Consider the following 54,019-nt stretch of genomic DNA (forward strand, 5'->3'; position numbering starts at 1 on the left):
TATGAAGGCGGCAATTTCCCGGCTGACTATAAGGGCGACGCCTTCGTCACTCTGCACGGCTCCTGGAACCGCAATGTCCGCACCGGCTACAAGGTGGTGCGGCTGAGGTTCAAGGACGGCAAGCCGACCGGCGAATATGACGACTTCGCCACCGGCTTCGTCGTTGCCGACGACGCGCTCTGGGGCCGGCCGGTCGGTATCGCCGTGGCCAAGGACGGCGCGCTGATCCTCACCGAGGACGGCAACGGCACCATCTGGCGCATTACTTACGGCGGGTAGCTTACCGGCAGAGGGGTCTTTTAGAAGGCTGCCGTTTGCCAGATTTCACCGTTCATTTCCGCCGTTTCAGACCGCTGATTGTCGAAGTCGGCGCTGCCCCTCATCGCCCTGCCGGGCACTTCTCCCCGTATAGGGACGGGGAGAAGGGGCTGGCCGCAACGGCGGCGCCTTACCTGCAACGCTGGTGATTGGCGAAACCGGTGATGAGAGTGCCCCTCTCCCCGTCACTATACGGGGAGAGGATGCCGGCAGGCAGGTGAGGGGCAGCGCCAGCGCTTGGAAAGGGGACCGTCGAGTCGAGCTGGCGCAACAAATCCCGCCGGCAGGGAATTACCGTCGGCCGGACATCGTGATAGAAGCCCGCCTCTAGATCGGTCCCTACGCCAGGCCAGAACCATGACACTCACCGGCTTCCTCGCTTACAGCGCCGCCCTCGGCGTTGCCGCCGCCATTCCGGGCCCCGGCGTCACGGCGCTGGTCGCCCGCGCGCTCGGCTCCGGGTTCCGTTCCTCGCTCGCCATGTCGTTCGGCCTGATGCTCGGCGACCTCACCTATCTCACCGCCGTCGTGCTCGGCCTCGCCTTCGTCGCCCAGACCTTCGGTATGGTCTTCCTCGCCATCAAATGGGCCGGCGTCGCCTATCTCGCCTTCCTCGCCTGGCGCTTCTGGACCAGCGGTATCACGCCCGAAACCGTCGAGGCGCGGAAGGCCAAGGGTGGGCTGGTGTCGAGCTTCATCGCCGGGCTGACGGTGACGCTGGGCAATCCCAAGACGATGATCTTCTATCTCGCCATCGCGCCGACCATCGTCGACCTCAAGACGATCACCTTCACCGACTACGCCATCCTTGCGCTGCTCACCGTGGCGGTGCTGTTCGTGGTGCTGGTGCCTTATCTGGCTTTGGCCGCGAAGGCGCGCTGGTTCCTGAAATCGCCGCGCGCGCTGAAGGTGCTGAACCGCACAGCCGCCGGCTTCATGATGGGCGCGGCGGCCGCGATCGCGGCCCGCCAGTAGGCTCCGATGTCAGCCGCTCCCGGATTTCAGCCAAACCATTCCTGAAACCGCTGACAGCGGAAAATGCATTTCCGCTGCGCTGCGCTTTTGAGCAACCGCCCCACTCGGATATTTTCAAACCTCGGCCTATCTTGCGCGGCTGAAAGCCCTATTCTGTCTTGCCTATGCCATTGCCCTGGGAGCGAACCAAATGAACAAGCCCGTCACCTCCGCGCGCGTGCCCGGCCGCGGCCGCGTCTTCAATTCGATCACGGAGACGATTGGCGACACGCCGCTGGTCAGGCTGGACAAGTTCGCCAAGGAGAAGGGCATCGTCGCCAACCTCATGGCCAAGCTCGAATTCTTCAACCCGATCGCCTCCGTCAAGGACCGCATCGGCGTCGCCATGATCGAGGCGCTCGAGGAGGCCGGCAAGATCGCGCCCGGCAAGACCACGCTGATCGAGCCGACCTCCGGCAACACCGGCATCGCGCTCGCCTTCGCCGCCGCCGCCAAGGGCTACAAGCTGATCCTCACCATGCCGGAGACCATGTCGGTCGAGCGCCGCAAGATGCTGGCGCTGCTCGGCGCCGAGCTGGTGCTGACCGAGGGGCCGAAAGGCATGAAGGGCGCCATCGCCAAGGCCGATGAGCTTGCCGCCACGCTGCCCAACGCCATCATCCCGCAGCAATTCGAGAATCCGGCCAATCCCGAGATCCACCGCCGCACCACGGCCGAGGAGATCTGGAACGACACCAATGGCGAGGTCGATATCTTCGTCGCCGGCATCGGCACCGGCGGCACCATCACCGGCGTCGGCCAGGTGCTGAAGAAGCGCAAGCCCTCGCTCCAGGTCGTGGCGGTCGAGCCGGAGGCCTCCCCGGTCCTGTCCGGCGGCCAGCCCGGCCCGCACAAGATCCAGGGCATCGGCGCCGGCTTCGCGCCGAAAATCCTCGACACGTCCGTCTATGACGAGATCGTCAGGGTGTCGAACGAGGATTCGGTCGCCAATGCCCGTCTCGTCGCGCGCCTCGAAGGCGTGCCGGTCGGCATCTCGTCGGGCGCGGCGTTGCAGGCGGCCATCGTCGTCGGCTCGCGGCCGGAGAACAAGGGCAAGAACCTCGTCGTCGTCATCCCCTCCTTCGCCGAGCGCTATCTGTCGACCATCCTGTTCGACGGCCTGGGGGCTTAGCCAGCACATACCTCGGAGAGTGGCTTCAGCGGCCCCTCGCGGTCGTCATTCCAGGACGGAGCAGGGAGCGGAGCGACGCGCGCAGACCCTGGAATGACGAGGTTGGGAGGCTGCAGCCAATCTCCCTGCATTGACCTACTTCCCGACCAGCTTCGCCTTCTCGCCCTGCAGGAAGCGGCGCAGCGCCGGGTCGCGCTCGAGGCCGATCGCCCGGTCGTAGGACTGGGCCGCCTGCTTCGTGTTGCCGAGCCTTGCCAACAGCCCGGCGCGGGCGGCCCAATAGGGCTGGTAGTCCTGCAGCCGCTTATCATCGCCCAGCACATAGAGCGCCGCCAGCCCGGCTGTTGCACCCTCGGTTTCGGCGATCGCCACCGCGCGGTTGATCGCCACCACCGGTGAGCCGGCCACGGCCAGAAGCGCGTCGTAAAGCTGGCGGATGGCCGCCCAGTCGGTGCCGCTGCCGCGCCGGCGCGCGGTGTGGGCGGACTGCACGGCGGCTTCCAGCTGGTAGCGGCCGATGATGCCCCTTTGCGCAGCGGCGGCCAGCAGGGCTTCCGCCTCGTCGATCAGGCTGTCGTCCCAGAGCGTGATATCCTGCTCGGCCAAAGGCACGAAATCCCCATCCGGGCCGCGCCTTGCCGAGCGGCGCGCCTCGGCGAACAGCATCAGAGCCAGCAGTCCCAGCGCCTCCGGCTCGTCCGGCATCAGCGAGGCGACCAGCCGTCCAAGCCAGATGCCTTCGCCGGCGAGGTTGCGCCGCCTGGTATCGGTGCCGGTCGGGTCAGACCAGCCTTCGGCGAAGGTGGCGTAGATCGCCTCCAGCACGGCGCCCAGCCGCTCGCCCAGTTCCGCCTGCTCCGGCACGCGAAACGGTATCCCGGTCTCGCGGATGCGCGCCTTGGCCCGCACCAGCCGCTGGCCCATCGTCGCCGGCGAAACCAGGAAGGCGGACGCGATCGTCGCGGCGTCGAAACCGAGGATCGTCTGCAGGATCAGCGGCGCGCGCACGCTGGCCTCGATCGCCGGATGGGCGCAGGCGAACATCAGCCGCAACCGGTCGTCGGGCAGGTCCTCGCCGCTCATGCGCGCCTCCATTTCCTCGGCAATCAGCTGCAGATGATCGCGGGCCGCCTCGCCGGTCAGCCGTCGCCGCACGGCGTCGACATCGCGCCGGCGCGCGACCGCGAGCAGCCAGGCTTCCGGCTGCGCCGGCACGCCGGTTCGCGGCCAGCGCTCCAGCGCGGCGGCGAAGGCATCGGCCAGCGCGTCCTCGGCGCCGGCGACGTCGCGCGTGCGCGCCGCCAGCCAGGCGACCAGCTTGCCGTAGCTGCGCCGGGCGGCCGCTTCGGCCGCCGCCCGCGCGATCTCCGAGCGATCATCCATCGCGGGTCACTCCGCGGCGGCGACGTACTCTGCCATTTCCCAGATCGGCCGCACCTCGACCGTGCCGGTGGAGGACGCGGGGCAGCGCGCGCCCCATTCGATGGCCGTGTCGATGTCGGCTGCCTCGATCATGTAGAAACCCGCCAATTGCTCCTTGGTGTCGGCGTAGGGGCCGTCGAGCACATTGGTCTTGCCGCCGGTGAGCCGCACCGATGTGGCCGCCTGGGTCGGGCGCAGCCGCTCGCCGGCGATATACGCGCCGGATTTCTTCAGCGCCTCGGTATAGGCGCCATAGGCGGCGAGCACCTGCTGGGTCTGTTCCTTTGCCGCATTCGCCATCGCTTTCTCGTCATTGTAGATCAAAAGCATGTATCGCATGGTCTTCTCCCGTTTCTTGAAGGCCGCGTCATTGCGTGCCGACCTATGTCGTGCGGCATCGACCGATTTCGACAGGCGCCGGAAAAATCTTTCATCGCCAAAGCAGCCGAGCGCAAGCCGGCGCCACCTCAACCCGCCGTGACCGCCTCGGGTATCTCCGCCGCCGTCGGGGCACGGACCGGTTCCAGCCAGCCGCGATAGCGCACGATCAGCCCGGCGGCCGGGTGCGATATCTCGACATGGAAACGGAAGCGGCCATCCTCGACGGTTTCATAGGCATTCGAGCGCGGGCAAAGCCACATCGGCAAGGGCAGGCCGAGAAAGCTCCAGCGGCGCAGCACGAGCCGGAGCCGGCTGCCGTCGACGACCAGCGCCATGGCGAAGGTGAGCGGCCCGAAGCGCTCGCAAAGCAGCCGCTCCGAGCGGCCGCGTCCGGCGAACTGCCGGCTCGAAAAGCTGTGTGCGGCGAATGTGCGGATCCAGGTCTCGCCTTGCCTGTCGGCAACGAAACGCACCTTCACGGGGACATCGGCTGCGCTGGGCGGAAAGCCGGCCATGCGCGCCGCAAGACGGCTAAGCAGGCCGCTGCCGCGTTCGACGCTGGCGCGGCCATCCGCCATTGCCGTCCTCTGATGCATGGCGCGGATTTCGGCCGGAAGGCTCTTCCAGGCGTCGCCGAGCAGCTCGGGGTAGAGCGCCTTGCCGCTATCGGTGTCGTTCCTGAAGCCGGTGTGGATCGTCTTTCCGGCGAACAGCGCTTCATAGTCACCCAGCTCGACGTCGCGTACCGCCGCCCGCGCGCCCGGCTCGGGCATGCGGCCTGCGAGCGCCTTGCGGATGATCGCCTCGACCGCCATGGACGGGATCAGCGGTCCGTCATCGCCCTCCGCCAGAAGATGCCAGGACTGCTTGACCGGTTTGCCTGTCTTATCAACGCCCTCGACCGCCACGAACATGCCGCCGCGATGTTCGCCCCAGGACAACCGGTTGGTTGCCCAGTGCATCAGCGGCGCGAGCGGTGACAGCGATCGCACCAGGCCGGCGCGAACCAGCCAGGCCAGGCCAATCAGCGCCCGGTGCAGCACCTCCGGCACCGGGCCGGCACCCATCCAGATCGTCCTTGCTTGCGGCCACAGCGCCTGCAGGGCGCGCAAATCCGGCACGTCGACCAGCGAGAACAGCGTGTTCCTCACCGGCACGCGGCCGGGCGGCGCGATCGTGTAGCGCATCTGCTCGGTGAGGGGGTAACCCTCGGCCGGTCCGCCGTCCCGCACCATCCGCACCGGCCGGCCGGCATAGCTCGCAATGGCGCGGATGACGTTCTCGCCGACGCCGGCAAAGGGCGACGGCGCGATGCCGCCGCGAATGCTCTCCACACGCGCCATGCCCGCCGAAAGGCGCCGCACCACCGCCGCGGTCAGCACGGGAAAACTCGAAACGCCGGAGAGCACCATGATGCCGGCTGCCCTGGCGGCCGCATCGAAGGCTGAAACCCCGGCGACGAAGTCAGAGCCGTCGGCCAAATCGAGATAGTGTGCGCGCGCGGCTATGCAGGCTTCGACCAGGCGGTAGCGCCCCTCGCCATAGGCCTGGAACGGACCGCTGGCGTCGACGACGATGTCGGGCCGCAGGATGCTGAGTTGCGCGCCAAGGTCGCCGTCGCGGTCGACCATCGCCGGCACCAGCCTGGCCTTGGTCGTGCCTCGCTCTTTGCAGTAGGCCTCGGCCCTGGCGAGCGACCGGCCGGCGATGATGAGCTCGAGCCGGGGCTCGTTCTCCAGGAGCTGGACGATGCGTCCGCCGAAGGTGCCGTAGCCGCCGACGATGAGAAGCTTCATGCTCTGCCCCCAAGGCAAGTGGCCCTTAGCCGATCAGCCGCTCCCGCAACTCGGCGGATGGAATCCCGCAACTGTCCTTGCGGCCGAACAGCGCGTAGCGATTTTTGGCGACGCGGTCGTAGAGCCAGTCGCGCAGCGGCCGCGGTAGGAGGAGCAGCGCCTTCGCGACGCGCCATGGCCAGCCGAGGGCGGCCATGACCGCGACGAAACTGTCTAGCTTGGTGAAAGGGACCCCGTCGACGATGGCGAGGTTGCTGTCGTAATCGTCGGTCGGCAGGCCATGCCGGCGAAACAGCGCCTCGCCGAGCGGCGATTGCGCCGTGGCGAAGCGGAAGCGCTTTTCCCGGTCGAGCCTGAGGATGAGCTGGACGAAACCCGAGCAGAACACGCAGACGCCGTCGAAGACGATCAGCGGCTGGCGGGCGTCATAGGCCTGGCTTGGAAAGGCGGGACGATTCGGTTCGGGCAGGTCGGTCATGGCGGCCCCGGCTGCTTGTGTCCCCAAAGCAATTCCAGGAAAAGTGTGAGCGGTTTTCCGTCCGGAATTGCGTCAAACTAGGGGAGACACTAAGCCAGCCGGCGGCGGCGTCAAAGTCGCGGCGTTGTCGCACGCCAGTTGGCGGCGAGCACGAGGCGCTCGGCGCGATAGGTGGTGGCGCGCTGGTCGGCGGCCGGCCGGCAGATGCGGCTGTGATGGGCGCGTAAGCGGGTCATCATCAGTTCGCGCTGACGCCCAGTGAGTTGCCGCGGCGCGCGCAGGCCGGACCTGGCCCGCGCATATAGTAGCGTTCCGGCCGATAGGTCGGCGCGACGAATTCGCGAATGGCGGCGGCGTAGCCTGTAATGTGATTCCAGAAGTTCATTTTACCTGTCCCTGTCCCGCTTTCGGATGTCCCTTCCGAATTGTTCGAGAGCATAGCGTCGAGGCGTGAATAGTCGGTGAACGTGATGTTAATTTCTGGTCCGAAAGTCGTTGCATCGTGGCCGGATTGCGGCTGATTCGCGGTGTTTCGGTGCCTTTCGTCGCGTTTCCGCGCCGTGTGACTTTTGCACCACATATGTTTCGTTCCGATGTCGCTTGGCAGCGCTTCTGTTTCGTCTCCAGGTCGCGCCCGGAAATTTCCTTTCGCGGGACAGGCCCGGCAGGAACCTGTCACGGAAGACGACGTTGACCCGCAAGGCCGGGATGAACCCGGCCGTGTTGACGGCTGTCCGCCGCGCAACCTTCCCACAACGCGAAACATGGAAAGGCAACCGCCATGGGCTTCTTTTCGAAAGACATCAAGACGCTGGACGATCTCTTCATCCACACGCTGCGCGACATCTATTATGCCGAGAAGCAGATCGAGAAATCGCTGCCGAAGATGATCGACAAGGCGACCGATCCGCAATTGAAGGCCGGCTTCGAAAAGCACCTCACGCAGACCAGGGGCCACATCGAACGGGTCGAGCAGGTGTTCGAGCTGCATGGGGTCAAGGCCAAGACCGTCAACTGCCCGGCCATTGACGGCATCCTCGAAGAGGCCGACGAGGTCAGCGGCGATGTCGACGACAAGGAAGTCCTAGATGCGGCGCTGATCGCCTCCGCGCAGGCCGTCGAGCACTATGAGATAACGCGCTACGGCACGCTGATCGCCTGGGCGAAGCAGCTCGGCCGCAGCGACTGTGCCAACGTGCTGGCCAAGAACCTCAAGGAAGAAGAGGCGACCGACCGCAAGCTCACCGAGATCGCCGAAAGCAGGGTCAACCTCCAGGCGGCCGAGTAGGGGCGCCCATTCAAGGCCGGGGCTTTTGGCGCCGGCCCTGGCGTCGGGGAACCGAAGCGGCGCTCCCGCCGTTTCGGTTTGTCCCGATGCTGCTCGATGCTGCAAGGAGTTTGTCATGGCGCCGCGACCCGCCTGGAGCGGTTATCTCAAGCTTTCACTGGTCACCTGCGCCATCGAATTGAGCAACGTCGTCACCCACGCCGAAAAGGTGTCCTTCCACATCCTCAACCGCAAGACCGGCAACAGGGTACGGCGTGTCTATGTCGACCAGAAAAGCGGCAAGCCGCTGGAAGAGGATGAGGAGGTCAGGGGCTTCGAGGTCGGCCAGCACGAATTCATCCGCATCGAGGACGAGGATATCGAAGCGGTCCAGATCGAGTCGTCGCACACGCTCGATCTCGATGGTTTTGTCGACAAGGCCTCGATCGACCAAGTCTATCTCGACACGCCCTATTATGTCTCGCCCGCAGACAAGGTCTCGCAGGAGGCCTTCGCCGTCATTCGCGATGCCCTGGCCGAAAAGAAAATGGCCGGCCTCGCCCGCATCGTGCTTTACCAGCGCGAGCGCCCGGCGGTGATCGAGCCGTTCGGCAAGGGCATGCTGCTGACGACGCTGCGCTACGGAGACACGGTGCGCGACGCATCCCAGATCTTCGCCGATATCCAAACTGCGAAGCTGGACGGCGAGATGGTCGGGCTGGCCGAGAATATCATCGACAAGAAGAAGGCGAAGTTCGATCCGGCCAAGTTCAGGGATCGCTATGAGGAATCGTTGCTCGAGCTGGTCCGCGCCAGGAAAGCCGGCAGGAGGGCGCCCAGCGCCAAGGCATCGCCGAAACCGTCCAATGTCGTTAACCTGTTCGACGCGCTGAAGAAGAGCCTCAACGCCGACGACGGCAAAGCCGGCAAATCTTCGTCAAAGACGACGGCGCGGCGGCCGAAGGCCAAAGCGGCGTCGAAGCGCAAATCCGCATAGGGGAGTGGCGGCATGGCCAGCCTGGAGCAGTATCACGCCAAGCGCGATTTCAGGAAAACCGCCGAGCCGGCCGGCAAGGTGAAGCGCGGCAAGCAGGCCGGCGGCATCTTCGTCGTCCAGAAGCATGCCGCCACCCGGCTTCACTACGATTTCCGCCTGGAACATGACGGCGTGCTGTGGAGCTGGGCGGTGACGCGCGGCCCGAGCCTCGACCCGCATGAGAAGCGGTTGGCCGTGCATGTCGAGGATCACCCGATCGACTACGCTTCCTTCGAAGGCACCATTCCGAAAGGCCAGTATGGCGGCGGCGCCGTCATCGTCTGGGACGAAGGCAGATGGGCGCCCGATGGCGATCCAGCCCAGGGCATGAAGAAGGGCCATATCGACTTCGAGCTCGAGGGCCACAAGCTCAACGGCCGCTGGCATCTGGTCCGGCTGAGGCCGCGCCCCGGCGAGAAGCGCGACAATTGGCTGCTGATCAAATCCGACGATGCCGCCGCCCGTCCTGGCGAGGACATCCTCGAAGAAGAACCGAAATCGGTGAAATCGGGCCTGACCATCGAGGAGGTCGGCCAAGGCAAGGCGGCCAAGGGGCAGACACCGAAGGTCTGGCAGTCCAACAGGCCGGCCGCCGGAAAGGCCAAGGCCGGGAAGGTCCGGAAGCTCGAATTCATCGAGCCGCAGCTGGCGACGCTGGAGAAGGAAGCGCCGACCGGCGACGACTGGCTGCATGAAGTGAAATTCGACGGCTACCGCATGCAGGCGCAGATCGAAGGCAGCGAGGTCAGGCTGCTCACCCGCGCCGGTCTCGACTGGACGGGAAAATTCGACGGGCCGGTCACGGCGGCGCTGGCCAAGTTGAAATGTCGCGATGCGATTGTCGATGGCGAGGTCGTGGTGCTCGCCGACAGCGGCGCGTCGTCCTTCCCGCTGCTGCAGGCGGACCTGTCGGCCCGCCGCGCCGATCGCTTCATCTATTATGCGTTCGACCTGATGCGGCTCGACGGCGAGGATTTGCGCCGCGAGCCGCTGGTCGAGCGTAAGCAGGCGCTGGCCGAGCTGCTGGGCCGGCAGCCCGAGGATTCGGCGCTGCGCTTCAGCGATCATTTCCACGAGCCGGGCAAGGTCATGCTGCAGCATGTCTGCCGCATGGGCCTGGAAGGCGTGGTGTCGAAGCGCGCCGATGCGCCTTATCGTAGCGGGCGTGGGCTCACCTGGATCAAGTCGAAATGCACGCTGAGGCAGGAATTCGTCATCGGCGGCTATCTGCCTTCGGACAAGACCGGGCGGGGCGTGCGCTCGCTTCTCGTCGGCTACTACGAGGGTGGCAAGCTCAATTACGCCGGCCGTGTCGGCACCGGCTTCTCCGGCAAGGTGATGGCGGATCTGAAGAAGAAGCTCGATCGCCTCGAGGCGAAGACATCGCCCTTCTCCGCGGCGGTGCCGAAGGGCAAGGGGCTCACCTTCGTCAAGCCCGAGCTTGTCGCAGAGGTGGAGTTCCGCAGCTGGACATCCGACCGTATAATCCGCCACGCCTCGTTCCAGGGGCTTCGCGAGGACAAGCCGGCGGAGGAAGTTGTGCAGGAAAAGCCGAAGAAGGCCGAGAGCGAAGCAAAGACGGGCGCGAAACCCGCCACGGCGCCAGCCGGAGCGGCGAAAACCGCGATAAAACTCTCGCATCCCGACAAGCTGCTGTGGCCCGACGAGAAGGTTTCGAAGCAGGACCTGCTCGATCACTACGCCCTGGTCTGGCCGCGCATGGAGCAATTCGTCGTCAACCGGCCGCTGAGCCTCGTGCGCGCGCCGGACGGCATCCACGGCCAGCGCTTCTTCCAGAAACACGCCTCGCCCGGCATGAGCGACAGGATCGCCAGGATGAAGGATCCGACGGATGGCGAGGAGATCCTCTACATCAAGGATTTCGACGGGCTGGCGGCGCTGGTTCAGTACGGCGTGGTCGAGGTCCATATCTGGGGCTCGACGATCGATGAGCTGGAAAAGCCGGACCAGATCATCTTCGACCTCGATCCGGACGAAGGCGTCGACGTCGGCCGGGTGCGCGAGGCGGCGCTCGACATTCATAAGCAGCTCGACGAGCTGTCGCTGCCCAACCTGGTCAAGACCTCCGGCGGCAAGGGCTATCATGTGCTGGTGCCGCTGAAGCCCTCGGCCGATTGGGATCAGGTCAAGGACTTCGCCCACGACTTTGCCCGCGCGCTGGAGCAGGCGGCGCCCGACCGCTACACGGCGACGCTGTCGAAGAAGGCGCGCACCGGAAGAATCTTCGTCGACTATCTGCGCAACGGCCGCGGCTCGACCACGGTCGCGCCCTATTCCTCGCGCGCCAAGAAGAGCGCGACAATATCGATGCCGGTGACCTGGCCGGAGATCGAGAAGGGCCTTCCGCCGAACGCCTTCCCGCTCGGCGACGAGACGACGCTGGCGCAGCTGAAGAAGGCCGATCCGTGGAAGGAGTTCTTCAAGCTGGGGAAGGTGCTGAAGCGGAGTTAGCTGCTGGACATCTGCCCCTCAAGGGGGAGATTGGCAGCTTTGGCGCGGCTCCTCTTCTGCAACGTTGACGATTTGCGAAAGAGAGCGTGACATCCGATCTCCCCCCCTTGAGGGGGAGATGCCCGGTAGGGCAGAGAGGGGGGCCTCGCGCCGACATTGCACGTTATCGGCACCGGGCTTTTCAGTTATCGGCACCGGGGCTTCAAGACAGAAACACCTTCTCGAACTCCCGCTTTCCTCCGGGCGAAAACACCACGGCGCGGCTGTCCTTCTCGCGCCGCGCCCATTTCTCGGCGATGATCTTGTCGAGGATGGCGGCGCCCAGAGTGCCGGCGAGATGCGAGCGCCGCACGCTCCAGTCGAGGCAGGCGCGGCACACTGGCCGCCGCGCCTTGGCCTGGATACCGATGCCGAGCGCGGAAAAATGCGCGGCGCCGGATGACGAGAGCCTGATCTCATTGTCCTCGCGCAGCAAAAGCTTCCTGTCGAAGAGCCGGTCGAGCATCGCCACGGCTTGTTCGCCGGCGAGGTGGTCGTAGCAGACCCGCGCCACGCGCATGGCCGCATCGCGCGGGCCGGGCCGCACCCGCTTCGGGCCGACCGCCTCGGCGACGCCGATGATCGCCTCGATCATGCCGGCCACCTGCGCGCTGGCGAGCCCATAATAGCGGTGCCGGCCCTGGCTGGCCAAGGTCAGCAAGCCGCCTTCCATCAGCTTCGACAGATGCGAGGAAGCCGTGGGCAGCGACACGCCGGCTTCCAGCGCCAGTTCCGACGCCGTCAGCGCCGTGCCGCCCATAAGGGCATTCAGCATGTTGGCGCGGGCCGGGTCGCCGACCAGGCTGGCGATGCGGGCGATGTCGGGTCCTTCACGCATGGTTCGATCCTCATCGAAGCATTCCCGTCAGGGAAGCACTATTCTGGGACCATCTCAAGCAGCCCGGGCAAACACTCCTGACAGGAGGATGCCTAGCACAGAGGCGCCAGCAATGTTTCGATCACGGTCGAAGCATCGACGTGCGGAAGCCAACCGAGGAGACCGATATGACCATCACCTGCTTCATCCGCTACGAGCTCGACCCGTTCGGCAAGGAAGCCTTCGAGCAATATGCGCGCGCCTGGGGCCAGGCAATTCCGCGCTGCGGCGCCGAGCTGATCGGCTACTACGCGCCGCATGAAGGCTCGGCCACCACGGCCTATGCCGCCTACAACATCGAGAGCCTCGCCGCTTACGAGGCCTATCGCGCCCGGCTTGCCGCAGACCCGGCCGGCAAGGCAAATTACGAATTCGCCAGGCGCGAGAAGTTCATCTTGAAGGAGGATCGCGTCTTCCTGAAGCTGGTGTCGGGGCCGCACGGTCCGCGGCAGGTCTTCAAGACCGACGTAACGGTCAGGGAAGGGATAGAGGCATGATCGCAGTCATCTTCGAGGTCGAGCCCGCGGAGGGAAAGCGCGATGCCTATCTAGGCATCGCGGCCGAGCTCAGGCCGCTGCTCGAGACCATCGACGGCTTCATCTCGGTCGAGCGCTTCCAGAGCCTGACTGATCCGAAGCGCGTGCTGTCGCTGTCCTTCTGGCGCGACGAGGAAGCGGTGAAAGCCTGGCGCAACACCGAGGAGCACCGCCAGGCGCAAAAGGCGGGGCGCGGCGGCATCTTTGCCGGCTACCGTCTGCGCATCGCCCAGGTCGTGCGCGATTACGGGCTGACGGAAAGGGCCGAAGCACCCGAAGATAGCCGCGCGGTGAACGGATGAAGCCTTCTTCCACGACAGGGGAGAAGCGGAGAGGGCCTGCAATCACAAACCGGTGAAGCCTGTAACGAAGCGATCCGCCCCGGCGAAATGGGAGCATGACCCCGCTACGGAGATTGCTTCCCATGACCGGATTGAAGACAGGCCTGCTTGCCGGCGCGATGCTTGCCGCCACGATCGGCGCCGCGGCCGCCCAGCCACTCACCGTGGTCGAGCTGTTCACCAGCCAGGGCTGCTCGTCCTGCCCGCCGGCCAATGCCAACCTGATCAAGGTCAAGGACCAGCCGGGTGTGCTGGCGCTGTCGTTCAACGTCACCTATTGGGACTATCTCGGCTGGAAGGACACTTTTGGCCGCAAGGAATTCACCGATCGCCAGGTTACTTACGAGCCGCCGCTCGGCCATGACGGGCCGTTCACGCCGCAGGTGGTGGTGAATGGCAGCCATGATGCCGTGGGCGCGGCGCCGGGCGAGATCCAGGGTCTCATCGCCAACAGCGGCCACCCGCAAGGTCCGGAGCTTTCGCTCGGCAAGGGCAAGGTCAGCATCGGCGCCGGCAAGGCCCCGGGCGGCGGCGCCGACATCTGGCTGGTGCGTTACAACAGAGGCGTCGTCGAGGTGCCGGTGGCGCGCGGCGAGAACACCGGCCGCACGCTGCCGCATGCCAATGTCGTGCATGCGCTGACAAAGCTCGGCAGCTGGAACGGCGAAGCGACGACGCTGCCGCTGCCGGCGGCCGGCGGCGGCTTGAGCACCGCCGTGCTGGTGCAGGCGCCGCGCGGCGGACCGATCCTGGCCGCCGCCGCCAACTGATCTTTCTTTCCCTTCGCGCGGGGCCGCATGGGCGGCAACGCTTCACCAAGGCCGCATGCGCGTGCCAAAACCCAAGGAGACTATGTCATGACCAAGTTCCTCACGCTGCCGGCCCTGGCCTTCGCGCTTTCCGCCGCGGTCTTCGTAGCCGGCGCCCGCGCCGACGACACGACCAACGCCATGAAGCCCGCCAATGCAATGGCAACCGATGCCATGAAGCCGGCGACCGATGCCATGAAGCCGGCCGACGCCATGAAGCCCGATGCGATGAGCACGCAGGCGATGAAGCCGGCGACGGACGCGATGAAGCCGGCGACAGATGCCATGAAGCCGGCGGACGCGATGAAGCCCGCAACCGACGCCATGAAGCCGGCGGATAGCACCGCGCAGTAAGGTGAGCTTGCGGCGCAGCCGGAGCCAATTGCGAATGTCAGCGCTGGCCCCCGCTCCGTCTCGGCGCTGCGCGCCGATCCACCTCTCCCCCGCCTTGCGGGGGCGAGGAAACGCAAATCGCTCGGGGGCGCGGCCTTCGCAAGCCTTGGTTCCTCGCCCCCGCCAAAGGCGGGGGAGAGGTGGCTCGGCGAAGCCGAGACGGAGAGGGGGAGCGCCGTTGGCGGTTACACACGGCCGCACGGCAAAGTGAGAACCTCCCGACGGCTTCCTTCCTATATACTGAGACAACGACAGGAGATCAGGACATGAACGGCATAAAGACAAAAGCCGCGCGGCCATTCTTCATCCGCGGCACGCTTGCAGCGCTCGGCCTTGCGGTCGTTGCGGCTACCGCCCTGTGGCAGAGCCCGGCGCGTTCGGCCGAGGACGCGGTGGTGATCCCGCCGCCGGCAATGGACGAGAAGGCGGCGAGCGGGACCGAGAAGGCGATCTTCGCCGGCGGCTGTTTCTGGGGCATGCAGGGCGTGTTCCAGCACGTCAAGGGCGTCAGCAAGGCCGTATCCGGCTATACCGGCGGCAGCGCCGAGAACGCCGTTTATGAAGTCGTCGGCACCGGCCGCACCGGCCATGCCGAATCCGTCGAGATCACCTACGATCCGTCGAAGGTCACCTACGGCCAGCTCTTACAGGTCTATTTCTCGGTCGCGCACAACCCGACGCAGCTCAACTACCAGGGGCCGGATTCAGGCACGCAGTACCGCTCGACGATCTTCGCCGAGAATGCCGAGCAGAAGAAGGTCGCCGAGAGCTACATCGCCCAGCTCGACAAGGCCAAGGTGTTCCCGAAGCCGATCGTCACCACGCTGGAGACCGGCAAGACCTTCTACCCGGCCGAGGATTATCATCAGGACTTCCTGACGCTGAACCCGACCTATCCCTATATCGTCTACAACGACCTGCCCAAGATCGAGAATCTGAAGGCGCTGTTCCCACAGCTCTACAGCGAGAAGCCGGTGCTGGTGCTCGCCTCCAGCAAGAGCTGAGAGAGGCCTACTCGTCGTCATCCACGGGCGGAGCAAGGAGCGCAGCGACGCGCGTAGACCCGAGGATCCATTCCGTGACTTTCGAGCGCTGCAGCGGTGCAGAATTCTGCACCGCTGCGCGCTCTAATCAGCATCACGGAATGGATTCCAGGGTCTCCGCGACGTCGCTTCGCGGCTGCTCCGCCCAGGAATGACGAGGTTCGAGCGGCTTTAGCCAAGCCCCAACGTTTGCGTCTGCTGGCAGACGGAACGCAGTGTGAAGCAGTTCATAGAGTTATACTTGACGCTGCAAAACATTGACGTTCGATCTTCTGCTGCCACATAATCATCGCCGTAACCTTTTCGAATGTTCTGTTTCAACTGATCCTGGGCCCTGCTTCCGGCGCGGGGTTTGTTGGTTGCATTGATGGGCCGGACAAGCCGGCGCTGCATCGGGGAGGAACGAACAGGTGACCGTCAGCATAAAGGTTTCCGTCTACACCAATGGCGACGACGCCTTCGTTGCCTGGGCGCCGAGCGACTTCATCGCGGGATGCCGGGGTTTCCTGCTGGAGCGCGGCCGCAAGGTCGGCGCGACCGAGAAGATCGAGCCGGTGGAGAACCGCGTCGGCTTCACCAAGGACAAGCCGAAATCGGCGGATCACAGGCCGTCCGACGTCTGGCCGTTCCAGCGCTTCAACTGGACCGACCATGCGGCCGATGTCGGCAATGTCGTGCGTTACCGGGTCACCGCGATGACGAGCACGGGCCCCGGCAAGCCGCTGGCCAAGGGCGTTTCCAGCGACTGGACGGACTGGAAGACGCTTGCGACCGACGCGGGGGGCGGCTTTTCCTGTTACTTCAACCGGGGGCTGGTGCTGTCGCAGTTCGTCGCCCGCTACATGGCCAAGAACAGGCTTACGCCCGCGGCCTTCAAGAAGAGCCTGCAGACCAACGGCGACGCAAAATTCCGCGCCTTCCTGGAAGGCGATCTCGGCCTGCGCATGGTCGGGTTGACGCAAGGCGTCGGCGACGAACTGCATGCCGCGCTCTACGAGCTTGGCGATGCGACGCTGGAGACGGCGCTGATCGGGCTCGGGCCGCGGCTCCATCTCATCCTCGCCAACGGCTCCGATAAGAGCGGCGACGGCAACAAGGCGGCGCGCAAGAACCTCAACGACCACGGCGTCGCGACCATCGACCGGATGCTGAAATCGAAAGGGCTCGGCCACAACAAGTTCGTCGTGGTGTCCAGGGATGACGTTCCCGAGATGGTATGGACGGGCAGCACCAACTGGAGCACCACCGGCCTGTGCACGCAGGTCAACAACGGGCTGCTGATCGAGGACAGGGATGTCGCGGCGCATTTCCGCCGGCATTGGGACCTGCTCAAGGATGCCTCGCCGCCGAAGACCGACCCGGCGAACTTTACGCCGGCGCTGATGGCCGACAACGACGCGCCGAAAACCTTCACGATTGGGAGCGCCAAGGCGACTGTGTGGTTCACCCGCACCTCGAACGGGGCCGACATGGATGCGCTGCGCGAGGTCATCACCTCGGCCAGGCAGGCGGTGTTGTTCCTGATGTTCACCCCGGGCAAGCAGGGGCTGCATACGCTTGCCGGCCAGCGCGCCGGGGAAAAGGGCATGTATGTGCGCGGCGTGGTCTCCACCCTCAGCGGGGACGAGGGCGGCACCGAGCAGAACTTCCTCGACATCGACCTGGTGAGCAGCGACCGGACGTTCACGCCCGACCGCTACGCGGTGGCGCAGCCGCAAGGCCTGGATGCGCCGCTCGGGCCATGGATCGCCGAGGTCAACCGGCGGGAGTTCCTGTCGCAGATCGGCCACGCCATTGTGCACTCGAAGATTCTGGTCACCGATCCGCATTCGAAGGATTGCGTGGTGGTGACCGGCAGCCACAATTTCTCGGCCCCGGCGAGCAAGCAGAATGACGAGAACCTGGTGATCGTGCGCGGCCACAGGAAGCTTGCAGCCGCCTATGCCACCTACGCGATGTCGGTCTACAGCCACTATCGCTACCGCTCCTACATCCGCGAGATGCGGGCGCAGGGCAAGACGCCGTGGAGCTACCTCGACGACGACGACCAGTGGCTGAAGACCGAGCTCAGGACCAAGGCGCAGGAGATCGCGTTCTGGACGGAGCAGGGGTAGTCCTTCTCCCCGCTTGCGAGGAGAAGGTGTCACGAAGTGACGGATGAGGGACGGCGCCGGTGTTTGCGGTTGGCAACTGCGAGCCGTCATTGGTCGAAGGAATGCGATAGGCTTTGCCTGACAGGTTGCGCTGCCCCTCATTGCCCTACCGGGTATTTCTCCCCGTATAGTGACGGGGAGAAAGACGCCGTCATCGGCCGCTTCGCCAATTGTCGATGCTGTCGCCTGCCAGCCCACTGTCCAGAACTGTCAGGAGCGGCGTCGATTTGCCGTTGCACGCAGCGGCATCCGACCTATATCAGGTCACATTTTCCAGCCGGCCGTATTTCAGCATGTCATCCATCATCTCGATCTCCGGTGTCACGAAAACCTATGCCACCGGCTTCAAGGCGTTGAAGGAGATCAATCTCGACATCGAGCGCGGCGAGATCTTCGCGCTGCTCGGGCCGAACGGCGCCGGCAAGACGACGCTGATCTCGATCGTCTGCGGCATCGTCAACCGCTCGTCGGGCAGCGTCACGGTCGACGGCCACGACATCAGCCGGGACTATCGCGCGGCGCGCAGCCTGATCGGGCTGGTGCCGCAGGAACTCACCATCGACGCTTTCGAGACGGTCTGGGCGACAGTGAACTATAGCCGTGGCCTGTTCGGCAAGCCGCCCAACAAGGACTTCGTCGAGAAGGTGCTGCGCGACCTGTCGCTCTGGGAGAAGAAGGATTCGAAAGCGATCACGCTGTCCGGCGGCATGAAGCGGCGGCTGATGATCGCCAAGGCGCTGTCGCACGAGCCGCGCGTGCTGTTCCTCGACGAGCCGACGGCCGGCGTCGACGTCGAGCTGCGCCAGGACATGTGGGCCATGGTCAGGCGCCTGCGCGAGGACGGCGTCACCATCATCCTCACCACGCACTACATCGAGGAAGCCGAGGCGATGGCCGACCGCGTCGGCGTCATCAACAAGGGCGAGATCATCCTGGTCGAGGGCAAGGCCGAGCTGATGCGCAAGCTTGGCCGCAAGCAGATGCGGCTGGAGCTGCGCGCGCCGCTGGCCGCCCTGCCCGAGAGCCTGTCGCGCTATGCGCTGGAGCTGTCGGGCGACGGCAACCAGCTCACCTACACCTATGACAACCAGAGCGACCGTCCGGGCGTCGCCTCGCTGATCCGCGACCTCGAGGCGGCCGGCGTCCAGTTCCGCGATCTCGACACCAAGAACAGCTCGCTCGAAGAGATCTTCGTCAGTCTCCTGAGGCAAGAGCCATGAACCTGCGTGCGGCCCCCAATCTTCGCGCAGTATGGGCGATCTACCGGGTGGAGATGGCGCGTGCCTTCCGCACGGTGCTGCAGAGCATCATCTCGCCGGTCATCTCGACATCGCTCTATTTCGTCGTCTTCGGCTCGGCCATCGGCTCGCGGATCAACGAGATCGACGGCATCGCCTACGGCGCCTTCATCGTGCCGGGCCTGATGATGCTGTCGCTCTTGACGCAGTCGATCTCGAATGCGTCCTTCGCCATCTATTTCCCGAAATTCGTCGGCTCGATCTATGAGCTCCTGTCTGCGCCGGTGTCCTATCTGGAGATCATCATCGCCTATGTCGGGGGCGCGGCGACCAAGTCGATCATGCTCGGCCTGATCATCCTCGCCACCGCCTCGCTGTTCGTGCCGCTCAGGATCGAGCATCCGTTCTGGATGATCGCCTTCCTGGTGCTGACGGCGGTGACCTTCAGCCTGTTCGGCTTCATCATCGGCATCTGGGCGAAGACCTTCGAGCAGCTGCAGCTGGTGCCGCTGTTGATCGTCACGCCGCTCACCTTCCTCGGCGGCAGCTTCTATTCGATCCACATGCTTCCGGGCATCTGGAAGACGATCACGCTGTTCAACCCGGTCGTCTATCTAATCAGCGGGTTCCGCTGGAGTTTTTACGGCAAGGCCGACGTCTCGGTCGGCGTCAGCCTCGGCATGACGCTGGTGTTCCTGGCCATCTGCGTCGCCATCGTCGCCTGGATCTTCAAGACGGGATACAGGTTGAGGAACTGAAAGAACTCGAGTTCCTCGCCCCACGAAGTGCACGGCAGCTTGGCGCATGCATTTTCCAATGTAGCGCTGGTTCGACCCCACTCCGTCTCGGCTTCGCCGAGCCACCTCTCCCCCGATCGACGGGGCAGAGGAAGGCGCCCTTCCTTTCCCTCTGGAGGGGGAAAGGTGGCGCTGCGAAGCAGCGACGGATTGGGGGAACCACGTGGCAATCAAGCCCCGGCCCGATCAGTCACGCCCGTCACGGAAGATGTGCGCATAGCGTGGACGAAGTGGGCGAGGAAAAGGCCTGCCTCAGATCGCCTTGGTCAGGCGCAGCAGCCCCAGCATCTCCACGAAGGTCCCTTTGCGGAAGGCGATATAGGTCGGCTCCTCGACACCGTGGAAGCGGCGCTTGAAGGCCGCCTGGCCCTGCAGGTTGAAGCGCGAGCGGTTGACCCAGGGCGAGTTGTAGGCGCGCTGGAAGGTGTTGCGCCAGAAATCCGATTCGGCGAAGCCGCTGGGCTCGATGTCGAGCAGCGGCGAGAGACCGAGGGTCACCAGCGAGATGCCTTCCTCGCGAAAGCGGTCGACGGCGAACTTTGTCAGTCCGACTTCGGCATGTGGCGTGGCGTCGATCTGCTTGCGTTTGAAGGCGGTGGTGTAGCCGAAGACCTTGCCGTCGCGAAACAGCGGGTCGAAATCCAGGATGGCGAGAAGCCGGCCTTCGGGACTGTGCAGAAGGAAGCGGCGCATATCGGCGCCCAGCTCGCTGGAAAAGCGACGGTTCAGGAAGCCCATCTCCCAGCGCTTGATGATGCGCTTCTTGCGCCAGTCGACGGAAAGCTGCTTGATCTCCTCGAGCAGCATGTCGCCCGTGTCCTCTGTAAGGACAAACCCCTTCTTCGCCAGCCAGCGCTCGGAATAGCGCACGGTCTCGTTGCGTCTGCCCGAAAAATCATGCTCCGGCAAAAGCAACCTGGTGTCGATGCCGAGCCGGTTGACCTGGTAGCCGAGACCGGCGAGCACCTTGGCCGTGTCGGCGCCGATCTGCACGAACCAGGGGCCGCCGGCCGCCTCGACAAAGCGCTTGATATAGGCCGGGCGGTCGGCCGGGTCGGCCACCGGATCGCCCAGCGCGAAATGGCGGCTCATCTTGGTGCCGAAGGCGATGTAGCCGTCGCCGTCGCTGAAATAGGACAGCTTCTTCTGCACGGCTGTGGAATAGGCGAGCGAGAAATCGCCATGGCGGCGCACCAGCGCCAGGCGCTCCCCATCGCTCAATTCGCGCCGCGGAACCTTGGGCGCCACGGCATCGAGAAGCCTGTCGAAATAGATGCGCAGGGGCGCCATGAGCTCCGCGTGCCAAGAAGTGATGACCTGCCGCCCTCAGGTCGCGAATCGCTGGCGACCGCTGCCGGCCACGTAGCGTCAGCGATATATGATGCAATTGACGGCGAATGAAGGGCAAACGTCCGAAAGCCTCCTGTATCGGCCATCAGCCGCGGGAACGCCCCTGTGTGCATTAGCTTGATTTTTCCATGCAATGTTATATATCAAGTTATCGATATGTGGCGGGCGCGCTATGGAAGACATTCTGCGATCTCTTGGTTTTCTCTGCCTCGGCAGCCGGATGAAACGCATGGGCGAGCAGTTGCAGGCCGACACGCAGCGCGTGCTCGACCGCCTCGACATGCGCATCCAGTCGAGCCAGTACCCGCTGCTCGCCGCGCTCGACAGGCTGGGGCCGTTGCCGGTCGGTGAGCTGGCGCAATCGCTGGGTGTCGCGCAGCCGGGCGTGACGCGCAGCGTCGCGCTGCTTGCCGAACTGGGGCTGGTGGAAGTCAATCCCGCGGATGACGACCAGCGGCGCAGGATCGTTTCGCTGACCGGCAACGGCAGGCGGCTGGTCGACCGGGCGAAACGGGACATCTGGCCGAGCATCGAAAATGCTGTCGCGGATCTGTGCGCCGATCTTTCCGGGCCGCTGCTCGGCCAGCTTTCCGCCATCGAGGATCGGCTGGCCGAGACGCCGCTCCACCGTCGCGCCGAAAGGATCGCCACGCCATGAAGCATATCCTCGACCGCCCCGTCTGGAGCGCGCTTGCAACACGGCAGAGGATTTTCGCCGAGGGTGACGATCTCGCGCGCCGGTACCGGCCATCGATCATCCCGTTCGCTGCCACGGCAACGGACGATCCGGAAAACCTCCACGCGCTCGGAAGGCTCGTTCCCGCTGGTGAGACCGTTATCCTGGCTCAGGCCGACAACATTGTCCTGCCGCCGGCGCTTGTCGCGACGATGACCGCCGATGCCGTGCAGATGATTGCCGGGCAAGCCTTGCAGCCGGTCGCCGACCCCCGGATCGAGCAATTGACGCGGCAGGACGCGGCCGAGATGCTCGCGCTCGCCTCGCTGACGAGGCCTGGCCCGTTCACGCTGGAAGCCTTGAGCCTCGGCGAATTCTGGGGCGTGAAGATCGACGGCAGGCTGGCCGCCATGGCCGGCGAGCGCATGAAGCAGCCCGGCTATTCAGAGCTCAGCGGCGTGTGCTCGCATCCGGATTTCCGCGGCGGCGGCCTCGCCAGGCTGTTGTCGCTGTTCGTTGCCAACCGCATCATGGCCCGCGGCGAGGTGCCATATCTGCACGCCTTTGCCAGCAATGCCGCGGCGATCAGGCTCTACGAGTCCATCGGCTTCCGGCTGCGCAGCGCGATGAACATCGCCATGGTTCAGCGGGCTGGGTGAGTGCTCGGCACTTTCGTCATCCACGGGCGGAGCGGGAGCGAAGTGAACGCGTAGACCCGAGGATTCATGCCGTGACATCGAAGCCCCGCCAGCGGTGCAGAATTCTGCTCCGCTGCACTTGCGGCCAAGGTAACGGCGTGGATTCCAGGGTCTACGCGACGGAGCTTCGCTCCTGCTTCGCCCTGGCCAGCCGCCTTCGGTCCCCCTGTGAGCACGCAACGTCCGTCGCGATCGGCTTGACGGCTTCGCCCGCTTCGGAAACAAGGGCTGCGGCCGGCCGTGGCGACGGCGCTTCAAAAGGGGATGGCAGGTGAGTTTCTGGGGACTGGCGCAGCTCGGTATTTCGACCGTGATGTTCCTGTTGGCGGCGATGGCGGCCAAGCAATGGGGGCTGGCGCCGAGCCTGGCCAAGCTCCTTGTGACGCTGGCGCTCTATACCGCCGGCAACCTGATCATGCTGAGGCTGGTGCGCGAGTTCGGCATGTCGGTGTCGTTCAGCCTGTCGGCGGTGATCCAGCTTGTCGCCGTCAACGTCGTGGCCATCGCCTTTTTCGGTGAACGGCTCAATGCTTTCCAGGCGACTGGCATGGTGCTGGCGATCGCCGCCGTCGCCCTCATCACGCTCGGGCCCTATATGCAGAAGCTCTAACCCTCGAGCCTCTCATGAAACCATCCGTCGGCGCGCTGCTTGCCAAGATCGAATTCCCCCTGCTTCTGGCCGGGCTGGTGATCGCCGGCGGGCTGTGGGGTTTTGAAGAATTGATGGAGGTGGCGCGCGCCACGACGCCGCACGCCTTCGACACCGAGATCCTGCTTGCCTTCCGCCATGCCGGGCAGCCGGACAGCCCGATCGGCCCGCTTTGGCTGCAAGGCGCGGTGCGCGACATCACCGCGCTCGGCAGCACAACTGTGCTGGTATTGATCACGACCGCGGCCATCCTGTACCTGCTGTTGATCCGCAGGCCGGCCACGGCACTGTTCGTCTTCGTCGCCATAGCCGGCGGGCAGGTGCTTTCCAGCCTGCTCAAGCTCGAGGTGGACCGGCCGCGGCCCGACCTCGTCTCGCATCTGGTCACCGAGACATCGCTGTCCTTTCCAAGCGGCCACGCCATGTTGTCGGCGGTGACCTATCTGACGCTCGGCTCGTTGGCCGCGCGCTTCCTTCCGGATCGCCGGACGAAGATCTTCGTGCTTTGCCTTGCCGTGCTCACCACCGTGCTGGTCGGCACCAGCCGCGTCTATCTCGGCGTGCATTGGCCGTCGGATGTGCTTGCCGGCTGGTGCGCGGGCTTCGCCTGGGCCATGCTGTGCTGGCTCGCGGCACGCCTGCTGCAGCGTCGCAAAGTGGTGGCCGACAGCGACTGATCGATGGCTGAAGCATTTAAAATGATGCTTGAGACATTGTAATATTTAAAATATATATCTTTCATATCTTCAGAAACAGGTTCAGGCCGATGATCACTGCCGCACAGATGCGCGCCGCGCGGGCACTGACCGGCATCGACCAGAAGACGCTCGCCGAGCGTGCCGGCGTCTCGCTTCCGACGATCCAGCGCATGGAAGCGAGCGACGGTGTCGTCAGGGGCGTGGTCGACACGCTGATGAAGGTCATCCAGGCTCTCGATGATGTCGGCGTGGAGCTGATCGGCGAGAACCGGGCCAGCGAGCGCGGCGGCAGGGGCGTGCGCCTCAAGGCCGCCGCGGCGCAGAATCCGCAAGGCTGAGCCAGGTCGGCTTGGATGTAGCGGCATCACGGCCGAACTTGCCGCCCAACGGAATGCTGCTTCACATCGCCGCTTCGATCGGCTCGGCAAGGTTCGGATTGGCGCGCGCGGCGATCAGGCAGCCGGCGACGATGAGGCATGCGCCGGCCAGCGTGGTCCAGGCCAGCTTCTCGCCGAAGAAGAACCAGCCGAGCGCGATCGCCCAGATGAAGGCCGAGTATTCGGTCGGGATCAGATATTGCGCTTCGGCGCGGGCATAGGACCAGCTCATCAGGAATTGCCCTGCGAGCGACAGCATTGCCACCCCGGCCAGGGGAAGCCAGAGATCGCTCGGCAGCGCAACCGCGAGCCAGGGTGCGGCAAGACTGAGGATGATCCCAACGAAAAGGTTCTGGAACAGCATGATCTCGACCGGCTTGGCCAGCAGCGCCTGCTGCCGGGAGAGGATCAGATTGTAGGCATAGAACACAGTCGATGCGAGCACCGCGGCCGTGCCAAGCAGGGCATCTTGCGAGTAGCTTTCCCGCCCGAACTGCCCGGACAGGATGATGGCGACGCCGGCGATGCCGGCCAGCGATGCCCAGATCGCCTGCCGCCTTATGCGTTCGCCCAGCAACAAAGCCGCGAGGAAGAGTGCAAACAGCGGCGCCACGAAGCTCAGCCCGATCGCCTCGGCGAGCGGCAGCCTGGCCAGACCCCAGAAGAACAAGACCAGGACGATGCCGACAATCACGGCGCGCAGCGCATGCAGGCCCAGCACCGGAAGGCGCGGCTTCGAACGTGAGCCCGCCGACCATGCTGTCCCCGCGACCAACGTGGCAACCACGCTGCGCCACAACAGCGTGTTGTAGACGCCGACCGCGATTGTTAGCGACTTCATGGCCGCATCCATGCCGGACAGCAGGAAAATCGCCAGCGCGCATGTGAGCACGGGGATGGTCGGGGAAACGGCGCCGGTCAGGCTGGATGTCTTCGCGGCATCGCTCATGGCAGCCGGATATCGCGGAGCGGACGGCGCAACCAGATGGCAGCGCCGCTGATATAGCGGTCCAATCGCCATCGGCGAAATTCGAAACGCCGGCGGGACACCCCCTCTGTCCGCCCGGGCAGAGGGGGTGTGAAGGAACGCGCCGCTATTCACTTCGGCATGCTCAATCCAGAGACAGCGCCGCGACCTCGCCCTCGCCCATCAGCGGCACGAAGATGGTCGCCTTGCCGTCCGTGCCGATATCGGCGCTGCCCGGTTTGAACTGCATTACCGCTTCCGGCTTGCCGCCTGGTTTGTAGCTGTAGAGCGTGCCGGTCATGTAGGCGGTGGCGTAGATGGTGCCGCCCATGGCGATGACGCCGTCGAGATCGGCGAAGTTTTGAGCGCCGGGCAGCGGCGTGATCGTCTTCGTGGCGAGGTCGACCGAAAGCAACCCGCCGGGCTCGGCGGTGCTGAAATCGGCCTTGTTGATGCCCTTGCCCCAGGACGCCACGATCAGCCTGTCGCCATCAGCGAACACGCCATTGGGCGAGGCAAGCAACGGGTCCTTGACGAACGGCTCCGGCTTGTCGCCGTCGATGCGGTAGATCGTGTCGGCCAGCATGTCGCTGACATAGACTTTGCCCGCCTTGTCCTGCGTCATATCGTTGAGAAAGACAGAGCCCGGCACGTCGATGGTCTCGACCAGCTTGCCGCTGGCGAGATCGACGACGCGCACCTTGGTGATGTCGGCGGCGTAGAGCTTGCCGCCGGAAATCGCCATGCCCTTGGGCGCGTCCATGCCGTCCACCCAGTGGCGCGCGATGACCTTGCCGTCCATCGACAGCAGCGACAGATAACCATTGCCGTCCGCCGCGCCGGGATTGCCGACGATGTTGGAGACGACGATGCGGTTATGGGCGGTGTCGACAAGCGCCGATTCCGGCTGCTCGAAGCCGGTGGCGCGCCAGAGCTCGCCGGCCTGCGCGACCGACACGGCCGCAACGGCGAAGATGGTTGAGGCGATCAGACGTTTCATGAGTGCTCTCCTGTGATGACGAAGGAGAGCTAGGAAATTCGATACTTCTCGGAAAGCAGGAATGAAGCTAGTATCGCGTTCCGATACCAAACCGCACGAATGAGGCGCAGTCCATGAACGGTCCGATCTTCGAGGCGCTGAAACGGACGCTGAAGGCCAAGGGCCTGACCTATCGCACGCTGGCCGAGCGCATGGGTGTTTCCGAGCCGACGGTGAAGCGCATCTTCCATGAGAAGAACTGCAAGCTCGACCGGCTGATGGAGATTTGCGCCGCGGCCGATGTCGAGCTGGAGAACGTGCTCGGCGCGATGAATCGCGGACCGGGACCGGCCAACCGCGTCGCGCCGGAGATCGAGCGCCGGCTGGCGGCGCGGCCGGCGCTGCTCTTCGTCTTCATCATGCTGTCGGAGAAATTCACGCCCGAAGGCATCATGCGCTCGCAAGGCCTGAGCGAGGCTTCGATGTTCCTCTATCTGCGCGACCTCGAGGAGCTCGGGCTGGTCGCGCTGGGGCGCGGCCTGTCGGCAAGGCTATTGGTCGACACGCCGATCCAGTGGGATTTCGAGGGGCCGCTGAGGCCGCATTTCGAGATAACCAACAAGAACTTCGTCGGCTGGGCAATCGGCCACATGGAGCAGGCCGCGACCTTCATCAGCTTTTCCAGGCGCATGCGGCCGCAAACGGCCGAGATGCTTCGCCGCGAGGCCGACGAGCTCGCCGAACGCGCCAAGCTGCTTGCCCATCACGACCAGCACACCACGCCGGAGGACCAGCTCACCGGCTACAAATGGACTTTTGCTTTCGGCGCGACGCCGTTTCCGGCGATCATGCCGATCGGTCCGCATCCGAGGGATGCGGGCGCAAAGGCGACGAAGGAGAAACGGGCGTTGCCGGCGTAGCGCCGAGACGGATGAGGGGTGTTCCAACGGAGTGAGACGTTGGCGATTGCTACCTTGGATAAGCGCGTTGGCCAAGCTGGAGCACCCTTCATCCGTCCGAGCTTCGCTCGGCCACCGCCCGGCCCTTCGCAGGCTCAGGGCGTTCGAAGCTCGAAAAGCCAAGCAATTGGCTTTTCGTCCGCTAACGCGGACCGCTTCTCACCCCACAAGAAGGGGAGAAGGTAAAGGTGCCGCCTAAGCCGCCTTCGCTTCTTCCTGCGGCGGGGCGAGATCGTCGCGCGCCTTGCGGGCGAGCCTTTTGGCCGAGCGTTTCGGGCTGTCGCCGAACAGCTCCGCGGCATCGGCGAGGCAGGCCTTGGTCAAGCTCTTTTCAGAGCGCTTCAGGAGCTTGCGCAGAAGCTTCGTCTCATCGGCTGGGCCGAGCGGCTCGCCCTCGGCGTCGAGCAGCGCGCGCATGACGAAGACGTCGTGCAATTCGCCGAGCTGCTCGCCGAGCTTGTCGACCGCCTTGCGGCGCGCCTTGATCGGCGTCGGCCACAAGCGGCCGAGCAGCGACAAATGCATGGAGTGCGTCTTGGCCGCCTTGCGCAGGTCGTGAAAGTCCTCGTCCTTGCCGCGCGACTCCGCCTTGTCCAGCGCCTTCTTCGCCCGCCGCAAGGTGGCGCGGGCGCCGTCGGCCAGGATATCGGCCGCCTGCTCCGGCTGGTCGGGCAGAGCCAGCCGGTCGATGCGCTCCAGGCCTTCCCGGCAGGCGGCTACTGCCGCATTGATGGCGGCGTCGAGGCCCGGGCCGGCGTGAAGCTCATGCTGGCGCAGCACCAGCCGTTCGCGCACGGGATCGAGGCCGCCGCCGGCCGATTGTTCCGGAAAGGCATCGGCGAGACGATCGACGGTTTCGATCAAAGCGGTCGCCTCGCGCGGGCCGGCGAGCAGCGCCGACACCTGCTTGTAGCATTCGTTCTCGGTCTGGCAGAACGGTTCGTCTCCGGAACGAACCAGGCGCAGCAAGGCGCGCGCGCTCTTCAGCCGCTTGCGGCATTTGTGCAGGCCCTGCTCCGGCTTCTCGCGCGCCGTCTCGAGATGGCCGATGGCCTTGCCGATCTCGTCGGCCAATATGCGCCTGACCTCGCCGGTCAGCGGCAAGCGCGGATCGATGCGGAAGCTCATGCGGCGATCTCCGGAATCCCCCCGAGGGCCAGCGACGCGTTGTAGAACCTCGACTCGCCGGTGACCTCGCGACCGAGCCAGTCGGGCAGCATTTCGTCGGATACGTCCTCCGGCGTCTCCAGCTCCGCGATCACCAACCCCGCGAGCTTGCCGCCGAAAACATCGACTTCATAGAGATAGCCGCGGTGTCTAACATGGTGGCGTGTCTTCTCGATGACACGTCCGATGGCGAAGGCCATCAATTCCTCGGCCTCGGCAAGCGGGATCGAATATTCGAATTCGTCGCGCTCACGCGCCCTGTCGCCGAACTTCAGCGTCAGCTTGGCGGAGCGCCCGTCTGAAATGCGCACGCGCACTGTGCGACCGGGCTGGGCGGCGACATAGAACTGGCGAATGCGGATCTCCGCCTCGACCTCGTCGCGCCAGGCGGAACTGGAGACCAGGAACTTACGCTCGACTTCCTTGCCCATGGCCGCGCACTAAAGCCTGTGGGGGCCGGGAAGGCAAGCCGGTTCAGAGGTCAAATTTGACTTTAATCAATCGATTGATTAAATATCGGGACATGGACAAGCACCCAAATGCAAAAAGGCAGCAGCGCGAAGCGACCACCGCCGAGCAGACGCGCGCGGCGCTGGTGCACGCGGCGCTCAAGCTGTTCGGGCGGCAGGGTTTCGACGGCACCTCGACGCGCCAGATCGCGGCGGAAGCCAAGGCCAACATCGGCTCGATCGCCTATCATTTCGGCGGCAAGGAAGGCCTGCGCGCCGCCGCCGCCGACTTCATCGTCGAAACCATCCAGGGCATCGCCGGCCAGGCGCTGGGCGGCGCCCAGCCGGCCGCCCCGGCAAGCCCGGAAGCCGCGAGGGCACAGCTTTTCGCCGCGCTGGAGCGAATGGTGGGCTTCGTCGTCGTCAGTCCGCAGGCGGGCGAGATCGTACAATTCGTACTTCGCGAGCTCTCGCACCCGACCGCCGCGCTCGACCGCATCTATGCCGGCGTTTTCGAGCCGACACACCGGCGGCTGTGCCAGATCTGGGAACAGGCGACCGGCGAGCCGGCCGAGAGCGAGGCAACCCGGCTCACCGTTTTCACCATGATCGGCCAGGTCATCTATTTCCGCATCGGCCGCGAAGCGGTGATGCGCCGGATGGGTTGGCGCGAGATCGGCGACAAAGAGGCCGCCAAGGTGGTGGCGGCCACGACCGACAACCTCCGGGCAATGCTGGCGGCACGCAGGCCGGCCGCCGGCAAGAAGGGCAAATCATGAGCTTTCTCTGTTCGTTGCCGCTCGCGGCTCAGCTGTTCGGCGCCTGTGCGCCGGCGGCACCTTTGGCCGTCGGCTATGTCGAGGGCGAATATGTGCTGATGGCGCCGATCGAAGTGGCCCAGGTGGCGACGGTGACGGTGAGGCGCGGCGACCGCGTCGAGACCGGCGCGGCGGTGGCGACGCTCGAGGATGCCGACGCCAGGATCGAGGTGGCGCAGGCCGAGGCCGCGCTCGCGCAGGCGCAGGCGCAGCTTGCCGACCTGCAGGTCGGCAAGCGTCCCGAGGAAATCGCCGTGTTGAAGGCCCAGGTCGACATGGCGAAAGCCCAGGCCGCCGACGCCAAGCGCAAATATGACCGCGCCAGCGACCTCTACAAGCGCGGCACCGGCACGCAGGCCGACTACGACACCGCCTCGGCCTCGCTGGAGACCGCCAATGCCCAGGTCGGCCAGGCGGAAGCCAATCTCGCCGTCGGCAACCTGCCGGCGCGGCCGGAAACCATCAAGGCCGCCGACAACCAGGTCAAGCAGGCGCAGTCGGCCCTGCGGCAGGCTGAGTGGCGGCTGTCGAAGCGGGTGCTGACGGCGCCCTCGCCCGGACGCGTCAACGACGTGATCCGCAATCCCGGCGACACCGCCGGGCCGACCGCGCCGGTGATCTCGATGCTGCCGGACGGCGCCGTGAAGCTCAGCGTCTATGTGCCCGAGCGCGCGTTCTCGTCGGTCAAGGTCGGCACCGGGCTCAACGTCCACTGCGACGGCTGCGGGGCGGGGCTGAAGGCGCGCGTCAGCTATGTCTCGCCCGATCCGGAATTCACGCCGCCGGTGATCTACTCGCTCGAGAACCGGCAGAAGCTGGTCTATCTCGTCGAGGCGCGCCCGGAGGGCGATTCCGGGCCGTTGCAGCCCGGCCAGATCGTCGATGTCGATCTCGCGGATATCGGGCAATGAACGCCATCGACGTCCGCGGGCTGGTCAAGCGCTTCGGTGACAAGACGGTCGTCGACCATGTGACGATGACGGTCGCCGAAGGCGAGATCGTCGGCTTCCTCGGGCCGAACGGCTCGGGCAAGACGACGACCATCCGCATCATGTGCGGGCTGCTCACGCCGGACGAGGGCGACGGCACGGTGCTGGGCTTCGACATCCGCACCGACGCGCTCAAGATCAAGCGCGAGGTCGGCTATATGACGCAGAAATTCTCGTTCTACGAGGATCTGACGATCGGCGAGAACCTCGAATTCGTGGCGCGGCTCTACCGGCTGAAGCCGGTCGAGCAATATGTGGCGAGGACGCTGGAAGAGCTCGGCCTGGCGAGCCGCCGCAACCAGCTCGCCGGCACGCTTTCCGGCGGCTGGAAGCAGCGGCTGGCACTCGCTGCCTGCATCATGCACAAGCCGAAGCTGCTTCTGCTCGACGAGCCGACGGCGGGCGTCGACCCGAAGGCGCGGCGCGAGTTCTGGGACGAGATCCACAGGCTGGCCAGCGGCGGCCTGACGGTGCTGGTCTCCACCCACTACATGGACGAGGCCGAGCGCTGCCACCGCATCAGCTACATCTCCTACGGCAAGCTGCTGGCCACCGGCACGGTGGACGAGGTGGTGAGGAACGCCGGCCTGACCACATTCGTGTTGCAGGGACCGCGGCTCGACCAGGTGGCCGAAGCGCTGCAAGGCAGGCCCGGCGTCGACCAGGTGGCGCCGTTCGGCGCCACGCTGCATGTCGTCGGCTCCGACAAGGCGGCGCTGGAAAAGGCGCTTGCCGACATCGAGAAGCAGCACAAGGGCGTGACGGTGACGCCGGGCGAGACGAGCCTGGAGGATGTGTTCATCCAGTTCATGTCCGGCTCGAAGGACAACATGACATGAAAGATGGCCTGGGAGCGGTCTTTTCCTTCGCGAGGCTCGGCGCGCTGCTCGTCAAGGAGTTCATCCAGATGCGGCGCGACCGCATCACCTTCGCCATGATGCTGGGCGTGCCGCTGATGCAGCTCGTGCTGTTCGGCTTTGCGATCAACAACGACCCGAAGAGCCTGCCGGCGGCGCTGGTGGCGACCAGCAGCGATCCCTACACGCGGGCGATGGTCTCGGCGCTGCAGACCACCGGCTACTACCGCTTCGACCATGTGGCGCAAAGTGCGGCGCAAGCCGAGTTCCTGATGGCGCGCGGCGACGTCTCCTTCGTCGTCACCATTCCCGCCGATTTCGCGCGGCGGGTGGAGCGCGGCGACAATCCGCAGATCCTGATCGAGGCCGACGCCACCGACCCGTCCGTCGCCAGCGGCGCCATCTCCACGCTCAGCACCGTTGCCGGCCAGGCGCTGCTCAGAGCCCAGGGCACCCAGGACGCGGCCAGGGAAGCGGCGCGCGGCCAGCTCGATGTCGTCGTGCACCGGCGCTACAATCCGGAAGGCGTCTCGCAATACAACATCGTGCCCGGCCTGCTCGGCGTCATCCTGCAGATGACCATGGTGATGATGACGGCGATGGCGCTGACCCGGGAAACCGAGCGCGGCACGATGGAAAACCTTCTGGCCATGCCCTCGAGCCCGCTGGAGATCATGCTGGGCAAGGTGCTGCCTTACCTGGTGGTCGGCGCCGTGCAGGTGGTGGTGGTGCTGGTGGCGGCGAAGCTCCTGTTCGGCATCCCCTTCGTCGGCAGCCTGACGCTGCTGCTCTCCTCGGTGCTGGTCTTCGTGCTTTCGCTGGTGCTGCTCGGCTATACGATCTCGACCATGGCCCGCTCGCAGATGCAGGCCATGCAGCTGACCTTCTTCTTCTTCCTCCCCTCGCTGCTGCTCTCCGGCTTCATGTTCCCCTATCGCGGCATGCCGGGCTGGGCGCAGACCTTCGGCGAGATCTTTCCGCTGACGCATTTCCTGCGCATCACCCGCGCGGTCATGCTGAAGGGTGCCGAGCTGCCGGCGGTGGCGACGGAAATCGGCTGGCTGACGGTGTTCGTGGCGCTGTTTGCCGGCGTGGCCCTGGTGCGGTTCAGACGGACGCTCGACTGAACGCCTCTCGCCCGATGAAGGCAATCATCGGGCGCTGGATGCCGATCCGGTCGCTGGAGAGATCAGGCGCAGGGATGCGAAATGGCGCACGCCGCCGCGACCACGGAAGAAAGTTTCTCGCGCTTCGACAAGCGCGGCTTTTCGTATGTCTTCTTCATGCTGTCCCCGTCCAGGTTCAAAGTTGCCCGCGGTCAGCTTACAACTGTTCTGAAGCGGATGCATCCCCATTCGGGAGATGCCGATCAAGCGGCCATGATCTGCGCGTAGGTGCTGAAATCGACATTGCCGCCGGACAGCACCACGGCAACAGTTTTGCCGGCGAGGTCGATCTCGCCGGAGGAGAGCGCGGCAAAGGCGACGCAGCCGCCCGGCTCGACCACCAGCTTGAGATAAGCCATGGCGTCGCGCATCGCCTGCGCCGCCGCCTTGTCGGAGACGGCGATGGCGCCGGCGAGATTTTTGCGGTTGATCTCGAAGGTGATGGCGCCGGGCTCGGCGGTAAGCAGCGCGTCGCAGATCGAGCTGTGGCCGGGCTCGTTCGAAACGCGCTCGCCCTTGGCCAGCGAGCGGCGCGTGTCGTCGAAATGCTCCGGCTCGACCGCCCAGACTTGGGTGTTCGGCGAGGCGTCCTTGACCGCGACGGAAATGCCGCTCGACAGGCCGCCGCCGCCGCAGGGGATGACGACGGCGTCGAGCGCCACGCCAAGCGCCTTGGCCTGCCGCATCAATTCCAGCCCGATCGTGCCCTGGCCGGCGATGATGGCCGGATCGTCGAAGGGCGGCACCAGCGCCATGCCTTGTTCGATATAGGGGCGCACGACCGTCATGCGATCCTCCTTGAAACGGTCGAACGTCACCACCTCGGCGCCCATCTTGCGCACATTGCCGATTTTCATTGCCGGCGCGTCGGCCGGCATGGCGATCACCGCCTTGACGCCGAACATCGCGGCCGACGCCGCCACCCCCTGCGCATGGTTGCCGGACGAGAAGGCGACGACGCCGCGGCTGCGCTCTTCCTCGCTCAGCGTCGACAATTTGTTGTAGGCGCCGCGGATCTTGAAGGAACCGGTGCGCTGCAGCGTCTCCGGCTTGAACAGGATGCGGCCGCCATAGCGCCTGTTGAGATCGGGCGATTCGATCAGCGGCGTCTTGACGATCAGGCCGGAAAGCCGCTCGGCGGCGACGCGGATATCGGAGATGCCGGGTGGTGTGAGCATGGTGCGGGCCTCGTGATCTGAGTGCATCCATGGTGCACGCAAATAGAGGCAGCGCGCCAACGAAAAAATGTGATGGAGACAAGGTTGGCGGATTATCTTCTCCGCCGGCGCCGCCCCTCATCTGGCTGCCGCCATCTTCTCCCCGTGAACGGGGAGAAGGGCGCTGTCGCCGCTGCTTTCGCCAATCGCCGACGCTGCGGGGAGGGAGCCAGCATCGCGGCCGGCTTCTTTCTCCCCGTTCACGGGGAGAAATGCCCGGCAGGGCAACGAGGGGCGGCGCCGACTTTGGCGATTGGCGACTGCTCAGCCTCTCCACCGTGGATTGAGCCTTTCGGCTTTCCGTTTGCCGCACACCGCATTCTCACCCCAGCAGCGTCGGCGTCCGCTTCTTGCCGCCGAGCTTGCGCCAGGTGTTGAAGCGGTGGGTGGCGGCGGCGAAGGATATCTTCATCTGCTGGGAAACCGTGTAGCGCGACTTGCCTTCGTCGAACATGCGGTAGCAGCACTCAGCACCCTCCTCGGTCAGCTTGCCGTCCGGCGTCTTGTTGTGCGGGTTGGCCGGATCGAATTTCTCGAGCTGTTCTTCGACCAGGCCCTTCAGGCGCTGCAGGTCGGCCTCGATGCTGGCGATGAGATCGAGCACCGGTTTGGCGTCGAATGCGTGCGGCGGCTTCTTCTCCGTCATTGCGTTGGTCTCCTTCGATTTCGGCTGTTGCCTCTATATAGGTTAACATTCGGCAATAATGAAGAGCCGGTCGGGTCACGTTCGGTCATCCATTTTCGCGCGCGGCCCGTGGCCTTCGCAATTGACGTCACGCGCTTGAAACCATAGTTTAGAATCATTCTAAACTAGAGTGATCCCATCATGCTTTCCCGTGTTTTCGGCTTCGGCCGCCGTTCCTTCGATTCGCTGTCGGAGCAGGAGATCCTGGCGCTGGCGATCTCCTCCGAGGAGGATGACGGGCGCATCTACCGCGCCTATGCCGATGGCCTGGCGCAGGATTTCCCGCAATCGGCCAAGGTATTCGAGGCGATGGCCGAGGAGGAGGACGGCCATCGCGACGCGCTGATCGAGCTTCACCGCAAGCGCTTCGGCGACCGCATTCCGCTGATCCGGCGCGAGCATGTGAGGGGCTATTACGAGCGCAAGCCGGACTGGCTGGTGCGGCCGCTCGGCATCGAGCATGTGCGCCGGCAGGCCGAGGAGATGGAGCGGCAGGCCTACCGCTTCTATGTCGAGGCCGCCAAGCGCACCACCGACGCCTCGACGCGCAAATTGCTCGACGATCTCGCTTTGGCCGAGCAGGGCCATGAGAGCTCGGCGCATGAACTGGAGCAAACCCACGTTCCGGGCGAGGTCAAGGCCGAGGAAGCGAGCGCCGAGCAGCGCCAGTTCATCCTCACCTATGTGCAGCCGGGGCTGGCCGGATTGATGGACGGCTCGGTGTCGACGCTGGCGCCGATCTTCGCCGCCGCCTTCGCCACGCATGCGACATTCCAGACTTTCCTCGTCGGCCTCGCCGCCTCGATCGGCGCCGGCATCTCGATGGGCTTCACCGAAGTGGCCTCCGATGACGGCAAGCTTTCGGGGCGCGGTTCGCCGATCAAGCGAGGCTTGACCGTCGGCATCATGACGACGCTGGGCGGGCTCGGCCACGCGCTGCCTTACCTCATCCCCTATTTCTGGACGGCAACCATCGTCGCGGCGGTGGTGGTGTTCTTCGAGCTGTGGGCGATCGCCTTCATCCAGAACCGCTACATGCAGACGCCGTTCTGGCGCGCCGCCTTCCAGGTGGTGCTGGGCGGCGCGCTGGTGTTCGGGGCCGGCGTGCTGATCGGGAACGCCTAAAGCATGTCTCCCGAAAGTGGAACCGGTTTCGGGATAACGACATGCGTTAAATCAAAAACCTAAAGCGCATGGAGCGAATCTGAAAGATCGCGACGCGCTTTAGAGCAATTCAAGGAAAAATGTGAGCGGTTTTCCGTCCGGAATTGCGTAAAAACAAGGAGGTGGAGCGTTTCACCGTTTCCGTGAAACGGTGAAACGCGCTGCGCCGCGCCCTACTGCGTCAGCACCGTTTCCGACGGGCGCTGGTTGAAGTCGCACTTGCCGGTTGTGGTGTAGAAGAAGTCGGCGTTGCTGACATCGGCGGGCACCGCGTTGCCGCCGTCTTCCCAGGCCTGGTACCCGGTCTGGCCGCAGGGCACGGCGGTGAAGATGTTGACGGTCTGGCCGGTCGCCACCTCCGGCATGCTGGTGGCGCTGGCGCCGATATAGAGCCGGTTCGAGGTGGCGGGATCGTCCGACCGCAGCGTCGTTGGATTGCCCGAAGGCACCTTCATCTCCAGATAGAGCTTGTCCATCTGGCTGACGTCGATCACCGCGCCGGTGCCATTGGCGGGGTAGAAGGTGTCGGTGCAGGTCGTCACATATCTCTTGCCGTTGCTGTCGGTCTGGGTGATCGCTCCGGTGGGCAGGCTGGTGAAGTTCTTCACCGTTTTGGTCGCGCAGTCCTGTTGCTGGACGACCGTGCTGGTCGAGCCGTTGATGGTGCTCACCGTGGTCGTGCCGTAGCCCTTCGGATCGCCGAAACCATTATAAGTGTAGCTGATCGTCATCAGCGGCTTGGCCACCGTATCGCCGAACTTGGTGCCGTAGAGCGTCATGGTCTTGTTCCAGTAACCCGACACTTTCGTCACCTTGAAGGTGGACTGCACCAGCGCCGGCGTCTTGCGCACAGCGGCGGCGACGCCGACCTGCACCGAGTTGATGCGGGCGATCTGCATGAAATTGGTCGGCATCGGATAGCTGGCCGTGGCGGCGAAGGTCGCCGAGCCGTCGGCGGCGACATTGACGTTGGTGAGCGTCGCCGTGCCCTGGCCGCTATTGGCCACATAAGCCTGCTGCAGCGCCGTCTGCCGGTCGCCCTTCGATGTCGTCGTCGGTAGCGTGGTGATCGAAATGATCGCGGCGTCGAGCGCGTTCTGCATGTCGCTGCGGGTCGTCACCGCCGAGGTGTAGTCGACCGAAAAGCCGACTGCCGTCACCAGCGGGATCGTCAGCAGCACCATCATCGGCATGATCGAGCCGTCGCGGTTGGCGAGGAAGCGTCTCGCCGCCCCGGCCACCCCGGCCGGGCTGAACTTTCGGACTGAACTGGGCATGCTTAAGGCCTTCATCATCGCGGCATCGAGCCGGTTTACCATCCGGTCGCGAAGCATGCCTTAAAGCGGTGCATGAATGTTTAAGCGGGTTTGAGTGCTTTTTGGGAGCGCTCCTTCGCCCCGTTTACGGGGAGAAGGTGGATCGGCGCGCCAGCGCCGAGACGGATGAGGGGTGAGTCACCTCGACGACGATCTCATCCGAGGCGCGCCATGTGCTCACCCGTCCACGACGGACTCACCCCTCATCCGCCCTTCGGGCACCTTCTCCCCGTGAGCGGGGCGAAGGAAAAAGCCCCGCCGCTTGCCCCTCAACCCGGCCCCTGCTAAAGCGCGCCGCATGACGACGCCCCTCGACCACATCCGCAATTTCTCCATCGTCGCCCATATCGACCATGGCAAATCCACGCTTGCCGACCGGCTGATCCAGCTCACCGGCGCGCTGGAGGAGCGCGACATGAAGGAGCAGGTGCTGGACTCGATGGATATCGAGCGCGAGCGCGGCATCACCATCAAGGCCCAGACGGTGAGGCTCAACTACCGCGCCAGGAACGGCGAGGACTATGTGCTGAACCTCATCGACACGCCCGGCCATGTCGACTTCGCCTATGAGGTGTCGCGTTCGCTGGCCGCCTGCGAGGGCTCGCTCTTGGTGGTCGACGCCAGCCAGGGCGTCGAGGCGCAGACGCTCGCCAATGTCTACCAGGCCATCGACAACAACCACGAGATCGTCGTGGTGCTGAACAAGGTCGACCTGCCGGCGGCCGAGCCCGAGCGCATCCGCGAGCAGGTGGAGGAGGTGATCGGCCTCGACGCCTCCAACGCCGTGCTGATCTCGGCCAAGACCGGCCAGGGCGTGCCGGACGTGCTGGAGGCGATCGTCCACCAGCTGCCGCCGCCGCGCGAGGGCGACATCAACGCACCCTTGAAGGCCATGCTGGTCGACAGCTGGTACGACGCCTATCTCGGCGTCATCGTGCTGGTTCGCATCATCGACGGCGTGATGAAGAAGGGCCAGACCATCCGCATGATGGGCACGGGCGCAAAGTATCTCGTCGAGCGCACCGGCGTGTTCAAGCCGGCCCGCGTCAATGTCGACGAGCTCGGCCCCGGCGAGTTCGGCTTCTTCACCGGCTCGATCAAGGAAGTGGCCGACACCCGCGTCGGCGACACCATCACCGAGGACCGCCGCCCGACGCAGAAGGCCCTGCCCGGCTTCAAGCCGGCGCAGCCGGTGGTGTTTTGCGGCCTGTTCCCGGTCGACGCCGCCGATTTCGAGGATCTGCGCGCCGCAGTCGGCAAGCTGCGCCTCAACGACGCCAGCTTCTCCTACGAGATGGAAACCTCCGCCGCGCTCGGCTTCGGCTTCCGCTGCGGCTTCCTCGGGCTGCTGCACCTGGAGATCATCCAGGAACGGCTGGAGCGCGAGTTCAACCTCGACCTCATCGCCACCGCGCCCTCCGTCGTCTACCGCATGAATCTCATCGACGGCACGGTGAAGGAACTGCACAACCCGGCCGACATGCCCGACGTGGTCAAGATCGCCTCGATCGAGGAGCCGTGGATCCGCGCCACCATCCTGACCCCCGACGACTATCTCGGTGGCATCCTGAAACTCTGCCAGGACAGGCGCGGCATCCAGGCCGATCTCTCCTATGTCGGCAAGCGCGCCATGCTGACATACGATTTGCCGCTCAACGAGGTGGTGTTCGACTTCTACGACCGGCTGAAGTCGATCTCCAAGGGCTACGCCTCCTTCGACTATCATTTGACAGACTATCGCGAGGGCGACCTGGTGAAGATGTCGATCCTGGTCAATGACGAGCCGGTCGACGCCTTGTCCATGCTGGTGCACCGCTCAGCGGCGGAAAAGCGCGGCCGCGCCATGTGCGAGAAGCTGAAGGAGCTGATCCCGCAGCACCTGTTCAAGATCCCGATCCAGGCGGCAATAGGCGGCCGCATCATCGCCCGCGAGACCGTCTCGGCCCTGCGCAAGGACGTCACCGCCAAATGCTACGGCGGCGACGTGACCCGCAAGCGCAAGCTGCTCGACAAGCAGAAAGAGGGCAAGAAGCGGATGCGCCAGTTCGGCAAGGTGGATATCCCGCAGGAGGCGTTTATCCAGGCGCTGAAGATGGGGGATTGAGTGCCTAAGCTGTCAGTAAGGTTGGCCTCCTATCCTAAGGTGAGTTGACTGATCTACCTTAGAGGGGACTATGATCGAGTTCGCCGCGACCTATCCTGTGGGTAGCTAACTTGGACTCATACCTCAGCATCGCGCAACGCGTCCTAGAACAAGAGCGCAAACCAATGAGTGCGCGACAAATGCTGGATGCTGCGTATCGAATGCGCGTCGTGCCTGATCATCTATTCGGAAAGACTCAGCACAAAACCCTTCACGCAAGGATCGCAGAGGACATTCTCTTGCGAAGGGTAAGGAGTGCTTTCGTGCGCACGGAGCCTGGGCGTTTCATGTTGCGTCGGCTGCTATCGGACAGCACCCTTCCTGAGAGCTACAAACGAGAGTTCCCCGCCCCTCGGAGAGCCGAACAGCTTCGCAACTTTCCTGTATTATCGGTTAGACGTCCCCAGATACCCAATGGGGAATTTGTAAGGTCTACCGATAAATATGGACTGACAGAAGAAATCGCTAGTTGGAAGCCCGAGTATAGGATATTGGCGGACATATGGGATGATCATGATTTTCTATTCTTTAGAGCCTTTACCATAGTTGTTAAGGGCTCCGAGATATTGACCCACGAAAGCGTCGGGCGGACTCTTGACGACCTGCCCGCCGAAAAATCTCTGGGGTTTTTTACATATCTTACGGAAACGGATCTATCATTGTTCTCTGCTGATAGCTTCGGTATTGACGAGGCTTGCAGGCGAGCTTTGGCGGAGCAGATACAGGCCTCTGACGACCTGATCGAGGAAGCCGAGCAGTCGAATTCGATAAACTACTGGGGCTGGTTTACAATTCAGGATGGAAAGTATAGACCAAACGCGGTTTACATTATCATGTCATATACCTGCCCCGAGCGTTTTGACCCGGTACGTCGTCTAGGACGGCATGGCGGCGTTCGGTGGGAGTCTTGCCTTCTGCATCTAAATACCTACGACGGCTTTGAGAAAAGATCGCAGCGGTTAATTAGGACGGGAATATTGAATCGAATTATTGATCATGAGAGCAGCAAGGCGCCTAATATCAAAGGATGAAGAACTAGCAATTCGCCTTTTGTTGCAAACAAATCGAGAGGACAGCGTAAAGCTTGGCCTCATAAGGATTTGCGAACTATATCAGAAAGGCTATCGTTTCGATGGCGCCCCGGATATTAGGCGCACAGTGCGGGGTTTCCTATTCTCAGCTCAGACCGAATTAGAGCGATGGGCTCTAAAGGTCATAGTGGAGTTCAAAGACCCCAGAGATCACGAGATCGTCGCTGGGAGATTGAAGAGCCCGCCAACAGACCTGGAAACGGCATCATGGGTGATCGCAGCTTTCATGGCCGTTTCGACTCCCGATCAGATAAGCGATGCGATCAGGGTAGGGCTCATTCCAAAGAACGAGCTGTCTCTTTTGGCTCTCAATTTCTCTGAATCGGCTGGCGGCGGCATCTCAACAGATTTTCCGAAAATCAACATAGAGAAAGCAAGTGAAATAGAGCTGAAGTGGGCATGCATATGTTTTGGGACTGAGCGCGTAAAGGGTGATATTTTTGATCCGAAATTCGATCAAGCAGGGCAACTCGTAGCGCTGAACGGACACGATAGTAGTAGTGTCGCTCAGTATTCAATATACGGCATGTATCGCGTCCCAGCCTTGGGGTTCAAGCACCTTGCGTTTCCGGCTCACGCAATAGCGCAGAAGCCAGTCGACGTCCGCCGCTGGTCATACCGGCTTTTTACCAAGGAAAAGACCGTCGTTATCGAGAGTCAGGATTTTCTTTCGGGTGTCATTCGATCTGAGACTGACGGCCGGGCGAGGGAAGGACTTGCGCTGGGGCTCCGGCATGTCTGGTACGATGGCTTGGACGTCACCATGACCGACTGGTATTCTCGGGAGAATGACGCAAAAGTAAGAGCAGCCATTCTTGAGCATATGGCTACAAATAGTCATAGGTCGGGAAGTTACATGAGTGTGGTTCTGGACGCCTTCGACAGGGAGCCGCCCGGAAGCCTTCTACAAGCTCGCATATTGCATGCTGCCGGTTCGACACCTGCATATCGGGCGATTAAAGAGAAGGAAGCGCTTAGTCCGAGGGCCGATGATATGTTCGGCTGGGGTAATGGAAATATCTTCATAGGGAGCGTGTCTGTGAGCAACAAACAGGAAATCTCGGGCAGCAACATTCAGATTGGTGCAAACGCAGTTGGAGGTAATGCGTATGCTCAAAAGATATCGCAAATGCTTGCGGATCAGTCATTCGGGGAGAACATTGAGCGGGTGCGGAAGATAGCCGCTGGTCAGGAGTCGCCTGAAGCGGAGGCGGTCGTAAAGGCTGTTGCTGACTTCGATAAAGAAAAGAGCGAGGCAAACGGCAGGTCGCTTCTGGAGAAGGCTAAGACATGGGCAGGGGTAGCGGCTCTTTCAGGCGAGACTGCCGAATACGTTAAGCAACTGATTGACGCACTCTCCTCATTGTTCAGCTAGCGCACGTCTGTAGTTGGACAGCGCCATACTCCGTTGTATCCTCTCCCCAGGCTTGGGGAGACACCACATGCGCTCCACCTCGGACACCATCGCCGTGATCGGCCTCGCCATCGGCGGAGCGTTGGGCATGGCGGGCACGTTCGTTGCCAGCGACGCGCTGCGCGAGACGTTGTGGACCATCGACGGCGTGGGCGTCGTCGTCGCGGCGGCGCTGCTGACGATGAAATACCAGCGGCTCGGCAATGATCTCGTCGCGGCCGGCTTCCTCACTTTCCTTGCCGGCGAAAGCCTGCTTCTGGCCGGCAATGCGGCGGGGCTGCAGGCGAGCGTGTCTTCCTATGCCGGCGGCATTGCGCTGTGGGCGGCTGGGCTGGTTATGGTCAGCGCGCAAGCCACCTTCGCGCTCTGGATGCGGCTCACGGCCTTCGTCGCCGCCGCGCTCTTCGCCGTCTCGGTCCTGATGATCCTGTGGGGCGCGCCGCTTTTGCCCACCTCGTCGCCGCTGCCGGCGCTCGGCTATCCGTTCCTGGTGCTGACCTTCATCGGCTGGATCTGGACTCTTGTGAAAGCGGAGCGTTGAGTGCCAAGGCCATGGCCGCCCCGCTCGAACTCCGCAACAGCCCGTCGGGAAAGATCCTGCCCGCCGTCGGCCCGTTCCTGATCGGCGGCGTCTTCGGTTTCGGCGCGCTGCAGGGCGTGGCCTCGGGCGCGGATGGTGGGCATGTGCTGTGGATCGCGCTGCTCGGCGCTGCCTGCCTCGCGCTCGGCGCCTTCATCGCGCGCGGCGCCTTCGACACTTCGGTCAAGGTGGTGCTGAACAGCCAGGGTTTTCGCGATACGCGCGCCGGCGACGTGCTGGTGCCGTGGAGCAAGGTGAAAAGCGTGCGCCTCGCCGCCGGCGGCAAGGGCGCGGCGATGCTCAATTTCGAGCTCACCGGCGAGCCGCCCGACGCGATCAGATATTCCTCCGCCAACGCCTTCGGCCTGATGCCCTTCGGCAAGACCACCGTGCATATGGAGATCTCCTCGCTCGACGTGCGCGGCCAGGACCTGGTGGATGCGGTGAAGAAGTTTGCACCGCATGTGGTGGTGAGGAGATAGGGCTCCTCCTTCCCCCCTTGTGGGGGAAGGTGGCCGCGAAGCGGCCGGATGAGGGGTGTTCCAGCGGAGTGAGGCGTCGGCGATGCGCCCGTTTGTGGCGAACGTCCTTGCCAAGCTGGAGCACCCCTCATCCGTCTCGGCGCTGCGCGCCGAGCCACCTTCCCCCACAAGGGGGGAAGGGGAGGTCGCGCCGCTTCCGCTCCCGTGCTCTACTCCGCCGGGGACCTCGCCATGATTCGCGCTTTGCTCGCCTTCCTCCTCTTCACCACGCCGGCCTTCGCTGCCGACATGTCGGTCTTCGTGCGCAACCAGCGCTCGGACGGCGTCGCGCTGGAGCTGTTCAGCCGCGACAGCCAGAAAGTCTGGCCGGGCGGCGACAAGGTCTTCCTCATCCGGCCGAAGGCGCGAAAGTCCGTGCCGATCTCCTGCGAGTCCGGCGAGCATATCTGCTGGGGCGCCTGGGTGGACGGCGACGATTCCGTCACCGCCGGCGTCGGCCCCGACAACGACCAGCCCTGCGACACCTGCTGCTTCATCTGCGTGGAGCATTCGACCGAGACGGTGGATCTGGCGGAGTAGCGCCTCTCCCCTTCTCCCCTTGTGGGAGAAGGTGGATCGGCGCGAAGCGCCGAGACGGATGAGGGGTGCTCCAGCGGAGTGAGACGCCGGATGTTCAGGTCACCAACATTGGCTAATCTCGCGCCATGCCGCACCAACCCGTAACCCCGGCCAAACGCAATTTCGCCCGGTCGATGCGTCGTGAGCCGACAGAGGCGGAAGACCGCTTGTGGCAAGAGCTGCGCGGCCGCCGGCTGGACAAGATCAAATTCCGGCGGCAGGTGCCGATAGGCCGATACGTGGCAGACTTTGTCTGTGCTGAGGCAAAACTCATCGTGGAAATCGACGGCAGCCAGCATGCAGAGTCGCGCCATGACCAGGAGCGCGACGCCGCATTGAAGGCCAGGGGCTTTCGCGTGCTGCGGTTCTGGAACGATGATGTGCTGAAGGAACTGGATGCGGTCTGCGATACCATTATTGCGTATGTGCGGGATGAAAGCCTACAGCCCTGGCGGTAGTGGTGTGTCGGCTTCTTTGCCAAGCTGGAGCACCCCTCATCCGTCTCGGCGCTGCGCGCCGAGCCACCTTCTCCCACAAGGGGAGAAGGGGATGTCGCGCCAAGTCTCCCCAAAAATTCACGCAGCTATTTTCGCCGCCGCCCCTTGGCACCGGCCCACGCCATGCCATCATCGCGCCATCGGCCGTGGGGGCCGATTCGACCTCGGGGGTTTTCATGTCCATCTTTTTCGCGCGCCGCGCCGCAGCCGCGCTTTCGCTTGCCGTCCTCATCGCGCCCGCCGCCCATGCCGGCGACGTCACCTTCCAGATCAGGAACAACCATCCCAACGCCATGCGGGTCGAGCTCTACAGCCAGGACCGCGACTATGTCTGGCCGGGCGACGGCAAGGATTTCTATCTCGACGACGGCGAGACCAAGCAATTGCCGATCTCCTGCAACGAGGGCGAGAAGATCTGCTACGGCGCCTGGGTCGACGGCGATGAAAGCACCTATTGGGGTGTCGGCCCCAACAACCAGGAACCCTGCGACGACTGCTGCTACACCTGCAGCGGCGGCCAGACCGAGGAGATCGACCTGGAAGAGTAGCGCCTCTTTCCCTTCTCCCCTTGTGGGAGAAGGTGGATCGGCGCGTAGCGCCGAGACGGATGAGGGGTGCTCCAGCGGAGTGCGACGCCGGATGTTCAAGTCCACGACATTGGCTAATCTCGCGCCATGCCGCACCAACCTGTAACCCCGGCCAAACGGAATTTCGCCCGGTCTATGCGCCGTGAGCCGACAGAGGCGGAAGACCGCCTCTGGCACGAACTGCGCGGCCGCCGTCTGGACAACATCAAATTCCGACGGCAGGTGCCGATGGGCCGATACGTGGCCGACTTTGTGTGTGCCGAGGCTCGGCTCATCGTCGAAATCGACGGTAGCCAGCATGCGGAATCGCGGCATGACCAGGAACGCGACGCCGAATTGAAGGCCAGGGGCTTTCGCGTGCTGCGTTTCTGGAACGATGATGTGCTGAAGGAACTGGATGCAGTGTGCGATACCATTATTGCGTATGTGCGGGACGAGAGTCTGCAGCCTTGGCGGTAGTGGGGCGCACGCGTTCTTGCCAAGCTGGAGCACCCCTCATCCGTCTCGGCGCTACGCGCCGAGCCACCTTCTCCCACAGGGGGAGAAGGGGAAGGCTGCCGACTGCCCATCCTCCCAGCTTGACGCCCTTCGCACCCGCGCCCTAGCCTTGTCTCACCCCAACAGGAGAGCCCACCCAAATGGCAGGCACGGTCGAAGGCGAGAAGATCGACGTTTCCTTCAGCGGCAAGCGCTGCATCCATTCGCGCAATTGCGTGCTCGGCAACCCGCATGTCTTCGTGCCCAATGCGCCTGGCGAGTGGATCCATCCGGAGGCGGCCAGCGTCGAGCAGGTCGTTGCCTTGGCGGAGAACTGCCCGTCGGGCGCGATCACCTACCGCCGCAAGGATGGCGGGCCGCAGGAGAAGCCGCCTGTGGTCAACACGGTGCGTGTCCGCGAAAACGGCCCGCTGGCGGTGCATGCCGAGATCCTGCTTGGTGACGAGACGTTCTTCCGCGCCACGCTCTGCCGCTGCGGCGCTTCGCAGAACAAACCGTTCTGCGACAACAGCCACATCAAGGCCGGCTTCATCGCCACCGGCGAGCCGCCGCTGAAGGAGGCGCAGGTGCTGGACGCTCGGGACGGCCCGTTGAAGGTAACGCCCACCAGCAATGGACCGCTGAAGGTCGAAGGCAATGCCGAGATCGTCACCGGCACCGGCCACACCATCGCCCGCACCACGAAGGTGTTCCTCTGCCGCTGCGGGCATTCGGCCAACAAGCCGTTCTGCGACGGATCGCATAAAAGGGTGGGGTTCGTGGGATGACAAGCGCCGCGCCGGCGTTAGTTAGGGATGAGGTCTCGCGCTCGGGAGGATTTCCATCATGCGCACCATGCTCGTTCTTGCCCTGCTTGCCCTTGCCATGCCCGCCTATGCCGCCAACCACGCGGTCCAGATCAAGGGCATGAAGTTCAACCCGTCGAAGGTCAGCGTCGCGGTCGGCGACACCATCACCTTCACCAACGCCGATCCGATGACGCACACCGCCACGGCCGGGGACGGCTCCTTCGACACCGGCCAGCTCGCCAAGGGCAAAAGCGCCAAGGTCAAGATAACCAAAGCCGGCGCTCACCCGTTCCACTGTGCGATCCATAGCTCGATGACGGGCACCGTCACGGCGAAGTAGAAGGCGCGAGCGGCGGAGCTGCCAGTCTCCCCCTTGTGGGGAGAGCAGAGGGGGGCGTGAAGGAACGCGGTGCCTCAAGATCAAGGTTCCTCGCCCCACGAAGTGGGGAGAGTTGGCTCGGCGAAGCCGAGACGGAGAGGGGAGCGCCCTACGAAGGCCCCCCCTCCGTCCGCTTCGCGGACACCTCTCCCCCGCCTTTGGCGGGGGCGAGGAACCCAAGCCTTGATATGCCGGCGGGCGATCAGCTCTTCTCCCCCTGGCCCACCCCTCTAACCTTTATCCGCCAGTCCGTATCGGCTAAGGGCTTCGCGACAAAGCCCTCGACCCGGGACTGCCCGCAAAATGACCGCCAAGCCTCATCCCCTCTTCCTCGGCATCGACACCGGCGGCACCTACACCGATGCGGTGCTGTGGTCGGAGGAGGGCGGGCCGAAAGGCAAGGTGCTGGCCAAGGCGAAGTCGCTGACGACGCGCCACGATCTCGCCGTCGGCATTTCCGGCGCGGTCGATGCCGTGCTTCAGGAATCCGGCACCGATCCGGCCGCCATCAAGCTGGTCTCGATGTCGACGACGCTTGCCACCAACGCGCTGGTCGAGGGACAGGGCGGGCGCGTGGCGCTGGTCATGATCGGCTTTTCCGAGTCGGATCTTGCCCGCGACGGGTTGAAGACGGCGCTCGGCACCGACCCGGTGGTGTTCTGTCCCGGCGGCCATGACGTGCACGGCAATGCCGCGAAGCTCGACCTGTCCGGCCTCGAGGCGGCGCTGCCCGAGCTTGGGCGTTCGGTGTCGGGCTTTGCCGTCTGCGCCTATTTCGCCACCCGCAACCCGGCGCATGAGCTCGCCGCGCGCGACCTGATCCGCGAGAAGACCGGCCTGCCGGTCACCGCCAGCCACGAGCTTTCGGCCAAGCTCGGCGGCCCGCGCCGCGCGCTCACCACCTTGCTCAACGCAAGGCTGATCTCGATGATCGACCGGCTGGTCGCGGCGACCGAAGGGTTCCTCGCCAAGCGCGGCATCGCCGCACCCCTGATGGTGGTGCGCGGCGACGGCGCGCTGGTGTCGGCGGCCTTTGCCCGCCAGCGGCCGATCGAGACGATTCTCTCCGGCCCGGCTGCCTCTCTTGTCGGCGCGCGCCACATGACCGGGCTGGACGACGCCATGGTGTCGGACATCGGCGGCACCACGACCGACGTCGCCGTGCTCGACGGCGGCCGCCCGCGCCTCGATCCGGAAGGCGCCACGGTCGGCGGCTTCCGCACCATGGTCGAAGCCGTCGCCATGCGCACCTTCGGCCTCGGAGGCGATTCCGAAGTGGCGCTGGAAGACGGCGCGCTCGACCCGAAGATTCTGCTCGGGCCGCGCCGACTGGTGCCGCTGGCGCTGGCCGGCATGGCGCATGGCGAGGCGGTGACGTCGGAGCTCGAACGGCAGCTGCGGGCGCCGAATCCCGGCCGCATGGACGGACGCTTTGCCCTGCGCACCGGCGTGCCGGATCGCCTTGCCGCCGGCCTCACCGCGCCGGAAGCAAAACTCTACGAGGCGATCGGCACTGTCCCGCTGGCGCTCGACAGGCTGCTCTCGTCCAACGCCCAGAACGCCACGCTGAACCGGCTGGTCGCACGCGGGCTGGTGCATATCTCGGGCTTCACGCCATCCGACGCCGCCCATGTGCTGGGCAAGCAGGCCAATTGGGACGCCGCCACCGCCCGCCTCGGCGCCGAGCTTTTCGCCCGCCGCCGCGACGGCCGCGGCCAGGCGATCGCCGCGACGCCGGAAGCGATTGCCGCGCGCGTTCTGGTCACGCTCACCCGCTGGTCGGCCGAATACATCCTCGAAACCGCCTTCGCCGAGGACGGCCTGGACGGCGCCGCGACCGTGGCGCATGCGCTGGTGCAGCGCGCGGTCGATGCCCATCCCGGCATCGCCCGCTTCACCGTCGCCCTCGACCGCCCGGTCATCGGCCTCGGCGCGTCGGCGCCGCTGCACTATGCCGGCCTGCCGCCGCTGGTCGGCAATGGCTGCATCGTGCCGGAGGACACCGACGTCGCCAACGCGCTCGGCGCCGTGGTCGGCCAGGTGCGCGTCTCGGCCGAAGCCCGCGTCAGCCAGCCCAAGGAAGGCCTGTTCCGCCTCGCCTCGGGCCAGACGGTACGCGACTTCACCGACGAGGCGAAGGCGATCGCGGCGGCCGAGGCCGATGTGCGGGCGATCGCCGCCGAGCGCGCCAAGGACGCCGGCACCGACAGCGCCGAAATCGACGTCGCCACCGAATTCAAGGTCTCGATCATCGAGGGCCAGCGCATGTTCATCGAGGCGCATGTGGTCGCGGTGGCGTCGGGACGGCCGCGGATTGCGGTGTAGCACGACCGCCCCCTTCCCCCCTTGTGGGGGAAGGTGTCGCCGAAGGCGACGGATGAGGGGTGCTCCAGGGAAAGCCAGCGTCTCACTCCGCTGGAACACCCCTCATCCGTCTCGGCGCTTGCGCGCCGATCCACCTTCTCCCACAAGGGGAGAAGGGGAAACCGCGCCTTCCTACACCTAAGCCGAATTGACCCTCGCCCCCCAAACATGCCAAAGGCCCCGGCAAGCCTACCTATCTGGAGACGTGCAGATGACCGACCGCTTCGAGATCGCTGGGTTGCGGATTGCCCGGGAGCTGCATGACTTCGTGGCCGAGGAAGCAGCACCCGGCACCGGCATCGATCAGGAAAAATTCTGGGAAGGCTTTTCCGCCATCGTCCACGACCTCGCGCCGAAGAACCGCGCGCTGCTCGCCAAGCGCGACGCCATGCAGGAAAAGCTCGACGGCTGGTATCGCGAGAACGGCGCGCCGCTCGACATGGAGGCCTACAAGACCTTCCTGAAGGAGATCGGCTATCTGGTGCCGGAAGGCCCGGCCTTCAGCGTCTCGACGGAGCATGTCGATCCCGAGATCGCCGTCGTCGCCGGGCCGCAGCTCGTCGTGCCGGTGATGAATGCGCGCTATGCGCTCAACGCCGCCAACGCCCGCTGGGGCTCGCTCTATGACGCGCTTTACGGCACCGACGCCATTCCCGAGACCGGCGGCGCCGAGAAGGGCAAGAGGTTCAATCCCGCGCGCGGCGCCAAGGTGATCGCCTGGGCGAAGGATTTCCTCGACCAGTCCGTGCCGCTCACATCAGGCAAATGGGCGGGCGTCAACGGATTGTCGGTGGCGAATGGCGCGCTGAAGGCGGGCGAGGGCGCCGGCGCCACCACGCTCGCCGACCCGAAGCAGTTTGCCGGCTATCGCGGCGATGCCGAGAATCCCGAAGCCGTGCTGCTGGTCAAGAACGGCCTGCATATCGAGATCGTGATCGACCACGCCAGCGGGATCGGCAGGACCGATCCAGCCGGCATCGCCGACGTCATCCTGGAATCGGCCTTGACCACCATCCAGGACTGCGAGGATTCGGTCGCCGCCGTCGATGCCGAGGACAAGGTCGTCGTCTACCGCAACTGGCTCGGCCTGATGAAGGGCGACCTTTCGGAAGAGATCACCAAGGGCGGCAAGACTTTTGTCCGCAAGCTCAATCCCGATCGCCGCTATACGGCGCCGAATGGCGGCCAGCTTCTGCTGCCGGGGCGCTCGCTGATGCTGGTGCGCAATGTCGGCCACCTGATGACCAACCCGGCGATCACCGACCGCGACGGAAACGAGGTGCCGGAAGGCATCATGGATGCCGCCATCACCGCGCTGATCGCGTTGCATGATGTTGGCGAAAACGGCCGCCGCGCCAATTCCCGCGCCGGCTCGATGTATGTGGTGAAGCCGAAGATGCACGGGCCGGAAGAGGTTGCCTTCGCGGTGGAAATCTTCGACCGCGTCGAAGCCCTGCTCGGCATGGCGAAAAACACCATCAAGATGGGCATCATGGACGAGGAGCGGCGCACCACCGTCAACCTCAAGGAGGCGATCCGCGCCGCAAAGGAGCGCGTGGTGTTCATCAACACCGGCTTCCTCGACCGCACCGGCGACGAGATCCACACCTCGATGGAAGCCGGCCCGATGATCCGCAAGGGCGACATGAAGCAGGCCGCCTGGATCTCCGCCTATGAGGCCTGGAATGTCGATACGGGCCTCGAATGCGGGCTCGCCGGCCATGCCCAGATCGGCAAGGGCATGTGGGCAATGCCGGACCTGATGGCGGCGATGCTTGAGCAGAAGATCGCGCATCCCAAGGCCGGCGCCAACACCGCATGGGTGCCCTCGCCGACGGCCGCGACGCTGCACGCCACGCATTACCACAAGGTCGATGTGCACGCCGTGCAGGCGGCGCTGAAGAGCCGGCCGAAGGCCAAGCTCGACGACATCCTGTCGGTGCCCGTCGCGGTGCGGCCGAACTGGACGCCGGACGAGATCCAGCGCGAGCTCGACAACAATGCGCAGGGCATCCTGGGCTATGTCGTGCGCTGGATCGACCAGGGTGTCGGCTGCTCGAAAGTGCCCGATATCAACGATGTCGGCCTGATGGAGGACCGCGCCACGCTGCGCATCTCCTCGCAGCACATTGCCAACTGGTTGCGCCACAAGGTCTGCTCGGAAATCCAGGTCCGGGATTCGCTGCAGCGCATGGCGGCGATCGTCGACCGCCAGAATGTCGGCGATCCGCTCTACCGCCCGATGGCGCCGGACTTCGACAAGTCCATCGCCTTCCAGGCCGCCTGCGACCTGGTGTTCAAGGGCACGAGCCAGCCCAATGGCTATACCGAGCCGGTGCTGCATGCGCGGCGGCTGGAGCTGAAGGCGCGCGACAGACAGGGCTCTGCCTGAGTCTGCCGGCTGCCGCCGGCTGGTCGACGGCTGCGGCCCTTACGCGCCTTCGATCGCCCGCGACAGGAAGACATCCGTATGCCTGACATGCGCCGGCGTATCGCGAAAGCGCGCGCAGGGCCTGAAGCCGAACGCTTCGTACAGGGCAACGGCACTGCTCATATAGAAGCTCGTGTGGATCAGCACGGTTCGGGCGGGGCTCTTCTCGATTTGCATCAGCGTGGTGCCTATCAGCGCACGACCTATGCCTTGTCCGCGGAAGGACGCGTCGACGAAGAACTTGTGAAGTTCCACCGCTCCCTCGCCAAACGGGCCGAAGGCGAGGCAACCCGCCGGCAGGCCTCGGGAACGGGCGATGAAGGCCATGGCATTCGGTGCCCCGAATTGCGCGGCCAGTTGAGGGCCGCTTTTTTCGGGCTGAAAGAGAGCCCTGACATCTGCCGCCGAAATGCCATGCGGCGCCGAAGCGTCGACATCCCACTGCGCGAGCCTGCGGCAGAGCCCCGCCAGTGTCTCGAAATCTTCGGCGCTGCGTGCCGGCAGAACTGAAATCATCCCTCGCCCCCGCCCGGATCGGCTCACCATATCACCAAGCTTTCCGGGTGCGAATGCGTCGCAGAGCGTTCAACGCGGCGGCGAAGCCCGCAAACGGCTTGACGAATACAAATCTACCTACTAGTAGGTAGGAACAGAGATCAAAGGAAAGGTATTCGTCATGTCTGCACAAATGAGCGGTCAGAACCGTCCCCAGTCCTCAAATGGCTGGCTCAAAAGCTATTATTATCTGCGTTTTGCCGTGTCGGCGGCCTGGGTCCTGGCGGCGGTCACAGTCGCGAAGACAGTTCCGCCGCTCGCCGCCGCCATGCTCGTCGCCTACCCCCTGTGGGACGCGCTTGCCAATTATGTCGACGCGCAGCGCAGCGGCGGGCTCGGCCGCAACAGGTCGCAACTGCTCAACTTCGCCGTCAGCATCGTCACCGCGATCGCGGTTGCCATCGCGCTTGGCCACAGCATGAACGCGGTGCTCGCGGTCTATGGTGTCTGGGCCGTTTTCTCAGGCGCGTTTCAGCTCCTGACGGCGGCTCGTCGCTGGAAGACCAACGGCGCCCAGTGGGCCATGATCCTGAGCGGCGCCCAGTCGGCGCTGGCCGGTCTCTTCTTCGTCAAGATGGCGGGCGGCGCGGAGGCCATCGGCATCGCCAACGTGGCGCCCTACGCCGCTTTCGGCGCCTTCTATTTCCTCGTGTCCGCCGTGTGGCTGTCAGCCAGCGATATCCTTCGCAAGTCGCCGCAGGCCGTGCGTTGAGATTTTCGCCGCCGGAGGTTAGAGCAATTCCAGGAAAAGTGTTTACGGTTTTCCGTCAGGAATTGCGTCAAAACAAAGGGATAGAGCGGTTCGCCGTTTCCGTGAAACGGGGAACGCTCTACGCACGCCTATGGACAGGCCCTCGAACACCGCCGATGACATCCTGGCCGCCGCGCGACGCTTCATTGTCGCCGGCGGCTATAACGGGTTCAGCTACGCCGATATCGCCGAGGTGGTCGGTATCCGCAAAGCGAGCATCCATCATCATTTCCCGAGCAAGGTCGACCTCGTGCAAACCCTGGTGAGGCGCTACCTCGAGGACGCCGTGACGGGCATGACGGAGCTCGAGCGCAATGTGCCTGAACCGCCGGAGTTGCTTAGAACCTATGCCGGCTTCTGGGCCCAGTGCATCGAGGACGCGAGCAGGCCGTTTTGCGTGTGCGCGTTGCTGGCGAGCGAGCTTCCGGTCCTGCCGCCGGAAGTTGCCGCCGAAGTGCGGGCCTATTTCCAGTTTCTGTCGGGCTGGCTGACAGGCGTCATCGAGCGCGGCGCCGGGCAGGGAACATTGACGATCGCCGCCGCGCCGCGCGTCGAGGCCGAGGCCTTCATGGCGACCGTGCACGGAGCGATGCTTTCCGCGCGTGCCTATGGCGACGTCCTGACCTTCGGCATGATCCTTGCGCCGACCCTGCAGAAGCTGATCCCTGCAGCCGATTGACGTGAACAAGGCAAGGATCGGCCCGGGAAAACAGACCGATTGCAGTCAGACCTCTGCGCCGGGTTATGCGACCTCAGTCAACAGGTTAGCTATCGCTAATATGCTATAAGCAAAAGCGAGGGGTGCAAAATCCATGGGCCGGTTCTGCGGGATCCAGCTGAGGCATGTCTTGTTTCGGCCAGCGATGCCGATGCCCGCAGCCTTGTTCCCGCAATGACCCGCCGACTCCACAAAAGGCCTTCTGTTGCGACGGGATATCGGTTGCGATGAGTCAATTTGGCAGCGAACCAGTTCATGACCCCGCGGACCTCGGCTTCGACAAGGCGCGGCTGGCGCGACTGAAGCGGTGGATGCAGCGCTATACCGACACCGGGCGCTGGCCTGGCGGTGCGGTGCTCATCGCCCGTCACGGAAAACTCGCTTATTTCGACTCTGCTGGATACGCCGACATAGAAGCCAAGCGGCCTTGGCGGCGCGACCTCATCGCCCGCATCTGGTCGATGACCAAGCCGGTCACCGCCGTCGCGCTGCTGATGCTGTATGAGGAGGCGCGCCTGCATCTCGACGATCCGGTCGAAGCCTACCTGCCGGAATTCAAAGACATGCAGCTCCTGATACCGGGCGCAACGTCGCTCGACCAGACGGTGCCCGTCAAAACGAAGATGACGATCCATCAACTGCTGACCCACACATCGGGTCTGAGCCTCTTTACAGGTCCCGGTCTGCTTGGTGAGGCTTATGCCAAAGAAGCGCTCGGCCTTGCCAAGGACTATGGTGGGCTCGACAAGATGGTGCGCAGAATCGCCGAGCTGCCACTGGAATGGGAGCCGGGGACGCGCTGGCAGTACAGCGCGGGGTCCGATGTCATCGGCCGCATCGTGGAAGTCGTTTCCGGAATGCCGCTCGATAGATACTTCGCCACGCGGATTTTCGAGCCCCTCGGCATGACCGACACCGGCTTTTCCGTGCCGGACTCCGGGATCAGCCGTTTCCCCCCGCAGTATGAGGTGACTGCGGGCGGCATGGCGCTGAACGAAGCGCCGGAGGTTTCGGCGTGGCGGCAAGGAAAGGTTGATACGTTTTGTGGCGGCGGCGGGCTCGTCGGAACCATCGACGACTACTGGCGGTTTGCCGAAATGCTGCGCGCTGGAGGTGAGCTGAACGGCGCACGCATCCTCAGTTCCCGCACTTTGCGATTGGCTGCATGCAACCACCTGCCGGGCGACCTTGCCGCGCTGGCAACCGAAGTTTGGGCCGAGACTCAGTTTGACGGCGTCGGGTTCGGTCTGTTGGGCTCCGTCGTCCTCGATCCGGCCAAGGCGCAAATCTCGGCGCAGGTGGGCGACTATGGCTGGGGCGGGGCGGCAGGCACCTTCTTCTGGGTGAGTCCGGCCGACGACATGGTGGTCGTTCTCTTCACGCAACTGCTGCCTTCGAGC

58 protein-coding genes (2 of these 58 running past the window's edge) are annotated in these 54,019 nt (G+C 64.5%); 42 read left to right on the forward strand and 16 right to left on the reverse strand.

The genetic code is table 11. The features are described 5' to 3' along the window. From DPM35_RS19330 to cysK, 3 genes are all read left to right on the forward strand, one after another. Positions 1 to 279 carry the 3' portion of a PQQ-dependent sugar dehydrogenase gene (locus DPM35_RS19330; protein WP_112128851.1) on the forward strand. It extends 1,062 nt beyond the left edge of the window, so 279 of the gene's 1,341 nt are visible here — the last part of the coding sequence; its start codon lies beyond the left edge, outside the window; its stop codon occupies positions 277 to 279. A gap of 396 nt (positions 280 to 675) precedes the next feature. Next, positions 676 to 1,293: a LysE family translocator gene (locus tag DPM35_RS19340; protein ID WP_112128852.1), complete on the forward strand. Its 618-nt coding sequence runs from the start codon at positions 676 to 678 to the stop codon at positions 1,291 to 1,293. Between the two features lie 190 nt (positions 1,294 to 1,483). Continuing rightward, positions 1,484 to 2,464: a cysteine synthase A gene (gene cysK, locus DPM35_RS19345; protein WP_112128853.1), complete on the forward strand. Its 981-nt coding sequence runs from the start codon at positions 1,484 to 1,486 to the stop codon at positions 2,462 to 2,464. 135 nt (positions 2,465 to 2,599) lie between these two features. Here cysK and DPM35_RS19350 read toward each other — a convergent pair whose 3' ends face one another. The 6 genes from DPM35_RS19350 to DPM35_RS19370 form a co-directional block, all read right to left on the reverse strand. Next, entirely contained in the window at positions 2,600 to 3,847 is a 1,248-nt protein-coding gene (locus DPM35_RS19350; RefSeq protein ID WP_112128854.1) for an RNA polymerase sigma factor, read from the reverse strand. Between the two features lie 6 nt (positions 3,848 to 3,853). Next, the gene (locus DPM35_RS19355; protein ID WP_112129106.1) at positions 3,854 to 4,225 is read right to left on the reverse strand and encodes a YciI family protein; all 372 of its coding nucleotides are present in this window, start codon (positions 4,223 to 4,225) and stop codon (positions 3,854 to 3,856) included. A gap of 128 nt (positions 4,226 to 4,353) precedes the next feature. Then, the gene (locus tag DPM35_RS19360) at positions 4,354 to 6,063 is read right to left on the reverse strand and encodes a saccharopine dehydrogenase family protein (RefSeq protein ID WP_112128855.1); all 1,710 of its coding nucleotides are present in this window, start codon (positions 6,061 to 6,063) and stop codon (positions 4,354 to 4,356) included. A gap of 25 nt (positions 6,064 to 6,088) precedes the next feature. Continuing rightward, positions 6,089 to 6,541 carry a thiol-disulfide oxidoreductase DCC family protein gene (locus DPM35_RS19365; protein ID WP_112128856.1) on the reverse strand — a complete coding sequence of 151 codons (453 nt, stop codon included), beginning with the start codon at positions 6,539 to 6,541 and terminating at the stop codon, positions 6,089 to 6,091. 110 nt (positions 6,542 to 6,651) lie between these two features. Further along, on the reverse strand, positions 6,652 to 6,780 hold the full coding sequence (locus tag DPM35_RS33120; RefSeq protein WP_281004616.1) for a hypothetical protein: 129 nt from the start codon (positions 6,778 to 6,780) through the stop codon (positions 6,652 to 6,654). Beyond that, positions 6,780 to 6,926, reverse strand: coding sequence for a hypothetical protein (locus DPM35_RS19370; RefSeq protein WP_112128857.1), 147 nt, complete (start codon positions 6,924 to 6,926; stop codon positions 6,780 to 6,782). The genes DPM35_RS33120 and DPM35_RS19370 overlap by 1 nt, the downstream gene beginning before the upstream one ends. 396 nt (positions 6,927 to 7,322) lie before the next feature. Here DPM35_RS19370 and DPM35_RS19375 point away from each other — a divergent pair, with 396 nt between their 5' ends. The 3 genes from DPM35_RS19375 to ligD all read left to right on the forward strand — a co-directional run bounded on the left by DPM35_RS19375 (position 7,323) and on the right by ligD (position 11,316). Further along, the gene (locus DPM35_RS19375; protein WP_112128858.1) at positions 7,323 to 7,829 is read left to right on the forward strand and encodes a YciE/YciF ferroxidase family protein; all 507 of its coding nucleotides are present in this window, start codon (positions 7,323 to 7,325) and stop codon (positions 7,827 to 7,829) included. A 115-nt stretch (positions 7,830 to 7,944) separates the two neighbouring features. Further along, on the forward strand, positions 7,945 to 8,805 hold the full coding sequence (gene ku, locus DPM35_RS19380) for a non-homologous end joining protein Ku (protein ID WP_112128859.1): 861 nt from the start codon (positions 7,945 to 7,947) through the stop codon (positions 8,803 to 8,805). Positions 8,806 to 8,817: 12 nt separating this feature from the next. Beyond that, complete coding sequence (gene ligD, locus DPM35_RS19385; protein ID WP_112128860.1) at positions 8,818 to 11,316, forward strand: DNA ligase D; 2,499 nt, start codon at positions 8,818 to 8,820, stop codon at positions 11,314 to 11,316. A gap of 202 nt (positions 11,317 to 11,518) precedes the next feature. On the opposite strand, the gene DPM35_RS19390 is transcribed toward ligD, so the two are convergent. Further along, positions 11,519 to 12,193 (reverse strand): ArsR/SmtB family transcription factor, encoded by a 675-nt coding sequence (locus DPM35_RS19390; RefSeq protein ID WP_112128861.1) that lies wholly within the window; start codon positions 12,191 to 12,193, stop codon positions 11,519 to 11,521. A gap of 167 nt (positions 12,194 to 12,360) precedes the next feature. Here DPM35_RS19390 and DPM35_RS19395 point away from each other — a divergent pair, with 167 nt between their 5' ends. From DPM35_RS19395 to DPM35_RS19430, 8 genes are all read left to right on the forward strand, one after another. Then, entirely contained in the window at positions 12,361 to 12,729 is a 369-nt protein-coding gene (locus DPM35_RS19395; RefSeq protein WP_112129107.1) for an NIPSNAP family protein, read from the forward strand. Then, positions 12,726 to 13,070, forward strand: a complete 345-nt coding sequence (locus tag DPM35_RS19400) for an antibiotic biosynthesis monooxygenase family protein (RefSeq protein ID WP_112128862.1) — start codon at positions 12,726 to 12,728, stop codon at positions 13,068 to 13,070. The genes DPM35_RS19395 and DPM35_RS19400 overlap by 4 nt, the downstream gene beginning before the upstream one ends. A 122-nt stretch (positions 13,071 to 13,192) precedes the next feature. Beyond that, the gene (locus DPM35_RS19405) at positions 13,193 to 13,879 is read left to right on the forward strand and encodes a DUF1223 domain-containing protein (RefSeq protein WP_112128863.1); all 687 of its coding nucleotides are present in this window, start codon (positions 13,193 to 13,195) and stop codon (positions 13,877 to 13,879) included. Between the two features lie 87 nt (positions 13,880 to 13,966). Continuing rightward, positions 13,967 to 14,272 carry a hypothetical protein gene (locus DPM35_RS19410; RefSeq protein WP_112129108.1) on the forward strand — a complete coding sequence of 102 codons (306 nt, stop codon included), beginning with the start codon at positions 13,967 to 13,969 and terminating at the stop codon, positions 14,270 to 14,272. 305 nt (positions 14,273 to 14,577) lie between these two features. Then, positions 14,578 to 15,315: a peptide-methionine (S)-S-oxide reductase MsrA gene (msrA, locus tag DPM35_RS19415; protein WP_112128864.1), complete on the forward strand. Its 738-nt coding sequence runs from the start codon at positions 14,578 to 14,580 to the stop codon at positions 15,313 to 15,315. A 449-nt stretch (positions 15,316 to 15,764) separates the two neighbouring features. Next, positions 15,765 to 17,468, forward strand: coding sequence for a phospholipase D-like domain-containing protein (locus tag DPM35_RS19420; protein WP_112128865.1), 1,704 nt, complete (start codon positions 15,765 to 15,767; stop codon positions 17,466 to 17,468). A gap of 332 nt (positions 17,469 to 17,800) precedes the next feature. After that, on the forward strand, positions 17,801 to 18,727 hold the full coding sequence (locus DPM35_RS19425) for an ABC transporter ATP-binding protein (protein ID WP_112128866.1): 927 nt from the start codon (positions 17,801 to 17,803) through the stop codon (positions 18,725 to 18,727). Continuing rightward, positions 18,724 to 19,503 carry an ABC transporter permease gene (locus DPM35_RS19430; RefSeq protein WP_112128867.1) on the forward strand — a complete coding sequence of 260 codons (780 nt, stop codon included), beginning with the start codon at positions 18,724 to 18,726 and terminating at the stop codon, positions 19,501 to 19,503. The genes DPM35_RS19425 and DPM35_RS19430 overlap by 4 nt, the downstream gene beginning before the upstream one ends. A 291-nt stretch (positions 19,504 to 19,794) precedes the next feature. On the opposite strand, the gene DPM35_RS19435 is transcribed toward DPM35_RS19430, so the two are convergent. After that, complete coding sequence (locus DPM35_RS19435; RefSeq protein WP_112128868.1) at positions 19,795 to 20,832, reverse strand: phosphatidylglycerol lysyltransferase domain-containing protein; 1,038 nt, start codon at positions 20,830 to 20,832, stop codon at positions 19,795 to 19,797. 232 nt (positions 20,833 to 21,064) lie between these two features. Between DPM35_RS19435 and DPM35_RS19440 the strand changes: the two genes are divergently transcribed. The 5 genes from DPM35_RS19440 (at position 21,065) to DPM35_RS19460 (ending at position 23,951) form a co-directional block, all read left to right on the forward strand. Beyond that, entirely contained in the window at positions 21,065 to 21,550 is a 486-nt protein-coding gene (locus DPM35_RS19440) for a MarR family winged helix-turn-helix transcriptional regulator (RefSeq protein ID WP_112128869.1), read from the forward strand. Then, entirely contained in the window at positions 21,547 to 22,227 is a 681-nt protein-coding gene (locus DPM35_RS19445) for a GNAT family N-acetyltransferase (RefSeq protein ID WP_112128870.1), read from the forward strand. The genes DPM35_RS19440 and DPM35_RS19445 overlap by 4 nt, the downstream gene beginning before the upstream one ends. 310 nt (positions 22,228 to 22,537) lie before the next feature. Next, positions 22,538 to 22,876: a hypothetical protein gene (locus tag DPM35_RS19450; protein ID WP_112128871.1), complete on the forward strand. Its 339-nt coding sequence runs from the start codon at positions 22,538 to 22,540 to the stop codon at positions 22,874 to 22,876. 14 nt (positions 22,877 to 22,890) lie between these two features. Continuing rightward, a complete protein-coding gene (locus tag DPM35_RS19455; RefSeq protein ID WP_112128872.1) occupies positions 22,891 to 23,592 on the forward strand; it encodes a phosphatase PAP2 family protein in 702 nt (233 codons plus the stop codon). An 89-nt stretch (positions 23,593 to 23,681) separates the two neighbouring features. Next, positions 23,682 to 23,951 (forward strand): helix-turn-helix domain-containing protein, encoded by a 270-nt coding sequence (locus DPM35_RS19460; RefSeq protein WP_112128873.1) that lies wholly within the window; start codon positions 23,682 to 23,684, stop codon positions 23,949 to 23,951. A gap of 61 nt (positions 23,952 to 24,012) precedes the next feature. Here DPM35_RS19460 and DPM35_RS19465 read toward each other — a convergent pair whose 3' ends face one another. Both DPM35_RS19465 and DPM35_RS19470 read right to left on the reverse strand, forming a co-directional pair. Next, on the reverse strand, positions 24,013 to 24,939 hold the full coding sequence (locus tag DPM35_RS19465; protein WP_112129109.1) for a DMT family transporter: 927 nt from the start codon (positions 24,937 to 24,939) through the stop codon (positions 24,013 to 24,015). Between the two features lie 163 nt (positions 24,940 to 25,102). Next, positions 25,103 to 25,957, reverse strand: a complete 855-nt coding sequence (locus DPM35_RS19470; protein WP_112128874.1) for an SMP-30/gluconolactonase/LRE family protein — start codon at positions 25,955 to 25,957, stop codon at positions 25,103 to 25,105. A 113-nt stretch (positions 25,958 to 26,070) separates the two neighbouring features. Here DPM35_RS19470 and DPM35_RS19475 point away from each other — a divergent pair, with 113 nt between their 5' ends. Then, complete coding sequence (locus DPM35_RS19475) at positions 26,071 to 26,856, forward strand: helix-turn-helix domain-containing protein (protein ID WP_112128875.1); 786 nt, start codon at positions 26,071 to 26,073, stop codon at positions 26,854 to 26,856. Between the two features lie 234 nt (positions 26,857 to 27,090). On the opposite strand, the gene DPM35_RS19480 is transcribed toward DPM35_RS19475, so the two are convergent. Together DPM35_RS19480 and DPM35_RS19485 are read right to left on the reverse strand one after the other, a co-directional pair. Beyond that, positions 27,091 to 28,023 carry a CHAD domain-containing protein gene (locus DPM35_RS19480; RefSeq protein ID WP_112128876.1) on the reverse strand — a complete coding sequence of 311 codons (933 nt, stop codon included), beginning with the start codon at positions 28,021 to 28,023 and terminating at the stop codon, positions 27,091 to 27,093. Further along, positions 28,020 to 28,493, reverse strand: coding sequence for a CYTH domain-containing protein (locus tag DPM35_RS19485; RefSeq protein ID WP_112128877.1), 474 nt, complete (start codon positions 28,491 to 28,493; stop codon positions 28,020 to 28,022). The genes DPM35_RS19480 and DPM35_RS19485 overlap by 4 nt, the downstream gene beginning before the upstream one ends. 92 nt (positions 28,494 to 28,585) lie before the next feature. Here DPM35_RS19485 and DPM35_RS19490 point away from each other — a divergent pair, with 92 nt between their 5' ends. The 5 genes from DPM35_RS19490 (at position 28,586) to DPM35_RS32465 (ending at position 32,569) form a co-directional block, all read left to right on the forward strand. Further along, positions 28,586 to 29,290, forward strand: a complete 705-nt coding sequence (locus tag DPM35_RS19490) for a DUF1956 domain-containing protein (RefSeq protein WP_112128878.1) — start codon at positions 28,586 to 28,588, stop codon at positions 29,288 to 29,290. Beyond that, positions 29,287 to 30,240, forward strand: a complete 954-nt coding sequence (locus tag DPM35_RS19495; protein WP_112128879.1) for an HlyD family secretion protein — start codon at positions 29,287 to 29,289, stop codon at positions 30,238 to 30,240. Before DPM35_RS19490 ends, DPM35_RS19495 begins: the two co-directional genes overlap by 4 nt. Continuing rightward, a complete protein-coding gene (locus DPM35_RS19500; RefSeq protein WP_112128880.1) occupies positions 30,237 to 31,157 on the forward strand; it encodes an ABC transporter ATP-binding protein in 921 nt (306 codons plus the stop codon). The genes DPM35_RS19495 and DPM35_RS19500 overlap by 4 nt, the downstream gene beginning before the upstream one ends. Continuing rightward, positions 31,154 to 32,302 carry an ABC transporter permease gene (locus DPM35_RS19505; protein WP_342633676.1) on the forward strand — a complete coding sequence of 383 codons (1,149 nt, stop codon included), beginning with the start codon at positions 31,154 to 31,156 and terminating at the stop codon, positions 32,300 to 32,302. Before DPM35_RS19500 ends, DPM35_RS19505 begins: the two co-directional genes overlap by 4 nt. Positions 32,303 to 32,383: 81 nt before the next feature. Further along, on the forward strand, positions 32,384 to 32,569 hold the full coding sequence (locus DPM35_RS32465; protein ID WP_181592071.1) for a hypothetical protein: 186 nt from the start codon (positions 32,384 to 32,386) through the stop codon (positions 32,567 to 32,569). Here DPM35_RS32465 and DPM35_RS19510 read toward each other — a convergent pair. Together DPM35_RS19510 and DPM35_RS19515 are read right to left on the reverse strand one after the other, a co-directional pair. Beyond that, a complete protein-coding gene (locus tag DPM35_RS19510) occupies positions 32,545 to 33,519 on the reverse strand; it encodes a threonine/serine dehydratase family protein (RefSeq protein ID WP_112128881.1) in 975 nt (324 codons plus the stop codon). The two genes, DPM35_RS32465 and DPM35_RS19510, sit on opposite strands and share 25 nt — an antisense overlap. Positions 33,520 to 33,880: 361 nt before the next feature. Next, positions 33,881 to 34,204, reverse strand: coding sequence for a hypothetical protein (locus DPM35_RS19515; RefSeq protein WP_042637293.1), 324 nt, complete (start codon positions 34,202 to 34,204; stop codon positions 33,881 to 33,883). A 180-nt stretch (positions 34,205 to 34,384) separates the two neighbouring features. Here DPM35_RS19515 and mbfA point away from each other — a divergent pair, with 180 nt between their 5' ends. Continuing rightward, the gene (gene mbfA, locus DPM35_RS19520) at positions 34,385 to 35,368 is read left to right on the forward strand and encodes an iron exporter MbfA (protein ID WP_112128882.1); all 984 of its coding nucleotides are present in this window, start codon (positions 34,385 to 34,387) and stop codon (positions 35,366 to 35,368) included. Between the two features lie 212 nt (positions 35,369 to 35,580). Here the strand turns inward: mbfA and DPM35_RS19525 are convergent, their stop codons facing one another. Then, positions 35,581 to 36,684 (reverse strand): TadE/TadG family type IV pilus assembly protein, encoded by a 1,104-nt coding sequence (locus DPM35_RS19525; protein ID WP_112129111.1) that lies wholly within the window; start codon positions 36,682 to 36,684, stop codon positions 35,581 to 35,583. A 337-nt stretch (positions 36,685 to 37,021) separates the two neighbouring features. On the opposite strand from DPM35_RS19525, the gene lepA reads away from it, so the two are divergent. The 13 genes from lepA to DPM35_RS19590 all read left to right on the forward strand — a co-directional run bounded on the left by lepA (position 37,022) and on the right by DPM35_RS19590 (position 50,556). Beyond that, positions 37,022 to 38,827 carry a translation elongation factor 4 gene (gene lepA, locus DPM35_RS19530; RefSeq protein WP_042637290.1) on the forward strand — a complete coding sequence of 602 codons (1,806 nt, stop codon included), beginning with the start codon at positions 37,022 to 37,024 and terminating at the stop codon, positions 38,825 to 38,827. 110 nt (positions 38,828 to 38,937) lie between these two features. Then, positions 38,938 to 39,897 carry an HTH domain-containing protein gene (locus DPM35_RS19535; RefSeq protein WP_181592072.1) on the forward strand — a complete coding sequence of 320 codons (960 nt, stop codon included), beginning with the start codon at positions 38,938 to 38,940 and terminating at the stop codon, positions 39,895 to 39,897. After that, on the forward strand, positions 39,863 to 41,332 hold the full coding sequence (locus DPM35_RS19540) for a hypothetical protein (RefSeq protein WP_146767968.1): 1,470 nt from the start codon (positions 39,863 to 39,865) through the stop codon (positions 41,330 to 41,332). Before DPM35_RS19535 ends, DPM35_RS19540 begins: the two co-directional genes overlap by 35 nt. Before the next feature lie 67 nt (positions 41,333 to 41,399). After that, positions 41,400 to 41,912 (forward strand): hypothetical protein, encoded by a 513-nt coding sequence (locus DPM35_RS32470; RefSeq protein ID WP_181592073.1) that lies wholly within the window; start codon positions 41,400 to 41,402, stop codon positions 41,910 to 41,912. 11 nt (positions 41,913 to 41,923) lie between these two features. Continuing rightward, positions 41,924 to 42,433 (forward strand): hypothetical protein, encoded by a 510-nt coding sequence (locus DPM35_RS19550; protein WP_112128885.1) that lies wholly within the window; start codon positions 41,924 to 41,926, stop codon positions 42,431 to 42,433. Between the two features lie 231 nt (positions 42,434 to 42,664). Further along, positions 42,665 to 43,012, forward strand: a complete 348-nt coding sequence (locus DPM35_RS19555) for a hypothetical protein (RefSeq protein ID WP_112128886.1) — start codon at positions 42,665 to 42,667, stop codon at positions 43,010 to 43,012. A gap of 125 nt (positions 43,013 to 43,137) precedes the next feature. Continuing rightward, positions 43,138 to 43,509, forward strand: coding sequence for an endonuclease domain-containing protein (locus DPM35_RS19560; RefSeq protein ID WP_112128887.1), 372 nt, complete (start codon positions 43,138 to 43,140; stop codon positions 43,507 to 43,509). Positions 43,510 to 43,724: 215 nt separating this feature from the next. Beyond that, positions 43,725 to 44,096, forward strand: coding sequence for a hypothetical protein (locus tag DPM35_RS19565; protein ID WP_112128888.1), 372 nt, complete (start codon positions 43,725 to 43,727; stop codon positions 44,094 to 44,096). Positions 44,097 to 44,222: 126 nt separating this feature from the next. Further along, entirely contained in the window at positions 44,223 to 44,594 is a 372-nt protein-coding gene (locus tag DPM35_RS19570) for an endonuclease domain-containing protein (RefSeq protein ID WP_112128889.1), read from the forward strand. Positions 44,595 to 44,773: 179 nt separating this feature from the next. Continuing rightward, the gene (locus tag DPM35_RS19575; protein WP_112128890.1) at positions 44,774 to 45,400 is read left to right on the forward strand and encodes a CDGSH iron-sulfur domain-containing protein; all 627 of its coding nucleotides are present in this window, start codon (positions 44,774 to 44,776) and stop codon (positions 45,398 to 45,400) included. Positions 45,401 to 45,458: 58 nt separating this feature from the next. Beyond that, positions 45,459 to 45,761, forward strand: coding sequence for a cupredoxin domain-containing protein (locus DPM35_RS19580; protein ID WP_112128891.1), 303 nt, complete (start codon positions 45,459 to 45,461; stop codon positions 45,759 to 45,761). A 342-nt stretch (positions 45,762 to 46,103) separates the two neighbouring features. Then, complete coding sequence (locus tag DPM35_RS19585; protein ID WP_112128892.1) at positions 46,104 to 48,125, forward strand: hydantoinase/oxoprolinase family protein; 2,022 nt, start codon at positions 46,104 to 46,106, stop codon at positions 48,123 to 48,125. 250 nt (positions 48,126 to 48,375) lie between these two features. Further along, complete coding sequence (locus DPM35_RS19590; RefSeq protein ID WP_112128893.1) at positions 48,376 to 50,556, forward strand: malate synthase G; 2,181 nt, start codon at positions 48,376 to 48,378, stop codon at positions 50,554 to 50,556. 39 nt (positions 50,557 to 50,595) lie between these two features. Here DPM35_RS19590 and DPM35_RS19595 read toward each other — a convergent pair whose 3' ends face one another. After that, complete coding sequence (locus DPM35_RS19595) at positions 50,596 to 51,111, reverse strand: GNAT family N-acetyltransferase (protein ID WP_112128894.1); 516 nt, start codon at positions 51,109 to 51,111, stop codon at positions 50,596 to 50,598. A 160-nt stretch (positions 51,112 to 51,271) separates the two neighbouring features. Between DPM35_RS19595 and DPM35_RS19600 the strand changes: the two genes are divergently transcribed. The 3 genes from DPM35_RS19600 to DPM35_RS19610 all read left to right on the forward strand — a co-directional run. After that, a complete protein-coding gene (locus DPM35_RS19600) occupies positions 51,272 to 51,862 on the forward strand; it encodes a DUF308 domain-containing protein (RefSeq protein WP_112128895.1) in 591 nt (196 codons plus the stop codon). A 130-nt stretch (positions 51,863 to 51,992) separates the two neighbouring features. Then, positions 51,993 to 52,580 carry a TetR/AcrR family transcriptional regulator gene (locus tag DPM35_RS19605; RefSeq protein WP_112128896.1) on the forward strand — a complete coding sequence of 196 codons (588 nt, stop codon included), beginning with the start codon at positions 51,993 to 51,995 and terminating at the stop codon, positions 52,578 to 52,580. Between the two features lie 266 nt (positions 52,581 to 52,846). Then, on the forward strand, positions 52,847 to 54,019 hold the 5' portion of the coding sequence (locus tag DPM35_RS19610; RefSeq protein WP_112128897.1) for a serine hydrolase domain-containing protein. Its footprint extends 60 nt past the window's final position; the window shows 1,173 of its 1,233 coding nt (coding positions 1–1,173); its start codon is at positions 52,847 to 52,849; its stop codon lies off the right edge, out of view.

Source organism: Mesorhizobium atlanticum, assembly GCF_003289965.1.
In the GTDB taxonomy this organism is placed as follows: domain Bacteria; phylum Pseudomonadota; class Alphaproteobacteria; order Rhizobiales; family Rhizobiaceae; genus Mesorhizobium; species Mesorhizobium atlanticum.

Excerpts from the sequence above, each read along its gene's own strand:
- DPM35_RS19425 (WP_112128866.1), top strand. The coding sequence starts at position 17,801 with ATGTCATCCATCATCTCGATCTCCGGTGTCACGAAAACCTATGCCACC.
- DPM35_RS19490 (WP_112128878.1), top strand. The coding sequence starts at position 28,586 with ATGGACAAGCACCCAAATGCAAAAAGGCAGCAGCGCGAAGCGACCACC.
- DPM35_RS19405 (WP_112128863.1), top strand. The coding sequence starts at position 13,193 with ATGACCGGATTGAAGACAGGCCTGCTTGCCGGCGCGATGCTTGCCGCC.
- DPM35_RS19400 (WP_112128862.1), top strand. The coding sequence starts at position 12,726 with ATGATCGCAGTCATCTTCGAGGTCGAGCCCGCGGAGGGAAAGCGCGAT.
- DPM35_RS19590 (WP_112128893.1), top strand. The coding sequence starts at position 48,376 with ATGACCGACCGCTTCGAGATCGCTGGGTTGCGGATTGCCCGGGAGCTG.
- DPM35_RS19475 (WP_112128875.1), top strand. The coding sequence starts at position 26,071 with ATGAACGGTCCGATCTTCGAGGCGCTGAAACGGACGCTGAAGGCCAAG.
- DPM35_RS19460 (WP_112128873.1), top strand. The coding sequence starts at position 23,682 with ATGATCACTGCCGCACAGATGCGCGCCGCGCGGGCACTGACCGGCATC.
- DPM35_RS19360 (WP_112128855.1), bottom strand. The coding sequence starts at position 6,063 with ATGAAGCTTCTCATCGTCGGCGGCTACGGCACCTTCGGCGGACGCATC.
- DPM35_RS33120 (WP_281004616.1), bottom strand. The coding sequence starts at position 6,780 with ATGATGACCCGCTTACGCGCCCATCACAGCCGCATCTGCCGGCCGGCC.
- DPM35_RS19565 (WP_112128888.1), top strand. The coding sequence starts at position 43,725 with ATGTCCATCTTTTTCGCGCGCCGCGCCGCAGCCGCGCTTTCGCTTGCC.
- DPM35_RS19485 (WP_112128877.1), bottom strand. The coding sequence starts at position 28,493 with ATGGGCAAGGAAGTCGAGCGTAAGTTCCTGGTCTCCAGTTCCGCCTGG.
- mbfA (WP_112128882.1), top strand. The coding sequence starts at position 34,385 with ATGCTTTCCCGTGTTTTCGGCTTCGGCCGCCGTTCCTTCGATTCGCTG.
- DPM35_RS19375 (WP_112128858.1), top strand. The coding sequence starts at position 7,323 with ATGGGCTTCTTTTCGAAAGACATCAAGACGCTGGACGATCTCTTCATC.
- DPM35_RS19350 (WP_112128854.1), bottom strand. The coding sequence starts at position 3,847 with ATGGATGATCGCTCGGAGATCGCGCGGGCGGCGGCCGAAGCGGCCGCC.
- DPM35_RS19555 (WP_112128886.1), top strand. The coding sequence starts at position 42,665 with ATGATTCGCGCTTTGCTCGCCTTCCTCCTCTTCACCACGCCGGCCTTC.
- DPM35_RS19550 (WP_112128885.1), top strand. The coding sequence starts at position 41,924 with ATGGCCGCCCCGCTCGAACTCCGCAACAGCCCGTCGGGAAAGATCCTG.
- DPM35_RS19570 (WP_112128889.1), top strand. The coding sequence starts at position 44,223 with ATGCCGCACCAACCTGTAACCCCGGCCAAACGGAATTTCGCCCGGTCT.
- DPM35_RS19595 (WP_112128894.1), bottom strand. The coding sequence starts at position 51,111 with ATGATTTCAGTTCTGCCGGCACGCAGCGCCGAAGATTTCGAGACACTG.
- msrA (WP_112128864.1), top strand. The coding sequence starts at position 14,578 with ATGAACGGCATAAAGACAAAAGCCGCGCGGCCATTCTTCATCCGCGGC.
- DPM35_RS19440 (WP_112128869.1), top strand. The coding sequence starts at position 21,065 with ATGGAAGACATTCTGCGATCTCTTGGTTTTCTCTGCCTCGGCAGCCGG.
- DPM35_RS19500 (WP_112128880.1), top strand. The coding sequence starts at position 30,237 with ATGAACGCCATCGACGTCCGCGGGCTGGTCAAGCGCTTCGGTGACAAG.
- DPM35_RS19480 (WP_112128876.1), bottom strand. The coding sequence starts at position 28,023 with ATGAGCTTCCGCATCGATCCGCGCTTGCCGCTGACCGGCGAGGTCAGG.
- lepA (WP_042637290.1), top strand. The coding sequence starts at position 37,022 with ATGACGACGCCCCTCGACCACATCCGCAATTTCTCCATCGTCGCCCAT.
- DPM35_RS32470 (WP_181592073.1), top strand. The coding sequence starts at position 41,400 with ATGCGCTCCACCTCGGACACCATCGCCGTGATCGGCCTCGCCATCGGC.
- DPM35_RS19600 (WP_112128895.1), top strand. The coding sequence starts at position 51,272 with ATGTCTGCACAAATGAGCGGTCAGAACCGTCCCCAGTCCTCAAATGGC.
- DPM35_RS19430 (WP_112128867.1), top strand. The coding sequence starts at position 18,724 with ATGAACCTGCGTGCGGCCCCCAATCTTCGCGCAGTATGGGCGATCTAC.
- DPM35_RS19355 (WP_112129106.1), bottom strand. The coding sequence starts at position 4,225 with ATGCGATACATGCTTTTGATCTACAATGACGAGAAAGCGATGGCGAAT.
- DPM35_RS19395 (WP_112129107.1), top strand. The coding sequence starts at position 12,361 with ATGACCATCACCTGCTTCATCCGCTACGAGCTCGACCCGTTCGGCAAG.
- DPM35_RS19525 (WP_112129111.1), bottom strand. The coding sequence starts at position 36,684 with ATGCCCAGTTCAGTCCGAAAGTTCAGCCCGGCCGGGGTGGCCGGGGCG.
- DPM35_RS19515 (WP_042637293.1), bottom strand. The coding sequence starts at position 34,204 with ATGACGGAGAAGAAGCCGCCGCACGCATTCGACGCCAAACCGGTGCTC.
- DPM35_RS19410 (WP_112129108.1), top strand. The coding sequence starts at position 13,967 with ATGACCAAGTTCCTCACGCTGCCGGCCCTGGCCTTCGCGCTTTCCGCC.
- DPM35_RS19390 (WP_112128861.1), bottom strand. The coding sequence starts at position 12,193 with ATGCGTGAAGGACCCGACATCGCCCGCATCGCCAGCCTGGTCGGCGAC.
- DPM35_RS19510 (WP_112128881.1), bottom strand. The coding sequence starts at position 33,519 with ATGCTCACACCACCCGGCATCTCCGATATCCGCGTCGCCGCCGAGCGG.
- DPM35_RS19365 (WP_112128856.1), bottom strand. The coding sequence starts at position 6,541 with ATGACCGACCTGCCCGAACCGAATCGTCCCGCCTTTCCAAGCCAGGCC.
- ligD (WP_112128860.1), top strand. The coding sequence starts at position 8,818 with ATGGCCAGCCTGGAGCAGTATCACGCCAAGCGCGATTTCAGGAAAACC.
- DPM35_RS19455 (WP_112128872.1), top strand. The coding sequence starts at position 22,891 with ATGAAACCATCCGTCGGCGCGCTGCTTGCCAAGATCGAATTCCCCCTG.
- DPM35_RS19495 (WP_112128879.1), top strand. The coding sequence starts at position 29,287 with ATGAGCTTTCTCTGTTCGTTGCCGCTCGCGGCTCAGCTGTTCGGCGCC.
- DPM35_RS19370 (WP_112128857.1), bottom strand. The coding sequence starts at position 6,926 with ATGAACTTCTGGAATCACATTACAGGCTACGCCGCCGCCATTCGCGAA.
- DPM35_RS19505 (WP_342633676.1), top strand. The coding sequence starts at position 31,154 with ATGAAAGATGGCCTGGGAGCGGTCTTTTCCTTCGCGAGGCTCGGCGCG.
- DPM35_RS19445 (WP_112128870.1), top strand. The coding sequence starts at position 21,547 with ATGAAGCATATCCTCGACCGCCCCGTCTGGAGCGCGCTTGCAACACGG.
- DPM35_RS19585 (WP_112128892.1), top strand. The coding sequence starts at position 46,104 with ATGACCGCCAAGCCTCATCCCCTCTTCCTCGGCATCGACACCGGCGGC.
- DPM35_RS19340 (WP_112128852.1), top strand. The coding sequence starts at position 676 with ATGACACTCACCGGCTTCCTCGCTTACAGCGCCGCCCTCGGCGTTGCC.
- DPM35_RS19435 (WP_112128868.1), bottom strand. The coding sequence starts at position 20,832 with ATGGCGCCCCTGCGCATCTATTTCGACAGGCTTCTCGATGCCGTGGCG.
- DPM35_RS19605 (WP_112128896.1), top strand. The coding sequence starts at position 51,993 with ATGGACAGGCCCTCGAACACCGCCGATGACATCCTGGCCGCCGCGCGA.
- DPM35_RS19465 (WP_112129109.1), bottom strand. The coding sequence starts at position 24,939 with ATGAGCGATGCCGCGAAGACATCCAGCCTGACCGGCGCCGTTTCCCCG.
- cysK (WP_112128853.1), top strand. The coding sequence starts at position 1,484 with ATGAACAAGCCCGTCACCTCCGCGCGCGTGCCCGGCCGCGGCCGCGTC.
- DPM35_RS19560 (WP_112128887.1), top strand. The coding sequence starts at position 43,138 with ATGCCGCACCAACCCGTAACCCCGGCCAAACGCAATTTCGCCCGGTCG.
- DPM35_RS19575 (WP_112128890.1), top strand. The coding sequence starts at position 44,774 with ATGGCAGGCACGGTCGAAGGCGAGAAGATCGACGTTTCCTTCAGCGGC.
- DPM35_RS19470 (WP_112128874.1), bottom strand. The coding sequence starts at position 25,957 with ATGAAACGTCTGATCGCCTCAACCATCTTCGCCGTTGCGGCCGTGTCG.
- DPM35_RS19540 (WP_146767968.1), top strand. The coding sequence starts at position 39,863 with ATGAGAGCAGCAAGGCGCCTAATATCAAAGGATGAAGAACTAGCAATT.
- DPM35_RS32465 (WP_181592071.1), top strand. The coding sequence starts at position 32,384 with ATGGCGCACGCCGCCGCGACCACGGAAGAAAGTTTCTCGCGCTTCGAC.
- ku (WP_112128859.1), top strand. The coding sequence starts at position 7,945 with ATGGCGCCGCGACCCGCCTGGAGCGGTTATCTCAAGCTTTCACTGGTC.
- DPM35_RS19580 (WP_112128891.1), top strand. The coding sequence starts at position 45,459 with ATGCGCACCATGCTCGTTCTTGCCCTGCTTGCCCTTGCCATGCCCGCC.